This window comes from Frankia sp. AgPm24 (genome assembly GCF_023243055.1).
In the GTDB taxonomy this organism is placed as follows: Bacteria; Actinomycetota; Actinomycetes; order Frankiales; family Frankiaceae; genus Frankia; species Frankia umida.
On sequence record NZ_JALKFW010000005.1, the window covers coordinates 74,396 to 132,066 of the forward strand.

The following is a 57,671-nucleotide window of genomic DNA, read 5'->3' on the forward strand; positions in this document are numbered from 1 at the left end:
GCTACCATCTCGCCCAGCTCGCCCTCGAGTTCGCCCGGGTGACCCCGGCCGGCTCCGACCGCCTGGTCAGCTACTGCCAGGACCAGCTCGCCCGCCACCACGCCCACATCATCGAACACTTCGAGGACCTGCCCGAGATCCGCGACTGGACGTGGGCCAACCAGCCGAGCTGACTCACCCGGCCAGCGCGACCCGGACCCCACGGGCTATCTCGATGTCCTCCCTGGCCTCGACGACGAACACCCGGACCGGGGCGTCCGGCACGCCGATCTCGGCGTCACCGCCCCGGTGGCCGGTGTTCCTCGTGGCGTCCACCCGCACCCCCAGGAAACCCAGCCCGGCGGCGGCCTCGGCACGGATCTCGGCCGAGGCCTCACCGATCCCACCGGTGAACACCAGCGCGTCCAGCCCACCCAGTGCGGCGACCATCGCGGCGACCAGCCCGCGCAGCCGATGCTGGTACACCTCCAGCGCCAGCCGGGCCGACGGCGACCCCGCCCCGGCCATGGCCAGCACCTGGCGCATGTCGGCGCTGCCCGCCAGGCCCAGCAGACCGGACTCGTGCTCGAGCCCGTCGCCCACCTCGTCCACGGAAAGCCCCGCCTGGCGGACCAGCCACAGCAGCGCGCCGGGATCGACGCTGCCCGACCGGGTGCCCATGACCAGGCCCTCCAACGGCGTGAACCCCATCGTCGTGTCCCGGCACACCCCCGCGGCCACCGCCGCCAGCGACCCACCCGATCCCAGATGACACGTCACCACCCAGGGCCGCTCACTCCCACCCGACCCACCCGACCCGGGTGGCCCGAGCAGCTCGGCCGCACGCCGCGACGCATAGGCGTGCGACAGCCCGTGAAACCCGTACCGGCGGATGCCGTACCGCTCACGCCACCGCGCCGGGATCGCGTACGTCGACGCCGCCGCCGGCAGCGAGGCATGAAAGGCGGTGTCGAAACAGGCCACCTGCGCCAGCTCCGGCGCGGCGGCCCGCACCGCCGCCACCCCCGCCAGCGCCGCCGGCATGTGCAGCGGCGCCAGGCTGGTCCGCGCGCGCAGCCGCGCCTCGACACCCGCGTCGATCAGTGTCGGGCGCAGCAGATCCGGCCCACCATGGACGAACCGGTGCCCGACCGCCCGCACCCCACCGAACTCCGCCACCTGCGCGAACACGCCGTCGAGGCGGTCGTCGGCAGCTCGGTCGTCGGCCCACAGCAGCCCGCCGGACGGGTCCAGCAGCCGCAGCTTCAGGCTCGACGACCCGGCGTTGACCACCAGCACACCGGTGCTCTCGCCCGGTGGACGCACGCCGCCACCCGGCCGATCACTCGTTCGCCTCAAGGACCGCGAGTCCGACATCCTGCCTCCCCGGACGGACGCCAGCGTGAGCCGACGCGGACGCCGCCATCCCACTGTCACCGAGGCGGCCGGTCCCACCACCGTAACCATGTCCGCTCAGCTGGCGCCGGGGCGAACAAGGCCGGCCTCGTAGGCGGCGATGACAGCCTGCGTTCGATCGCGGGCCCGGAGTTTGGTGAGGATGCTGCTGACGTGGGTCTTGACCGTCTCGTTGCTGATGAACAGCAGGGCGGCGATCTCGGCATTGGCGTGACCGACCGCGAGCAGGCGCAGGACATCGAGCTCGCGCGCGGTGAGCTGGGCGAGCCGGTCGGGTCGCACGCGGGGCCGGACGCGGGCGAACTCGTCGATGAGACGGCGGGTGACCTCCGGTGTGAGCAGGGCATCACCACGGGCGACGACGCGCACGGCGTCGAACAACGTCACCGCCGGGACGTCCTTGAGCAGAAACCCGCTCGCTCCCGCCGACAACGCGTCATAGACGTACTCGTCGAGGTCGAAGGTCGTCAGAACAACCACGCGGGGCGCGGGCGTGAGCGTGGTGGTCAGGAGCCGGGTCGCGGCGATTCCGTCGAGGACGGGCATCCGAACATCCATCAGGACGACGTCCGGCCGCTGTTCGCCGGCGGCACGAACGGCGTCTCGCCCGTCGCGGGCGGTGCCGACGACCATGATGTCGTCGCGGGTGGCCAGCAGCGCGCGGAAGGCGACCCGGACGATCTCGTCGTCGTCGACGATCAGTACCCGGATCGGTGCCGGCGCGGTCATCGGTCCGGCCGCAGGGGAAGTCGCACGGCGACCGTGAACCCCCCGTCGGGGAGATACCCGTGGCGCAGGGTCCCGCCGACGGCGTCCACCCGTTCGCGCATGCCGAGCAGGCCGAGCCCGGTGCCGATGCCGGTGCCGAGCCCGATGCCGGTGCCGGTGGTGGGCCCGACCGAGCCCCGGCAGCCGTTGTGGATCGTCAGGCACAGCAGGTCCGGCGTGTGATCGACCGTGATGTGCACATCGGCGCCGGGAGCATGGCGGCGGGCGTTCGTGAGGGATTCCTGGATGACCCGGTAGGCGACGAGGTCGGTGTCGGCGGGTATCGGGGTGGCAGCCGCGCTCACCGCGACGGTGACCTCGCCGCCGTGGCCGCGGGTGGCCGCGACGAGCGCGTCGAGGCGGTCGAGACCTGGGCGAGGCTCGAGCGCCGGTTCGGACCGGCCGGTGGCATGACCGTCAGGCGCCGGAACCGGGGAACGGATCACGGTGAGAATGCGTCGCATCTCGGCGAGCGCGGCGCGGGCGGAATCACCGATCTCCGCGAATCGGATGCCGGCGAGTTCGGGCAGGTCGGGTGTCGTGTACCGGGCGGTCTCGGCCTGGATGGCGATATGCGAGATGTGGTGGGCGACGACATCGTGGAGCTCACGCGCGATGGCGGTGCGGTCGGCCAGCAGCAGGTGCTCGTGCACCGTCGAAAGGTGCGCCGTGGCGAGCGCCTGGTGTTGCGTGATGATGGTGCTTCGGTCGCGCAGGAGCCGGCCGAAACCGAGTGCGGCGACGACCACGGCGAACAGCAGATAGGTCGCGGCACCCGGTTCGTCATCGGTGAACGGCGTCACGGCGTTGACGAGAAACAAACCGCCGCACAGGCAGATCTCCGGCACCGTCAGCCGGTAGGCGGCCACCCCGCACACGACCAGCAGACCGGTTCCGGCCGCGACCGGCATCGGCTCGGCCTGCGGAAAGAACCACCCCAGTGCCGCGAACACGACCAGCACCGCCGCCACGCGGGGCAGCTGGACGACGAACGCGACAGGCACGACGATCATGATCGACATCAGGAAACGGTCGTCGAATCCCGCCTGGGCCGCCGCCGCGATCAGCAGAACCCCCGCCGCGGCGACCCACACCCATGGCCTGGCCAGGACACGGATCAGCCAGCCCTCGAACCGGCCGACGCTGGCGGGCAGAACTCGTCCGTTCATCGCCGACCAGTCTGCCCGCTCGGCCGGCGGCGTCGCCTCCCTCCCGCGAGGGAGGTCGACAATCGCTCCCGCGCGGGATTCACCGTCGGCGTGGCCGTCCCTAGCGTCCGATCCATGCGATCCGATCCCACCGCACCCGATCTGGCGTTCACGTCGTTGACCAAACGGTTCGGCGCCGTTGTCGCCCTTGACGATGTCACGTTCACGGCGCCACCCGGCACCGTCACCGCGCTCGTCGGCCCGAACGGCTCCGGCAAGACGACCCTGATGCGGGTCGCGCTCGGACTCGCCACCCCCACCTCGGGCCAGGCGCTGGTCGCCGGCCGACGCTACCGGCATCTTGACGAGCCGCTCACCCGAATCGGTGCGCTGCTCGACGCCTGCGCCCTGAACCCCGGGCTGACCGGCCGCACTCACCTGCGCTGGCTGGCCGCTGCGGGCGGCGTTCCCGCGGCCCGCGCCGATGCGCTGCTCGAGCAGGTCGGGCTGGGCGCAGCCGCCCGGCGTCGGGTCGGCGGCTGGTCGCTCGGGATGAAGCAGCGGCTCGGTCTTGCGGTAGCCCTGCTCGGTGACCCTCCGGTCCTGATGCTCGACGAACCGATGAACGGACTCGACCCCGAGGGCATGACCTGGTTCCGTGGCCTGGTGCGCGGCCTTCGCGCCGAAGGCCGGACCCTCCTGCTGTCCTCACACCTGATGCGAGAACTGGAGGGCATCGCCGACCGGGTCGTGGTCATCAACCACGGCCGGATCGTCGCCGATGCCAGCATCGACTCGCTGCTGGCGGACAGCCTCGACACCAGCGACCGGCCAGGCCTCGAGGACGCCTACCTCCGTCTCGTCACCTCACCCGCGCAGGTCAGGCCATGACCTCGACCACATCCTCGACCGCGATCTCGAAACGGCGCCCTCGCCCCAGCGTTACGCGGGCCGAATGGATCAAGACGGTCGGCAGTCGCGGAACCCTCGCCGCCCTCACCCTGCTCGTGACCCTTCCCGTCGCCTTCGCCGCACTCGTCGTCGCCAACACCCCCTCGACCGACCCACCGGGTGTGCCCGGCGACGACGACATCGTCGCCAACGCCCTCGTCGGAGTTCTCGTCGGCGTCGTCATCGCCGCCGTCGTGGGGGCAGTCATGATCGGCAACGAGCAACGCTCAGGCATGATCTCCACCAGTTACGCCGCGACCCCGCACCGCCACCGCGTGATCCTCGCCAAGGCGTCCATCGCCGCGCTGACCACGTTCGCCGTCGGCGTCGTCTCGTCCTGGGCCTCCTACGTCGTGGCTCGCCCGCTGCAACGGCGCCAGGGCTACGTCGCGCCCAGCTACCCCGAGCCTGACCTGTTCAGCGGCCCACCGCTACGAGCGGTCATCGGCACCGGTCTGCTCATCGCGACGGTCGCCCTGTTCGCCGTTGGCATCGCGACGATCGTGCGGCGCACCTCGATCGCGATTCCGCTGGTGGTCGCCACAGTCATCCTGCCCGGCCTGCTCTCCTCCAGTGACAGCGTCCAACGGTTCGCCCAGCGGTGGACGCCCTTCGCCGGCTTCGCCATCCAGCACACCGTCCACCGGCCCGACTACTACGCCAGCCCCTGGCACGGCCTGGGTGTCACCGCCGCCTACGCCGTGCTCGCGCTCGCGGGCGGCTTCCTGCTCGCCAGCCGCCGCGACGCCTGACTGACGCCACCACCAGCGGGTCAGGCCCACTGACCGCGGGCATGCCCGGCGGCGCGTCCCGCCGCACCACATCGGGTACGTCGGGGACCGGCCGATGTGGTGCGACTGGTAGCGCACTCGGCCTGTAATCGAGCGGTCAGGGGTTCGAGTCCCCTCACCGGCCCTCACCGGCTCACTTGTGACATCCCAGGTCATCGGCGACAGCTGAACCCTCAGTGGGGGTTCAGCTGTCGTTTTTTCTGGGGTCGGCCGGCGGGCTGGTGGTCGCGGGTGGGATGGATGGTGACTTCGCCCGGCAGTTCACCTGGTGGGTGTGGCCGTCCCGGAGCGGGTGAGAATCCGGTGGATCGTGGCCCACGACATCCTTCTCAGCGATGTCGACCCGGTTCGGCCGTGTGGCTCGCGTCTCGGATACTTCGCTGTGGCGGCACCTCACGGCCGTGCAGCCGGCTCCTCATTCGCTTCAACACTCCGGACCGGAGCATGAACCGGAGTCCGACCAGCCCCGACGGACAATGCCGGAACCACAACATGTCGACCCGTCACTCTGGTATCCCGACCACATCGTCCGGACCCCACCGGACCAGCCTCGACAGAGCCTGCACAGCCGGAACCTGCCAAGCGGAAATTTTCACACAGCGTCGCGTCATGTTCGGCGAGCGCGATGTGAAGCGGAAGCGAGGGGCGGGAAAGCCACCGATGCGTAACCGAAGGGCAGCCTGGACAGGATCGACCGCGCCTGCGCGCACCGGGCCTGTCCTGCCTGAACGGAACCTTCGGTCCTTCAGGTCACCTGACCGGCGATCGGTGCGTGCGTGTGTTCAGATTGGGTACCCGCCGCGACATCGACCACCCCTGCCCCTGCCCCTGCCTTCCGAGGCTATCGACCTGGCCGCCGGCACCCGCGGGATGCGACCGGCGCCACGGGAGGCCCGCCTCTCTCCCTTCACCTTGGTGATCTCCTGGTTATCACCTGGTTACGTACCTGCCGGCTGGCTGGTGGCCCCAAGCCGACCGTCTCTCATGCCTCATCGACAGATTCCGTCATATACTGCTGGATCATAGAACCGAGATTCCACCCGGAATCAGATTTCCAGCAAATCTACTGGCGAGTTTTATACCGCGAGTCCATGGAGGAAGACAGAACGGTGGCTAGCCAAATACCGCGGAAGAGGGCCGACGAGGGAAAAGTTCGCCTCAATACACGCGACCTGCGTGCAATTGAGTGGATCTTCGACATGTACGCCGCCTTCGAAACCGACATACCTGAGATCCTGAATCCCGAGCGGATCATTTCGCGAAACGCAGCCCGGTCGATCGTCACCCGCTGGGTGAGCGCGGGGGTCGCCCACGCCGAACCCGTGCTCGCCAAACAGGGTCGACTCGTTCGGCTGACGTCGGACGGAGAGCAGTTTGTCAGTACCAGCGACAGCGCTCCTGCCGCGCCGCCGGGTGCCCCGGCCGCGGCCGTCCATCACGCGATGGTGGCACGAGCACGGCTGCGCCTGGAACGCAACGGCGTCTCCGGCATGGCTGTACGGCGCTGGCTCAGCGAGCGGCAGTGGCGGATAGAAAACGAACCCCTGATCGCCGCCGGTGGACATGTCCCGGACGGGATAATCTATCTTGAGAACGGCCGCTCCTGCGTGCTCCAGGTCGGACACACGAGCGTGGAGGTCGCCCGCATCAGATCGATGCTCGAAAAACTGCTCGAGAGCTACATGATCGTGGTTGTCGCCATCCCCGGTGACGTCATGAAGATCTCGAACACGGCCTGGGAAGAAGCGGGCATCAGCGAGCCCACCGCCGACGGTGATGGCGTACACGTAGTGATCGTCTGAAAGAACCCCGAAGGACCAGGGACATCGAAAAGCAACGGGGGAACGATGTTCGTGGGCCGGTCGGCCATGGAAGACCAGGGGTCCCCACATGGACCCCAAGCCTGATTTTTTTCGCGTCCGCGAAGCTCCGTCACACACCAGGCATTCCTCTACAGGTATCCCGGTTCCTGGGCCTGCACTCTTCACGCGCACCCCTGTCCGCCACGGTTGCAGCTCGGTAGTTACTACGGTGCCCAGAAGACGGGGCGGGAGATGAGGGCCGCCACCTCCTGCGCCTCACCGAGCACGATGCCGGTGGCCGTCACGGCGTGGGCCGCGCTGCCCGGGCCGCCCAGCGTGCCGAGGTCGGTGAGCACACGCCGCTGCCAGCGGAACGCGTGCCCTGCGCCGTTCGGGAGCCCGACCGTTCCGCAGACCACGCCGTCGTCGTTGAGTCCAACCGGATCAACCGAGCCCGCCTCGATGCCGAGGATCTCGGTACGACGGCCGTTCGCCCACAGGAACCCTCGGACGCGCTCTCCATAGCTGCGGACAAGAACCTGGCCACTGCTGTTCACGGCAACCGCCTCACTGTGCTGATCACCGTCAAGCGGGCCCAGGTCGGTTATTTTCCCCTTGTTCCACCAGAACGCATGGGCATAGCCATCCGAGGTCTCGCTGTTTCCGACCACATGGCCGACGTTGTTCACACCGATGGCGTTACTCCATCCTCCACCAAGGGTGCCCACATCGCGCATGCGGCCGTCGGACCACACGAACCCACGGCTGGTACCGGTCGACGTCAGGCTCGTCCCGACCACCTGACCCAGGTCGTTGACCGCCGCCGCGGAGCTGCGCGGGCCACCCAGGGTGCCGAGGTCCCGGCTGACGCTGCCCGACCACAGGCAGGCGTGCTGCTCTCCGTTGTCCGTGGTGCTGCAGCCCACGACCAGGCCCAGGAAGCTCACGGCGGCGGCGATGCTCATGTAACCGCCCAGTTGGTCCTGCCCGCCCAGATACGGCAGAGCGGTGTGCGCCCCGCGACTCCAGCGGAAGGCCTGGTTCACGTATCGCCCGGTGATCTCCCCGACCACGGTACCAGCCTGACTCATGGCGATCGGACGGCTGTTGCCCGGAAGGTGTCGAATCGTACCAGCGCGCCACAGAAATCCGTCGACACCATAGGAACTGGTCTGCCAGAAGCCGGCCAGAAGGCCGCCGGCGTTACCACACACCATGTTTCCGGGAATGTCTTTCGGACCGGCGATGGCCGACGTGGCGAGGTGTGCCGACCGCGGTGGGACAACCGGTGTGGTGGCGGCTTCCGCGGAGCCCTCGCCAGCCATGTCGATCGACTCCGTGGCCGCCACTGCCGCAAGGCACAGAAACTTTCGACGGTCACCCACCATGGCATTTTTCACTCTCCTCATCCTGTTTTGAACCATGATCTGCATCCGCATGCATGACCCATGTCGGAGCCTCCGATGACAGCTCAGCCCCGGGGCTTCCAGCCGTTTCCGGCGGTCAACCCACCATCAGTCACGCGGCGTGCCCTACCCGGACCAACCCGGCGCGCGCCGGGTTGGTCCGGGTAGAAAATTCTGCCAGCGCCGCGGCACATCAGCAGCCCGCGACACGTTTTGGACCACAGAGATACCACGACGATCCTCCCTCCACGAGGAGGGAGGGTCCCCACTCCCCGCGACCAACAGAAAAGTGACTGGACATTGTCCGGTCAACGGCCAGAAAAAATCCTTCCATCCACCGGGAAGCGGCTGGCTGTCGCATGGGCAGCGTCGACCGTGACGTGGTCGGGCCGGAGAGAGACAGGCCAGGAACCAGTCTCCGCCAGCCCACAGGATCCCGATCCCGCAGAGTCCCGACGCAGTTTCCAACCGGGCCCCGCCCCGTCGGCGCGTAGCGGACCTCGGTGGCGAGGAGACGAGCGGACGAGCCAGCCCCGGCGGCCACCTCTCAATCACGGCGTTTCACGGCGACCGACCGGTGGCCGCGGAACGCGACACGGAAAGGCCCTACCACAGTGCGGGTTCGAGTTTTCGCCGGGGCGATCCAGGGCCTTTAACCGGCCGTTAACAATCGGCCATCCGCACCGTCGGGAAGAAAACTCAGCGTCACCCACCCATCGCCATATCTTGGGTGCCAGCGCGTTGAATCTCCGAAAACCAGCCGCCTTTGAAGCGACAACCCGGCGGCGATTTAGCTTTGGGTTCCATCTGTGGTTGTGTGCTCCCCGAAGGAGCACACAACCGCCCGTAGCTCACGGCGGGACACGAGGATGCGCAAAGACGAAGAAACCACCCGGTTCACCCCGCGCCACCGGGCGCGCCACCGGCGACAGAGTCGATGGCGGGCAGGTCGCGTCCGTCACGTGCTGAGCCTGGTCGTACTGGTTGTGATCACATGTGGCCTTGCGGTTCTCGGACCAGTCGTGGCGCCGGCCAGTGCGGCGACGACCACGACCACCATCGAGGACACCGCGGTCGGCACCGGCCTCAACCAGGTCAGCTATTCGGGAGCCTGGTCGGTCTGCAGCGGCTGTGGCCCCGCCACCCCGAACAACAGCTTCCGCTACACCTACGCGAGCGGCGCAACAGCGACGATCCGGTTCTCCGGTACCCAGATCGCCATCGTCGGGATCAAGAACCCGCTGGGGGGATACGCGTCGTTCGGTGTGGACGGCGCCACCCCGACGATCGTGGACACCTATGCCGCCGCGTCGGTCGTCACCCCGCAGTTCGTCTCCCCGGTGCTCCCGACGGGCACCCACACGCTGACGATCACCAATGTGCACCAGCGGAGCGCCGCGTCCACCAACTACTACGTGGGCTTCGACCGGGCCGTGGTCCTGTCGACGGACGTGACACCGCCACCGGTGGTGATCCCGCCGACCACGACGACCATCGAGGACACCGCGGTCGGCACCGGCCTCAACCAGGTCAGCTATTCGGGAGCCTGGTCGGTGTGCACCGGCTGCGGACCCGCCACGCCGAACAGCAGTTTCCGATACTCGTACAACTACGGGTCCATCGTCACCATCCGCTTCTCCGGCTCCCAGATCACCGTCTACGGGATCAGGAATCCGCTCTCGGGATTCGCCGCGTTCAGCATTGATGGCGGGACGCCGTCGACCCTCGACACCTACCGCGATGCCTCGGCCGTCGAGGTGACCTACAGCTCACCGCAGATCACCCCCGGCACACACACCCTGACGATCACGAACGTTCACCAGCGCAGCGGCGCGTCCTCGAACTTCTATGTCGGCTTCGACCGTGCCGTGGTCGGCGGCCCGGTGGTCGTTCCGCCCCCGCCGGCGACGCCGCCGGTCACCGTCGAGGACACGACTCTCGGCACCGGGCTCAACCAGGTCCAGTACACCGGAACCTGGACCCAGTGCGTGGGCTGTGTGACCGTCACCCCCAACAACAGCATCCACACCTCGGCCGTCTCCGGTGCCATCGCCGTCATCCGCTTCTCCGGCGCCCAGGCCAACATCTACGGAATCAAGGGCCCTGACGGCGGATTCGCCACCGTACGGACCGACAGCGGGACCGCCAAACCGATCGACACCTACGCACCGACGCGAATCGTCACACTGCTCTACAGCTCCCCTCAGCTCACCCCGGCCGCGCATGTCTTCACGCTCGAGAACACCGGGCAACGCAACGTGGCCTCGGTCGGGAACGCGGTCAGCTTCGACCGCCTTGAGGTCCCCGCCACCGCCCCGACCCCCGCACCTCCCCTGTACGCGGGACCGCGCTCGGGCAAGGCGTGGATCACGGGTACCTACCCCGATCCGTCCATGACGCCCGCCAACGCCGACGCCTTCTGCAACTGGCGAGGCGCGGACTGCGACTTCGCCCTGCTCTACACCACCCGGAACAGCTGGACCAACGTCACCCAGCCGACCGACCTGCTCCAGAAGTTCGCCACCTGGCCGGGGCGCCTCATCATCGCCACCCCGCCGTTCCCGGAGATCACCGGCGCCAGCAACGCCACCTGCGCCACCGGCGCCTACGACGCCTACTGGCGGAACTTCGGCAACTTCCTGAACGCCTACGGCCGCCAGGACTCCATCATCCGGCTCGGCTGGGAGGCCAACGGAAACTGGTACCAGTGGTCCGCCACCAACCCGACGCAGTTCATCAACTGCTGGCGGCACGTCGTCGACTCCATCCGGGCGACCGCCGAGCCCGACCCCGACATCTCCTGGAGCCTCAACGCGCACTACTCGCAGAACCCGCCCAGCCACAACGCACAGGAGATCTACCCCGGCGATCTCTGGGTCGACGACGTCGGCCTCGACGCGTACGACGCCTATCCGCCGTCCCGCACGAAGGCCGAGTTCGACACCCAGGCCAACGCGGTCGGTGGGCTCACCTACTGGTACGACTTCGCCGTCGCCCGCAACAAGGGTTTCGGCATCGGTGAATGGGGAGTGGCCAGCGGCAACGGCACCAACGGCGGAGGTGACAGCCCCAACTACGTCCAGTGGATGCACGACTGGTTCGTGGAACGTGCCGGAAAGGGTCTGGCCTACGAGTTCTACTTCAACAACTGCGATCCCGGGAACGTCGGCTCCAACATCAACCGCCCCATCGCGCCCGGCTGCATCTACCTGAACCCGAACGCCGGCGCCCGCTACCAGCAGCTCTACCGACGACAGTAGTCCGGTGTTCTTCTGACCGGGTCCTCGCTCCACCCGCAGCTCTGGAATCCGTCACTCCGTGACTGTCCAGGTGTCACAGTGCTGCGGGTGTCGCGCTCGGCCGGTGGCTTGGGTCAGTCACCGGCCGAGCGCGGGGCCCTGTCCTGCTTGTGGTGTGTTACTCCTGCCTGTGGTGCGTTACATCGGAGGATCCGCCCTACGTCTGGTCAGGCTTCGTGGCCAGCGCGGGCGTGGGGGACGGATGTGCCTCGTCACCGGCGACGAAGTAGTGCCCACCCTGGGCGCCGGTCACGGTGATCTCGACCGAGTCCACATCCGCGGGCACCGTGAAGGTGTCCGAGCCGACCGTGTGATGTGTGCGGGTCGTACCGGACCGCGCGCCGGTGTTCCCGCACACCGGCCCGGCCGGTACGGTCCGCGCTGGGGCGATCGCGATTCCCACCGGTCGGTCACCGACCGGGATGGGGCTTGCGGGATTGTTGGTGGCCACGGTCACGTCGGTGCCGACGACCCCGGTGGAACCGGTGTGTTCGGCGGTGCCGTTGGAGCTGGGCGAGGTACCCATCACGTGGTTGCCGTTGCCGGTGGCCTGGTTGATCCCACCACCGGAGATCAGGCCGCTGCTGCAGTCAAGTACACCGCGGTCAGGAAGGCCACGCCCAGCGCGGCACCCAGGACAAGGACCGATCCCGCTGTGCGCACACGCACGGACAGATGTGCTCTCACGTCAACCTTTGCGCCAGGGACGCGATGCGGGCAGACGCGCCCGTTCACACCGGGAAGACAATTTCTGAGGTGGGAACGCAGATTGTGCGACGCTGCACAGGTTCCGCAGATGCGATTCCACGGCAATAAATGATCCGTATCCACGTCGAATCTCCAGCCCTCGTGCCGCTCCGCGTCAAGACGAGCCAAGATCGGAAATATCCTCTCGAGCGCGCAACGTAACGCTCACGAACATGCCTGACGCGCCGTCCGGGAACAGGGAAGCAGCTTCCCTGCCCGCGGCTCCCGGCACCGATGCCCCGTCGGAGCTCGATGATCGACTGGACCTCGCAGGGCCCGGCGGGAGCCCCGCGGACGAACCCGCCGAAGCCTCGGCCCGCTCCACATCAGGTATCGTCAGAGGACTGGCCGGTGTGGCGCAATTGGCAGCGCTCTCGACTTGTAATCGAGGGGTTAGGGGTTCGAGTCCCCTCGCCGGCTCCACATCGATGGCCTCTGAGCCGCGGTTCTGCCGCCTCTGTGCGGTGCTGTCGAGATCATGGGCGAGTCTCCCCCAGCCGGCCGAGACAGCCTGACCTCTCCCGCTGAGCGGCTTCCCGTCACCGCGCGGTTCAGGCGGACGCCGCCCCGTTCACGACGGTCGGACGGCTGTGGGCGCGGGCAGCGAGGTCACGGCAGACCACGGCGAGGTCGAGGCCGGCGGCGGCGAGGGCCAGCGGCCAGGTGCTCGTCTCGGTCATCCCCGGGGCGACGTTGACCTCCAGGAACTGTGGTGTTCCGGCCGCATCGACAATCATGTCGGTGCGGGAGAGGTCCCGCAGGCCAAGGGCCTGATGCGCGAGGAGGGCGGTCCGCGCGGCGGCATCCAGGACCGCGGGGGCAAGCCGGGCGGGGGTGTAGAAGTTCGTGGCCCCGGCGGTGTAGCGGGCGGCGTAGTCGTAGGCACGGCCCGCCCCCGGTTCGATCTCCACCGCCGGGAGCGCGACCGGCCCGTCGCCGGTGTCCACGACACCGACCGCGATCTCCACGCCGGCCACGGCCTGCTCGACGAGTGCGCAGTCGTGGTAACCGAAGCAGGCCATCAGGGCTTCGGCGACCTCGCCGGCACCCTCGACCCGGCTCACGCCGAACGACGATCCACCCGCCCGCGGTTTCACGACCAGCGGCAGGCCGAGGCGGGCGACGATCCGCTCGATGAGCGCCGCGGCGCCAAGGTCGTGGAACGCCTCCCGCGGCAGTGTCACCGACGCCGGGGTCGCGATCCCCCGGTCGGCGACGGCGGCCTTCGCGGTGGCCTTGTCGAACGCCACGCGGCAGGCCGCCGGCACCGCTCCCACGTACGGCAGGTCGTAGAGGTCGAGGACCTCACGGATCGTGCCGTCCTCCCCGGACGTGCCGTGCAGGACCGGGAACACCACCGCCGGCCGCTCGGCCGCCAGCGCCGGCAACGTGTCGGCGTCGACGTCCGCCAGCTCGACATCGACCCCGATCGAGACCAACGCGTCCCGCAGCCGGCCGCCGGAACGCAGCGACACCTCCCGCTCCGGCGACAGTCCGCCCGCGAGGATCAGCACTCGGCCCAGATCAGTCATCGTCGCATCCTCCACACCGGTCACGGCCATGTCAGCAGATCAGGAACGGCCAGCGGATCAGGAACGGCCAGCGGGTCAGGGACGGAAGGTGTCACGCAACGCCAGCTCATCGCGTACCACCCGGGCCAGGCGTTCCACTCCTTCGCGGACGCGGTCCGCCGGGGGGTAGCAGTACGACAACCGCATGCTGGTCCCACCCGACCCGTCGGCGTAGAACCCACGGCCCGGTACGTAGGCGACGCGAGCCGCGATCGCGCGTGCCAGCATCGCCTTCGTGTCCACCCCGTCGGGCAGGGTGAGCCAGACGAAGAACCCGCCGTCCGGCCGGGTCCAGCTCGTCCCCGCCGGCATCTGCTCGGCCAACGTCCCCAGCATCGCGTCGCGGCGCTCCCGGTACAGCTCCCGCAGCCCCTTCAGCTGCTCCGCCCACGGCTGGGTCGCCAGATACCGCTCCACCGCCAACTGGGTGAACATCGACTGCGACAGAATCGCCGACTCGGCCGCCAGCACCAGTCGTGCCGTCACCGCGGGCGGGGCCAACGCCCAGCCCACCCGCAGACCCGGGGCCAACGTCTTCGAGAACGAACCCAGATACACCACGTCCTCCGGGGCGTCGGCGCGCATCGCCCGCGTCGGCGCTCCGGTGAACGACAGCAGCCCGTACGGGTTGTCCTCCACCACCAGCACCCCGGCCCGCCGGCACAGCTCCACCACCTCGCCCCGCCGCGACGGCGTCAGAGTGATCCCAGCCGGGTTCTGGAAGGTCGGCACCGTGTACAGCAGCTTCACCCGCGCGCCGTCCGCCGCCAGCCGCGCCAGGGTCTGCGCCAACGCGGCCGGCGACAGGCCCTCGTCGTCCATCGGTACGTGCACGACCCGCGCCTGGTAGGCGGCGAACGTGTTGATCGCCGTCACGTACGTCGGGCCCTCGGTCAGCACCACATCCCCGGGATCGACGAACACCCGGGTCAGCAGATCCAACGCCTGCTGCGAACCGGCCGTCACCACCACACTGTCGGGATGGGCGTCGGTGATGCCCTCAAGCGCCATCACGTCGCAGATCCGCGCCCGCAGCTCCGGATCGCCCTGCGCCGACCCGTACTGCAACGCCACCGCACCCCGACGGGTCACCACGTCGGCGACCGTCGCCGCGACCGCTTCCATCGGCAACGCGTCCACCGCCGGCATCCCCCCGGCCAGCGACACGATCTCCGGACGCGATGCCACCGCGAACAGCGCCCGTACCTCGCTCGCGATCATTCCCCGCGCGCGCTCGGCATACCGATCCCGCCACCGATCCAGGCTCACGACCCGCGACACTACCCGCGGTACCCACACCACAGCACACCGATATCCACATCCGGTCTCGACGACCACGGTGCCCCCAGAGGCCACCAACCCGAGCAGCAGCCGGCCGCCGGTATCGGCCGTGCGCCGAGCGCCGCACGCGGCCGGTTTCGGCGGATACTCGCCGGCCGGGGCGCCGTCGTCCCCATGGGTGGGAACGGGTGTCGGATACCGGATCCCCTGACCTCAAAGGATCTTTCGGTCCGCCACCCATGAACAAGCACCGCGTCGGTGCGCTAGTCGTCGAACACAAAGCCCTCGCCTGTGCCAGGGCGACGAGTGGGCACAGCTGGACTTCGCTCGTCACCACCGGGACATCAACGTTGCGAGCTCTTCCAGTGCGGCGCGATCGTGGCTGTGAGCAAGGAAAGCGCCAGCCTCGGAATCGTAGGTGAGGCGGTCGGCGAGAGCGGGGGCCCGCGTGCCGACCAGGAGTTCGGCTGCGCCCTCCCAGAAGCAGCCGTTCGGAATCCCACTTCGCGTGGCCGGTGACCGTTTCGCCGTCGCCCGAGACCCGGACCTGCCGCACCGGGCGGCTGATGAAGTGTGCGGATCAGCTGGCTGTCGTGAACCGTGCGGGTCGGCATCCGACCAGCTCGGGTGACTCGACTCCACCGATCAGCTCCTGGACCACCAGTCGGCCTATCAGCGGGGCAAGGGTCACGCCGGAGTGCATGACAGCCAGGTAGAGCCCTTGCACACCTGGAATCGGGCCGATGATCGGTGCTCCGTCCGCGGGCATCGGACGCTGACCAACGGATATCCGGTCCAGGCGGATGTCCGCCGCGTGATGGAAGGTGGCTCGGATCTTCTGCGCGGTTCGGCGGGCGATGCCGGCCAGAGCCTCCGCGGAGACATCGGTACCGCATGCCGCCGGAACAAGCAACTGCCCGCTCCGGTTCTGGCGAACTTCGAGCGAAGGTCCGTCTATCAGGGTTTTCACCAGGCCTCGCGGTGCGTCGAAACGCAGCAGAACCGCCGCAGAGGCGGTAACGGGTACCGGTACGCCGAACGGCTCACACAGGCGGGGAACTCCGGTCCCGGCCGCCACGACCACGGTGTCCGCCGGCATGAACCCAACGGAGGTTTCCACCCCCACCACTCGGGTTCCCCTGGTACGCAGGCCCGTGGCGCAAACACCGAGCCGCACCTGCGCACCGTTGCCGCAGGCCGACTGGAGAAGCGCCGTCGTGACGGCGAGCGGGTCGACGGCGCCATCTCCCGGATGCCAGACCGCCCGGGCCGGTGGCTCACGCAGATTCGGCTCCACCACGGCCACCTCGGCCGCGGTGAGAACCTCCGATCCGTCATCGGTCCGGGTCACATCGGGCTGGGTGTGCGGCTGGTCTCGCCAGGACAGCGAACCCGTCCACTGAACGTGCACTCCGGCGAGTTCGTCCTGCAACTGGTGCCATCGCGGCAGGGCACCCCCGCGTAGCGCCATCATGCCGCCAGGCCACTGTCCCCAGGCGCCGATCCAGGCGAACGAACTTCCGGTCGCGTTGGAAGCGCCCGGTGACCGGCCGGCGTCCAGCACGGTTACCGCGGTCGGGCGCCGGGCAGCGCGGGACGCGATCGCCGCACCGACAATGCCCGCACCGACGACCACCAGACGCACGGCTCACCTCCGAGGACATCTGTGATTCGACCAGCTGCGGTCCGTCCCAGGATGGCCTTTGACCGTCAGCGTGGGATCGTACGGGTGGGGCTGGGAAAGGTGTTTCCGCGCCGGGCCGAAAGAACGGGCTCCTCGTGCCTGGCAGGCGACCTGGAAGGGGTGCCGTGAGCGTTCGTGGCGTGTGGGTGTGGGGCGTCGCGCTGGTGGCGATGGCCGGATGCGGCGCCGCGGGCAAGGGTGGTGGTGTGGCTGCGCCGCCGTCGAATCCGGGTGCCACGACGGTAGGCCCGGTGGCGACGTTCGGGCGCCCCACGGAGGTCGCGGCGTTCGTCTCCACGTTCCGGGTGCTGTACCCGGCACTGGCGCAGGGTCGATCGGACGAGGCCCTCGGCGCGGATGTGATCCAGGTGTGCCAGCACGATCTGCGTGACCCGTCGACAGGCCGACGTTCAGCGCACGGCGAGGCGGTCGCCCTCCAGCGCATACCGGGCAGGTTCGAGCGCGACGGCATCACGGTCGACCTGACCACCGCACGGACGATTCTGGCTGTGGCCCAGGGCACCGCGTGCGGCACGGTCGAGGTCAAAGAAAGCTAGCCGGTCGAGGAAGTCAGCCGGGTCGAGGCGGAACCGGCCGCCCCGGGAGAGGTCGGTCCCGCCCCGGGAGAGGTCGGTCCCGAAGCCGGGTGGGGCGTGCGCTAGCGGGGCAGGCGGACGACGAGTTCGACGCGGCGGTCGAAACGCTGACCCTCCGGGTCGGGGGAACCGTCCGGGTTGGTCTCCTCGGCCAGGGGACGCGAGCTGCCCAGGCCGACGGAGGTGACCGAGGCCGCGCGCACCCCGTGGTCGAGGAGGTACTGCCGGACGACGGCGGCTCGGCGTTCCGAGAGGGCCTGGTTGGCACCGGCCGTGCCCGTCGCGTCGGTGTGGCCACGGATCTGGATGTCTCCGCCGGCGTAACGTGTGTTGATCAGCCTGATGGTCGCGTCCATCGTGTCGGTGCTGCCGATGACGGAGCTGCCGGTCTCGAACAGGGCGTCGCTGTTGAAGACCAGAACGAAGACCTCCCGGCCGGCCTCGTCGGTCGCGGCGAGGTTCTCGGCCGAGATACCGGTGAGATCGACGTCGTCGGGTCCGGGCTGTCGGTACAGCGAATCCGGGACCAGTCTGGTGCCGTCCTCCGGGGTGTGCGCGTAGCCGCTGACGTCCCCGCAGGGCAGGCGCAGGACGAGTCCCGCGCCGTGGTCCCGGGTGCCGCAGGTGGGGTCGGGTGTTCCGTCCCCGGTGACGTCATGCAGACCCGGGGTGGCTCCGGGCGGCAACGTCGAGGAGGACTGATCGCCGGTCGGCGTGCCGGTCGCGGGTCGGGGGGTCGCGGTGCTGGCTGGCCGGGCCTGGGGCGAGGGCGTGCCGCCGGCGGACCCGGACGTGCCCGCGCAGCCACCGACGAGCAGTGTGCCGACGGTCGCGGTGACCAGCAGCGTCACCATTCCTGTTCGCGTCATGCGCTCCCCCACCGTGGACGGCTGGGACGCTACCGCCGGCCGACCCGCGGGCGGTCACAGTGCCAGATAGCCGACAGAGAACCACCAGCTCAGACGGATCGCCCAGACCATCCCGCGCCGCCGTACCCACACCACACCATCCCGCCACACCACACCATCCCGCCATGCCATGCCATGCCATCCCGCCACACCACGCCACGCCACGCCACGCCGCCACGCCACGCCACGCCTGAGTGCCGAGGCGCCTGAGTGCCGAGGCGCCGCGCAGCCAGGTCACCATGAAATGAACGCTGGCTACCCAACAATGGAAAAAGTTCGCGGCATGTCGGTGTCGAACGGCCGCGCTGCGCGAAGAGGTCGGCGCGGACGGCATCGAACAGTGCATCATGGCTGATATGGGGACGGAAGAACCAGCGCAGAGCGCCTGGTCGCGAGTGGACACCAGCGTGCCGCACAGCGCTCGGGTCTGGAACTACTGGCTCGGCGGCAAGGACAACTTCCCCGCTGACCGGGAGCTAGGCGACAAGGTCTACGAGGTGTACCCGGACATCGTGCGGGTCGCCCGGGCGCAGCGGGAGTTCCTGGTCCGGGCGATCACGTACCTGGCCGGCGAGGCGGGCATCCGCCAGTTCCTGGACATCGGCACCGGCCTGCCGACCGCGGACAACACCCACGAGGTCGCGCAGCGGATCGCGCCGGACTCCCGCATCGTCTATGTGGACAACGACCCGCTGGTGCTGGTGCACGCCCGGGCGCTGCTGACCAGCGCACCCGGCGGGGCCACCACCTATGTCGACGCCGACGTCCGCGACCCCGAGAAGATCCTCGCCGGGGCCGCCGAGATCCTGGACTTCAACGAGCCGGTCGCGCTGGTCATGTTCGGCATCGTGGGCAACGTCGCCGACAACGACGAGGCCTCGAGCATCGTGACCCGTCTGCTCGACGCGGTCCGCCCGGGCAGCTATCTCGCCCTCAACGACGGCACCCACGGCGAGGACGTCGACAAGGCCATCGAGATCACCCAGGCCGACGGGCATCCGTACAACCTGCGGACGCCCGAGCAGGTCACGTCCTTCTTCGACGGTCTCGCGGTCGTCGAGCCGGGTGTTGTCTCGACTCCGCTGTGGCGTCCCCCGGCCGGGTCCGCGCCCGAGCCGCTGTTCATCTACGGCGGGGTGGGCCGCAAGCCCTAGCGTTGCAAGGTCAACTTTCGCTGCTGGCCTGCGGGCGAGAGGCTGCCCACGCACAGTCAGAATTCCCGTCACCGTGCTGCCCGCTGTGCCCTGGCCACCCCGCGGCGCACATCGACATGAGCCGGAAATGTACCGTAAACACGATGCTCCGGATCTTTCGTGGTAAGGACGGACGGCGGCTCACCGTGTCGGCGCTGCTGATGGTGGTCCTCGGGTTCTGCTCCGTCGTCGTGGGCGGTCTCGGCCGGCCCGAACCTCACGACGTCGATGCGTCCACGCAGGTCGACAGTCCCTCCCGGACGCCCGATCCGGCCACGTCCAGCCCCGGTCTGGCCGTCGCCCTCGGCAACCGCCTCGATGCCGCGGACGGTCCGAGTGCCACCACCAGGCCGGATGCGGCCGGCGGTCGCGGTGGTACGAGCGGTGGCGGTGGCGGTGGCGGTGCTGTGGGGTCGACGGCGGCGGCGGGAAAAGGCGGAACGTCCGCCGGGTCCGCTGGGAGCGGACGGTCAGCCGCGGGGCTGAGTGTCGCCGCGGCGGCCTGCGTCGCGGCTCGGGCGGGCGGGTTGGGTGTTGAGGGGCAGGCCGGGCAGGTCGTCATGGTCGGGGTGCCCATCACCGAGGCGCGGGCGGCCGTCGACGTCGTCCGGCGCTCCCGCCTTGGTGGGGTGTTCCTGGCCGGACGTTCCACCCAGCCCGCGTCCGAGCTGGGTGCGGATCTGCGCGCCGTGCAGGACGCGGCGCGGCGCGATGTCGGCATCGCCCTGCACATCGCGGTGGATCAGGAGGGTGGCCAGGTCCAGACGCTGTCGGGGGCAGGTTTCGAGCGCATCCCGAACGCCGTCGAACAGGGCCGTTGGGATGCGTCCGACCTGCGGGAACGTACCGCGAGCTGGGCACGCGCCCTGGCCGGCGCCGGGGTGACGCTGGACCTGGCGCCGGTCGCCGACACCGTCGCCGCGGGTACCGCCCGGGCCAACCCGCCGATCGGCGTGTCCCAGCGCAACTTCGGCACCGACCCGGACGGCGTCGCCGCGGCGCTGGGCGTCGTCATCCCCGCGATGCAGGACAGCGGCCTGCTGGCCACGGCCAAGCACTTCCCGGGGCTCGGCCGGGTGCACGCCAACACCGACACGTCCACCGAGGCCGTGGACGACGTGGCGGACCCGTCCGACCCGAACCTGGAGCCGTTTCGCACCGCGATCTCCGCCGATACCGCGGCGATGATGGTGTCACTGGCCCGCTACCCGCGGCTTGACCCGGCCGCGTTGGCGGTGTTCTCCCAGCCGATCATCACCGGTCTGCTGCGTGGGCAGCTGGGGTTCCGTGGCCTGGTGATGTCCGACGACCTGGGGGCGGCGGTCGCCGTCGGGTCGGTGCCGGTGGGGGAACGGGCCGTGCGCTTCATCGCCGCCGGCGGGGACCTGGCACTGTCGGTACGCGGCGCCGATGGTGTGACGATGAGTACGGCGCTGGCCGCGGCGGCCCACCGCGACCCGACCTTCGCCCACCGTCTCGCCGAGGCCGCCACCGCCGTCCTCACCAGCAAGGCCCGAGCAGGCCTGCTCACCTGCGACGGGACGCCCTGACCCCCGCTCCCCCGTGATCCCCGTCCCCCGCCATCAGCCAGCCGACCCAGGAGCCAGCCCGGCCAGGAACCAGCCCGGCCAGAAACCAGCCCAGTCAGGAGCCAGCCCGGTCAGGAGAAGGCGAGTTCCTCGAGGACGGCGGGGTCGGTGACGTCGTGGCCGGCGGCGATCGCCTCGGCGTAGCGGCGGGCGTTCTGCGCGTCGAGGTCGTCGAAACTGCTCCCGCGCTTCCAGTAGGCCGCGGCGTGCAGCTGGGTGCGGTCCACCCCCAGCTCGTCGAGCAGGAGGCGCCGGATCGTCCGGACCTCTCCGGCTTCGGAGGCCACCCAGCCCGCCGCCACACCGGACGGGCGCGGCAACCCACCCACCGCGTCGACCAGGCCACCGGCGGGCACCCAGCGGACGTCGTCTCCCGGGCGCTCGGGCAGCAGCGGCTGGTCCCCCGCCACCGCACCACTGATCACCACGGTGGCGGACTGGTCGGGCGACAACGCGGTCAGGATGGCCGCGACCGCTGGCAGACCGCTGAGGTCGGCGAGAAGCAGCACCGTGTCGGCCACCCGCGCGGCGATCGGCCCCGGGACGAACTCGACCCGCATACCGATCAGCTCGGCGATGCCACCGTCGGCGGCGCCGTCAAGCCAGCGGGCTGTGAGCCCACCACGATGGACGTGTGCGTCGAAGACCAGCCGGTTCTCCGCCGGATCGAACGACCGCACGGTGAACGCCCGCGACACCCCCGGCTCGACCGCACCGGGGAACAGCCGGAACGCGTCGGCCGGAAGCTGCTCGGTGTACCCGGCGAAACCGTCGGCGACCAGCGTCACCCGCTGGAAGGACGGCGAGACCACGGCGACGGACTCCACCTGCACCGGGCAGCGCAGGAACCGCCCCGGCCGCTCGACCGACAGCGCTCGCACAGCCGCCTTCAGGTTCGTCATGCCGCGGCCACCCGTTCCGGACGGCGGCGATGATGGCCCCCACGAAGCCGACCGCGCCTGACGACCTGATCGTTCACGACGACTCCCCCGGTAGGTAAGGTTTACCTACAGTACGAGGGTGTTCCGCGCGGGTCAACGAACCCGCTGGCCGGTGCGCCCGCCGGTCTCACCCTCGGCTTCCTGCGCGCGAACCTGTTCTCGCGTACCGCGATGCACGTTCCGCCCTCGGCTCGCCCCGGCCTGGACAGCGACCTCGCTGACAAACTCGAGCGTCTCGAACATGTCGTGCCGCGCGCGCAGGCCGCCCCCGAGGCCCGGCTGTACGTGTTCGGGCAGCGGCGTGGTCCGGAATCCATCGCCGAAAAGATCTTCGCATTCACCCCCGACAAAGGACGACCCCTACTTCTGATCCGACCGCCGGCCCGTCACCACGATTCGTGGCCCGCCCAGGGCGGGCCGGCGAAAAGCAACGAAGCGCGCTGCCAGATGAGCAGATACTGGCACCCCCCCCCGAGAATTTTTCGTTTCGGCGCGAGTGCTGGGCGCCATGACGGCGGTAACGCAGGGTGGGCAGATCCAGCAGGACGCCCGTGGCGAGCGCGGAGCCGGCGAGCAGGGTCGCGGTGTCCTCCACACCACGCAGCGCAGCCCATCCACCGAGGGTGAACAGCAGGGTGCGCCGCCACATGACACCGGCGGGATGGATGGGTGGCAGGGTCCGCTCGGGCAGCGCTGCCTTCCAGGCGACGGCGAGGGCGCCGCGGACCAGCGGGCCGGCGGGTATCGCCAGCGGCGTGACGTGCAGGCTGCCGTCGGGGTGCAGGTCGCGGGCGTGCCCGGCGGCGAAGCCGGCGTCGGGATGGGCTGCCAGCGCACCGGACAGGGCGCCGAGGGCTTCGGGTTCGAGCTCATCGTCGGCGTCCAGGTTCTGGATCAGCGGCGCGGTGCACGCACCGAGGGCGATGTTGCGGGCGACGGCGGGACCCTCACGGGTGCCATGCGCGGCGATCTCGACCCGCCCGTCGTCGGTGGCACCGCAGGCGGCCAGCGTGGCCCGGATCGCCTCGGCCGGCCCGTCGATCTGGATACGCCACGTCCAGTGCGGATGGTGCTGGCGGCGCAGCGACTCCCACGCCGAGGGCAGGTAGTCCGCGTACTCAGCGTGCACCGCGGTGACCACATCCACCCACATGTTCGCAGTATGTACCGGGACGCACCTGATCAGTGTGGTAGATATGCCGAAAAGATCCGGTGAGAGAGGTCGCGTGGACGTTGCATCCATCAACAGCCGGCTGAGTCGCGCGGCTTCCGCCGCCGATTCCCGCGAGCTGGACGGGGTCTGCGAGACCGTCGCCGCCGAACTCGTCGACGCGGGTGTCGAACCGCCGTTCCGGATTCCGTCGGCGGACTTCACCGTGGATCCCTGGCTGATCTGCGCCGACCGTTACTGGCGGCGCCGGCTGCTGGCCGAGCCGACGATCGAGACCGCCGCCCGCTGCGCCCGCTGGCTGTATGACCACACCGACCCGGACGATCCGGCCGGTCCGCAGCCCCGCGCCATCCGCCCGGCCGTCATCGAGAAATGGACGCTGGGCTACGCCTTCATCACCCGGGACAGCGTCGAGTCCCGCCAGGACCTCAGCCTCGCCACCGGACGGATCGTCGAGCAGTACCAGGGGTCGGTCGACATCGCCGCCTTCGCCACGCTTTACCACGCCGGTAAGCTGCGGGCGAACTTCGCCTTCGACGAGCTGCGCCTGTTCCTCGACTCCTCCCTGCTCGCCGTCGCCGCCGGCCAGCACCGCGACGACCCTCTGTTCACCGCGCTGCGCGCCTTCGCCGCCCTGGGCAGTTCCACCATCACCATCGGCCACGGCCTTGATCTGCTGGATGCGGCCTGGACGGCGCCCGGGCGCACCCGCGCCGTCGTTGATGTCTGCCTGAACGCGCTGTGGGCGGCCAAGCGCTTTCCCGAACGGGGCGAGTGGCTGCGCCGGCAGGCCACCGAGGCCGTGGCGGCCTACCCCGACGACCACCTGTTCCATTTCCGGCTCGCCCGCGGCCACCGGTTGTGCGGCGACTACGCCGCGGCGCTCAGCACGATCGAGACCGCGCTACGGCTGTTGCCGGCGATCGGCTCGAGAATCAGCCACAACACGCTCCAGGAGCAGTACCTGCGCGAGCAGGAGTCGATCGAGGAGGGGCTGCTGCGCGCCGCCGAGACCAGCGAGCAGCGGGCCCGTTGGCAGCGCCAGGCCGCCGCCGACCGCGACCTGCGCCGAACCCTGTCGCGTTCGTCCATCCAGGCCGTCGAACTCGTGACCGTGTTCACCGCGGCCATCGCCTTCACCGTCGGGTCGTTCCCGATCACGCTTTCCGGCGATCTCTCCCTGGGCGCCCGGGCGCTGCTCATGGGCATCCTCGGCATCGGACTGCTGCTGTTCGCCGTCACCATCGTCGCCGGCACCTGGTACCTCACCGGCCAGCATCACAACGGTGACGACAGCCCGGGCCGCCGCCGCGAGCCGCGCCCCGGCCCGGACGACGACCCCGACGACAGCTGAACCCACCGCGCTCGCCGTCGCACTCGTCGTCGCGGACACACCCATGCGCTGTCGCACCGGCCGGTACCGCAACCGGAACAGCACTACGGATCCCCTTCCTGGATGCCTCATCGCAGGCCCGACCAGGCGCCCACCCGGCCGTCCGGGTGATTCCCTGACCACGCCGGAGTGGCTTCAGCCGAGCAGGCCGCTGAACATGTCCGGCGGCGGCTGCGCATACGGATTACGCCGCGGACGGCGCTGCGGATCGATGAAGGAGGGCGGAATGAAGGAGGGGCGGCGATCCCCACTCACGACGATCTGCCACTTCTCACGATGCACCCGCCGATGATGCCGGGAACACAACAGAACCAGATTATCGATTTTCGTCTCGCCCCCATCGACCCAATGCTTGACATGATGCGCATCACACCATGAAGATGGGCGATCACAGTACGGGAAAGCGCAGCAGACATCCCGGGAGACCAGCGCCCTGCGGATATGCGGCGGGACGATTCTTTCCGACCGGCCGACATCCAACGGGACGCTGTCGGGGCCAAGGATGATCCGGCCTACCTGCGCGTCACAGGAGATCCGAAGAATGGCTTCCCGCGAAAGCGGAAGGCCCCATTCGGTCATGGCCGGCTCGTTTCCGTCACCAAGAAACGTGTCCCATCCGATGACGACCGTGAGATGCGGCCGAGTCCCGCCGGCGGCCGGGCCGACATCCGCCGACAGCGCGCGGCGCACGAACTCGACCAACGCGTCCGCCCGCCGACGGGCGGGGCTGCGCAGGTCACGCACCCCGTTCTTGCCCGGCGCCGGAGCGGACAGCCCGTCCAGCGCGGTGCGCAGCAGGGCCGCACCCTCGGCGTCGAGCTCTCCGCGGATCAGCGTCGTGCCCTCCGGGGTGTCGACGAACGTCAGCCCCCGTGCATCCAGCGGATCATGCCACCGACCCCCACCAGCGAACGTGCCATCCACGTCACCGCCGGCGCCGCTTTCACAGCTGCCACCCTCGTCTTCGCCTTCGCTCTCCTCGCCGGCACAGCCCCGAGACCCGGAGTGCTCCCCCGTGCGGCTGTCCTCATGCGGATCATCGCCGCCCGGCGAAGTATCCACCTGGGTCAGCTGCTCACGCAGCCGGATCGCGGCCCTCTTCAACTGGCGCCAGTCGAGCTGGCTGGCATCCTCCAGCAGATGCGCCTCAGCCTTCGCCCGCACCGCCTCGGGCAGGTGCTCCGGCAGGACATCCAGCCCTTCCATGATCACTAAGGCATGATCTGCGCTGATCCGCGCGGCGGCCAACGCCTCACCCGTCGCCCGGTACGGGCCGGCGAACAGCTTCTCCGCCAGGGCCACCTGGCGGGCGGCTTCTGACTTGGGCAGCACCAGCCGCCCGGCCAGCCACCGCGCCAGATCAATCGCGCCGTCGTTCGACGCGAGCCCCCGATCCTGCGCCTCGAGCAGCATGATGCTGCGCACCGCGGCCAATCGCGCGTCCAGATCACGCAACGCGCAGATCGCCTCGGTCACGTCGTCGGATGACCAACGCCACGCCTGCGACCCCAGCAGGCCTTCGACCGTTGCGGCCAGCGCGCCCAGCAGGCTTTCCGCTTCCGACCGGCCATCACCCGACGCCTCACCCGCGCAGCTCCCGGACGAGTCGCAACCAGCTCCGCCCGTGAACTCGGAAACATCCTCCTCGGATTCGGTCGGGAACTCCTGCGAAACACGACCTGGAACAGCGCGATCAAAGGAATCGGAACCCGCGGGGACATCCTGCGCGGCAGGGATGTCAGGGGCGTCCGGGAAGCCACCATTCCCACCATCAGAACGAATATCTGCGGAGCCTCCGGGCGGCTCAGGGCCGGCGGCTCCATTCGGATGAATGAGCATGCTCTGACGATAGCTCGACCGAAGTCATATGTCGAACACATGTTCTAAATCTGTGGAAAATGGCCCTGTGGAAAACGCTGCCACCCGAACGGACTACGCGGTTCCATGGCCCATCGGATCGTGCGCGGACCAGACCCCACCACCCTGGTCGGTGGGCACGGTCGAAGTCAGGATCAACCGCCCGGCTTCGGGTGCGGCCCAGCCCGGCACCCGACCAGCATCCGAGCCCCCATCCGACACCGCCATCAGCTCCGCCGCCAGCCACCATCAGCCCCGCCGGCGACGGCGGCCCAATCGCCAGGGCAGTGCCAGCCGACAGTGCGGTGCCAGCCGACAGTGCGGTGCCAGCCGACATGCGGCGCCAGCCGGCAGAAACGGTGCCAGCCGGCAAAACGGTGGCGTCAGTCGGCGGTCGTGGTGTCGGCGAGGGCGGCGCGAAGCAGGAGGGCGACGGACTGGGCGAAGGTGTCCGCCGCGGGGTCGGCGAGGGTGGGGCCGACGGAGGCCAGCAGCGGAAGGTCGTCCACGGGGAGGGCGGCTCGGTGGCGGCGGCGAGCGGCCACCGCGGCGGGCAGGGCGTGCTGGTCGAGCAGTTCGCCGACCAGCAGATGCCAGCAGCCTCGATAGGCGATCGCGGCTGCGATCGGGGCGAGACCGGCGGCGACCAGATCGGCGAGGTTCGCCTCGTCGAAGGCCAGTGACTCAGCCGCCACATACTGCCCGGCGACCAGGACGTACGGCACCCACGGCCTCGCGGCGAGCAGGTCGTGCGCGCCGACCAGGCGGGCGGTGAGGCGTTCCAGCGGCGTGTGACCGGGCGCGTTCACCGGCAGGTGCGAGGCGACCCGGCCGAGCATGGCGGCCAGCAGGGCTTCCCGGTCGGCGATGTGCCGGTAGAGCGAGGTGGTCGCCGTGTCCAGTTCGGCGGCGACGGCCCGCATGGTGAGGCCGTCCAGCCCGACCCGGGCGACGACCTGCAGCGCCGCGTCGACGACCCGGGTCCGGCTGAGCCCGGGTCGCGGTCGCCGATGCCCGTAGCGGCCCAGCGGCGTGGCCGCCGCCACGACACCGGTGACCGCTCGCGGCGTGCCGTCGGGACTCAATGTGCCGTCGGGACTCAATGTGCCGTCGGGACTCAATGTGCCGTCGGGACTGAGCGTGCCGTCGGGACTCAGCGTGCTGCCGTCCGCACCGGGGGTCCCCACCTGGTCATCTTCGCACACCACAAGGTGCCATCCAGAAGCAAACTTAGGACTTCCTTACGCGAGCAATGTACGCGTAAGGTACGCCTAAGTTGTCCGGACACCGGGACAGCGATCTGGGACGAAGCGGGGAGCAGGCCTTGATGAACGTTGATGTCCGATGAGCGGGGCGCTGACCAGGCGGGGATTCGGGCGCGCCGGCATGGTGGCGCTCGGGGCGCTGGGTGTGCCGTCGCTGCTCGCCGCCTGCGGGGATGACTCCAGCGGCTCGGCGGGTCCCGTGGCGGCGGCCAGTTCCACGCCTCGGCGTGGGGGTACGCTGCGAGCGGCCTACGCCAGCAGCCCGGCCGACACACTGGACATCATCCACGGCCATGACGTGCTGGGATCGGTGCGCGGGCTCGCGGTCTACGAGCGGCTCGGCGACGCCCATCCGGATGGTTCGGTCACGCCGCGGCTGTACGAGAGCCTGACGCCGAACGCCGATGGTTCGCGGTGGACGCTCAAGCTCAAGCCGAACATCACGTTCTCGGACGGCAAGCCCCTGACGACGTCCGACGTGCTGGCGAGCTTCGCGGCGTTCACGGGTACCGAGAGCGGCGCGTCGATCGCGATGTTCGACGCGAAGGCGAGCAGGGCCACCGACGCGCGCACGGCGACGATCGCGCTGACCTCCCCCGTCTACGACCTGCCAGCCCGGGTCAGCGGCGTCGTCCTGGTGATCATGCCAGGCGGGAAGCCGGCGACGAAGCTCGGCGACGTGGTCGGCAGCGGCCCGTACAGGATCGAGTCCTTCACGCCGGGGCAGCGCACCGTCCTGACCCGGCGCACCGACTACTGGGACGGCGACGCCCGCGGCCACCTCGACCGCATCGAGCTCGTCGCCGCGGCGGACGCGAAGGCCCGGCTGTCGGCGCTGCGCTCCGGCCAGGTCGAGTGGGCCGACGACGTCGCCTACCTGGACGCGTCCACGCTGCGCGCGGACAAGGCCATCAGCATCCACCGCAGTGGCGCCCAGCAGGGCCTCGCGTGGTTCCTGAACATGTTCGCCCCGCCGTTCGACGACGAAAAGGTCCGCCAGGCGCTCAAGTACGCCGTGGACCGGCAGAAGATCGTTGACACCGCCCTGTACGGCTTCGGCAGCATCGGCAACGACCTGTGGGGCCGGGGCCTGCCGAACTACAACTCCGCGCTGGCGCAGCGCACCCACGATCCGGACATGGCCCGCGCGCTGCTACGCGAGGCCGGCAGGCCGCAGGTCAAGGCCGAGCTGCTGACCTCGCCGATCGGCCCCGGTCTGGTGGAGGCGACACAGCTGCTCGCCGAGCAGGCCCGCGCCGTCGGTTTCGACATCACGGTGCGAACCATCTCGCCGGACGTCTACTTCTCCCAGCCCGAGCAGTGGGCCAAGGCGTCCGGGGTGGCCTTCGCGCAGGTCGGGGCGTTCACCGACATGGCCCCCCTGATCTACCTCTCGGATGGCCCGTACAACTTCGGCTGGAAGAGGCCCGCCTGGGACACCGCCTACAACAAGGCCGTCGGTGACCAGGACGCGGCCGCCCGCAGGACCGCCTTTGACGACCTGCAGAAGCAGCTCTACGACACCGGCCCGGACCTGGTCTGGGGTTTCGCGCCGCGTCTGGTCGCGACCGCGCCGTCCGTCGGCGGCGTCGACGCGAACCCCAACTACGGGGTCGCCGACCTGAGCTTCGTCCACCGCACCGGGTGAGCCCGGCGTCCCCTGACCCGGACGTCTCCCCCGTCCCGGTCTCCGCTGTCGACAGCACGACTGGCACCCCCAGCACGGACGGCACCCCCAGCGCGGACGACTCGGGCAGGGGCGTCATGGACGCTGGCGGTGTGGGCCGAGGCCGGGGATGGGCTGAGCGGGTGGCCGAGCCAGGGCGGCGGCTGGCCGAGGCGGTCGCTGTCGTGCTTGGCGTGTCCGTGCTGGTGTTCGTGGCGACCTCGGCGTTGCCCGGTGACATCGTGCGGGCCCGGCTCGGGCCATACGCCACCGCGGAGCAGCTGCGCGCCGAGCGTGTCCGGCTCGGTCTCGACCAGCCGGTCTGGGAACGGTACGGCCACTGGCTCGGCGGTCTGCTACGTGGCGATCTCGGCCGGTCGCAGACCAACGATCTGCCGGTGACCACGTTGCTGTCCCGTCCGTTCGTCAACAGTCTGACGCTGGCGGCGGTGGCGCTCCTCGTCGTCACGGTGCTCGGCACGGTGGCCGGGGTACTCGCGGGTCTGCGTCCGGGTGGGCTCGCCGATCGGGTGCTGCTCGTCGGTTCGCTGACGGTCTCGGCGATCCCGGCGTTCGTCACCGCGGCGCTGCTCGTCGCGCTGTTCGCCGTGCGGCTGCACTGGCTGCCCGCGCTCGCGCTGGTCGACCCGCGCCACCCGGTGATCCTCCAACCACGGCTGCTGGCGCTGCCCGCGACGGCTCTGATCCTGAGCACCTTCGCCTACGTGACCCGCCTGATCCGCGCCAGTGTGCTGGACGCGGCCGCCACCCCGTGGGCGCTCGCCGCCGCACTGCGCGGGGTTCCCCGGTGGCGGGTGGCGACCCGGCACATCCTGCCGGCCGCCCTGCCGGTGGTCTGCCAGGCGGCGGCGCTGACCTCGATCGCCCTGGTGACGAGCGTCGTGGTCGTCGAGATCGTGTTCAGCTATCCGGGTATCGGTGGGGCGCTGCAGACCGCGGTCTCCCAGCGGGACGTCCCCGTCATCCAGGCCGTGACCGTCGTCGTGGCGGTCTTCGTCGTCACGGTGAACGCGTTGGCGGACGCCGCCATGTACCTGCTCGCCCCGAAGTCCCGGCGGTCCCGGTGAGAGCCCGGCGGTCCCGGTGAGAGTCAGGTGGTCCCGGTGAAGGCCCGCGCCCCCCGATCGGACCTGCTGCTCGGCCTGCTGATCATCGCCCCGCCGGTGCTCGCGACGCTCGTCGGCGGGCTCGTCCGCCCGTACTCGGCGACCGCGAGCGTCGGGCCGCCGCTGGCCGGTCCGAGCGCGGCGCATCTGCTTGGCACCGACACCCTCGGCCGGGACGTCCTTTCCCGCCTGTTGCTCGGCGGGCGCGGTCTGCTGCTGGTCACCCTGCTCGCGGTGCTGGCCGCGCAGGTGTTCGCGGTCCTGTTCGGGGTGCTCGCGGGCTGGCTCGGCCGGTACGGCGCGCGCGCCCTGCTCGGTCTGTTGGACGTGGTCCTCGCCGTCCCCGCGGTGGTGGTGCTCGCCACGGCGGCGAGTGCGGTGGGTGCCGGCGGGGCCGCGGTGTTCGTCGCGATCGTCGTCGTCCTCGTCCCGACGACCGCGCGGGTGGTGTACGTGTCGACCCGCACCCTGGTCGCCGAACCGTTCGTCGAGGCCGCGGTGCTGTGTGGCACCCCGACCCGCCGCATCCTGACCCGCGAGCTCCTGCCCAACCTGTGGACCATCATCGTGGCCGGGACGGGCAGCCGCGTGGTGGAGTCCGTCTTCGTCATCAGCGCGGCGGGTTTCCTCGGCTTCGGTCCGCAACCGCCCTCCCCCGACTGGGGCCAGATGATCAGCGAGAACAGCGCCGGGGTGGCACTCGCCCCCTGGTCCGTACTGGCCCCCGCCCTCGCCATCACGATGCTCGCCATCGGCGTCACCCTGCTCAGCGACGCCTGCGTGGCCCGTCTGGACCAGACCACCCGCGCGGACCGCCCCGCCCGCTCTGCCCACGCGGACACAGACCGCGCGGACCGCGCGTGATTCCGAAGATCGCCGTACGGGAGCTGGGCATCCACACCCCGGGCGGGCACCCCATCCTGGACGGAATATCGCTGGAGCTGGCCGCCGATGCGACGCTCGCCGTCATCGGCCCGTCCGGTGCCGGCAAGTCGACCCTGGCCATGGCCCTGCTCGGTCATCTCGGTCCCGGCCTGCAGCACACCGGTGGCACGGTGGCGATCGACGACGTGGACGTCTTCGCCCGCCACTCCCCCCGCGCCCGGGACCTGCACAGACGCCGCGTCCGCTACCTCCCGCAGGACCCAGCCGCCGCCCTTACCCCAACCCGGCGCGTCTCCTGGCTCCTCACCGAGATGCTCACCATCGTCGCCACCCCGCACCACCACGCTCCCGGCGTTCCCGGCAGCCCCGGTGTTCCCGGCAGCCCCGGTGTTCCCGGCAGCCCCGGCAGCCCCGGCAGCCCCGGCAGCCACGGCAGCCCCGGCAGCATTCTGGATGACCGGTCGGACGCCGGACCAACCCGACGGCGCGGCCGCGGGCACCCGGCGCGGGCGCGGACGAACGGGAAACCCCAGGTCGGCGGGTCGGCGCCGACCAGACGAGAGACGCGGGCGGCGCGGGCCATCGCCGTCCGGGCGGCGTTGCGGGCGGTCGGGCTACCGGACGATCCCGGTTTCCTCGCGCGTTATCCCCACCAGCTCTCCGGCGGCCAGCGCGGACGACTTCTGCTCGCGCTGACGCTGGTCGGCGAGCCGGACGTGCTCGTGCTGGACGAGCCGACCGCGAACGTCCCCCCCGAACAGGCCACGGCCCTGCTCACCCTGATCGGCGATCTGCGCGCGCGACGCCCGTTCACCCTCGTCCTGATCAGCCACGACCTGGACGCGGTGCGGAGCCTGCCAGGCCCGGTCGACCTCGCCGTCCTCGACGCCGGCCGCCTCGTGGAGCACGGTATGCCCCGTGACCTGCTCGAACGCCCCCAGGCAGCGGCCACCACCGCGCTGGTCACCGCCGCCCGCCGGCTATGCCCCACCATCCCGGACGCACCCCCGTCCCCCGAACTGACCATGACCGCCCAGCCCGATCCGGCGGCAGCGGTCCGCCCGGATCCGGGTGCTCTCCCCGCACCGGCGACATCCGGGAAGGCAGCCCCATCCGGGAAGGCAGCCCCATCCGGGAAGGCCGACCTGTCCAGGAAGGCCGACCTGTCCAGGAAGGCCGAGCCGGCCAGGAACGCGGAGCCGGCCGGGGAGGTGGTGTTGCGTGTCGCGGGACTGCGGGTGTCGGCGGGAGGCGGGCGGCAACGGGTCGAGGTGCTGCGGGGGGTTGATCTGACGGTCCGGCGCGGCGAATGTGTCGGGGTGATCGGCGCGTCGGGGGCCGGGAAGACGAGCCTGGCCCGGGCGGTGCTGGGTCTGCACCCCTGGGACGCGGGCAGCGTCGAGCTGGACGGGGTACCGCTGGGGCCCGCGGCGGTGCGACGTCCACCGCGGCAGCGTCGAGGCATCGGCTATGTGTTCCAGGACCCGTACACCTCGTTGAACCCGCGCCGTCCCGTCGGCGCCGGCGTGGCGGACGCCTACCGGCTGGCCGCCGACGACACCCGCCCGCGCTGGGACGGCAGGGCCACGGTGGCCGGGCTGTTGGCCGAGCTCGGGCTTGATCCGTCGCTCGCGTCCCGGCGACCGGGGCTGCTCTCGGGCGGCCAACGGCAGCGGTTCGCGCTTGCCCGCGCCCTGGCGACCTACCCGGATGTGCTGATCTGCGACGAGGTGACCTCCGCCCTGGACGCGGTGTCGACCGACGCGCTCTGCCAGCTCATCCGCCGTCTCGTCCGCACGCACCGGCTGGCCGTCGTGTTCATCAGTCATGACCGGGGCGCCGTCGGTGCCGTGGCCGACCACATCCTCGAGCTGCGTGACGGCCACCTCACCGCCCGCTCCTAGCCGGCGATGTTCGTGCCGCCGTGCGTTCTCACGCCGCGATCGGCGAGGCGCGGGCTAGGTGTTGGCGCCGGTGGGGACCGAACCGCCGTCGCCGCGGGTGGGGGTGGGGAGGCCGGCAGGCGCCACGCCGTCCGATGCGGGGGTGTCGCCGTCCAGGGTGGATGTGGGACCGGGGCCGGTGGGGGCGGGGCGGACCAGGGTCAGGACGGCGGCGCCGGCGAGGAGGCCGGCGATGCCGCAGACCAGGAAGATGCGGTCGAGGCCGGCGGTGAAGGCGGTGCGCAGGGCGTGGTCGGCGGCGTCGCGGGCGGCGGCGGGGACGCGGGTGAGCAGTTCGGGGGCACCGCCACCGGACAGGGCGCTGGCGGCGGCGGCGGGGTCGTCGAACTGGCCGCTGCCGCGCAGGCTGTCGCGGGCCTGGCTGGCCAGGGCCGTCCCGAAGACGGGGACGCCGACGGCGAAACCAAGCTGGCGGAAGGTGTTCATCGCGCCGTTGGCCATGCCGGCGCGTTCCGGCGGGGCGGTGGTGAGGGCGGCGGAGGCGAGCACCGGGGAGGCCAGGCCGACGCCGATGCCGGTCACGACCAGGCCGGCGAGCAGGGCGGTCCAGCCGGAGGAGGGGGCTACCAGCATGTCCAGCAGGGTGCCGATGCCGACCAGCAGAAGTCCGGCGCCGATCGAGTAGCGCGCGGGGACGCCGTGCAGCAGCCGTCCGCCGGCCCCGGCGACGACGAACGACACCCCGGCGAGCGGGGTGAGTACCAGGCCGGCCTTCACCGGGCCGAGACCGAGCACGGTCTGCGCCCACACCGAGACGAACACGAGGTTGGCGAACGCCGCACCGGTCAGCACGAGACCGCCGAGCATCAACGCGGAGAACGACGGGCCGCGAAACAGCCGCGGATCGAGCATCGGGTCGGTCCGCAGCCGTTCGACGATCACGAACACGACCACCGCCACCGCGGCGCCGATCAGGCAGCCGAGGGTCACCCGATCCGACCAGCCCCTGTCGCCGGCCTCGATCAGGCCGTAGACGAGCAGGGACACGGCGGCGGTGAACAGGACGGTGCCGGGCACGTCGATGCGGGCACCCGCGCGCTCGCGGGACTCGGCGACGTACCGCACCGCGATGATGATCGCTATCACGGCGATCGGCAGGTTCACCAGGAAGATCGCGCGCCAGCTGACGTGCTGGGTGAGCAGTCCACCGAGGATGGGGCCCAGCGCCGCGGCCGCACCGTTGACCGCGCCCCACACGCCGAACGCGATGCCGATGTCCCGGCCACGGTAGGTGGCGCCGAGCAGCGCCGCGTTGGTGGCGAACATCGCCGCGCCACCGAGCCCCTGCACCCCGCGGGCGGCGATGAGGAACTCGGTGCTCTGCGCGAGCCCGCAGGCCAGCGACGCGCCGGCGAACACGACCAGGCCGGCCAGGAACACCGCGCGCCGGCCCACCAGGTCGGACGCCGAGCCGATCGCCATCAGCAGCGCGACCAGCACCAGCACGTAGATGTCGACGGTCCACTGCAGGTCGGTGAACGACGAGTCGAGCGCGCGGGCCATCTCCGGGAGGGCGACGCTCACGATCGTGATGTCGACCAGCAGCATGAACGTGCTGAGCGACACCGTTATCAGGGGTAGCCACTTACGCATCGGAACCGCTCCCTACAACGCCAGGATGGACGGACCTACGGGGTGGATGTCTGCGGAAGGCGGGCGAGGGTGGCCGTGGGGTCGGGGGTCGCCCCCACCGGGGCGATGCGCCAGCCCGCGGCGGCCCGGCGGCGTTTCCAGAAGGCGGCGTAGCGGCCGCCGGCCCCGATGAGCTGGGCGTGGGTGCCGGCCTCGGCGATGACACCCTGATCGAGGACGAGGATCTGGTCGGCCTGGGTGACAGTGCCCAGCCGGTGGGCGATGACGAGCACGGTGCGGCCGGCCCGCAGGGCGCTCAGGGCCTCGGCGACGGCCTGTTCGTTCTCCGGATCGAGGGCCGAGGTGGCCTCGTCCAGAAGCACGATCGGGGCGTTCTTGAGGATGGCGCGGGCGATCGAGACCCGCTGGCGTTCACCGCCGGACAGGGTGCTGCCGCCCTCACCGACCCGGGTGTTCCAGCCGTCGGGCAGCCGGTCGGCGATCTCCTCGACCCGGGCCAGCCGGGCCGCGGCCCGCACATCGGTGTCGGTGGCATCCGGACGGCCGACCCGGATGTTGTCCTCGATCGTGCCCTCGAACAGGTAGACGTGCTGGAACACGACGGAGACCAGCGACATCAGCTCGTCGGTGGCGATCTGGCGGACGTCCACCCCACCGATGCGCACCGCGCCGGAGTCGACGTCGAAGAACCGGGCGATGAGCCGGGTGACCGTCGTCTTGCCCGCGCCGGACGGGCCCACGAGCGCCGTCGTCGTTCCCGCGGGCAGCCGCGCGGACACCCCGGACAGCACCCGCCGTCCCGCCTCGACGTCGGCCGGTGACCCTTCGACCGGGGCCGGCGAGTGGACCAGGGCCGGCGGGTAGCTGAACACCACGCTGTCGAACTCGATGGTGGTGCTGGTCGGATGGCGTGGGGCGGCCGGTTCGGGCAGTTGCGGGACGGCGAGCAGATGCTCGATGCGGGCCACCGCCCGGTCGGCCTTCTGCAGTTCGGTGCCGAGCACGGCGGCCTCGGTCAGCGGTTCGACGAACCGGGCCGCGAGGACCAGCAGGGCAAGCAGGGTCGGCGCGTCCAGGGAGCCGCCGAGGGCCAGGTCGGTGCCGACGACGATGAGCACGGTGAACGCGGCCTGGACCGCGACCGCGAACCCGATCAGACCGGGGACGGCCCGACTCAGCTGGCGATGCCCGGCCTCACGCTGGCGGACGAGGGCGTCGTCGAGCGCGCGGGCGGCGGAGCCGGCCGGCCCGCGGCCGAACACCCGCAGGACCCGCTGCGCCCGGGCGAACTCGAGGATCCGGGCACCCGCCGACACCTGCGCCTCGTCGCTGGCCACGTCGGCGGCGCGGGAGAGCCGGCTGGCCCAGCGGTACACCACCGCCAGCACCGGGATGGTCAGGGTCGCGGCGAGTGCGAGCCGCCAGTCGAAGGCGTACATCAGCGCGACGACGACGGCCGGGGTGACGAAGCCGGTGAGCAGCGGACGCAGCAGGTGGGCGAACACCCCCATGACGTCCATGACATCGCGGGTGGCGAGCTGGTTGACGGCGGCCGTCCGGTCGGCGGAGAACCAGCCCAGGGGCAGGGCGGCGACCTTCGTCCCGATCCGGTGGTGCACCGTGCGGGACAGGCCGGCGCCGGCGTTCGCGCTGGCCAGCAGGCCGATCTGGTGGGCGACGCCGTAGCCGAGGGTGACCCCGGCCAGGGCGATCACCCAGGGCCAGACGCTGTCCGGGTCGTCGCCGAGCAGGGCCCGCAGAATGGGCACGAGCAGCACGAACGCGGCGCCCTGCAGCGCGGCCGCCGCGACCAGCCAGCCCAGCAGCCGGCGCAGTTCACCGCGGTGTTCGGGGCCGAGCAGAGCGAACAGTCGGCGGATCATCGTCCCTGCTCCGTTCCGGTCGGGAGGCCGGGCTGGTCATGGCCGGATCGCTCATGACCGGGCTGCTCGGGGATGGGCTGCTCGGGGATGGGCTGGCTGTCGGCGGCCTGTTCGTGGGCGGCCCACATGTGGGCGTAGCGGCCGCCCGCGGCGACCAGGTCGCCGTGGGTGCCGCGTTCGGCGATCCGGCCGTCGGCCAGCACGACGATCTGGTCGGCACCGACGATCGTCGCGAGCCGGTGGGCGATGACGAGCACCGTGCGGTCGCGGGTCAGTTCGGACAGCGCGTCCTGGATGTCGGCCTCGGCCTCGGGGTCGGTGAACACCGTCGCCTCGTCCAGGACGATCACCGGGGTGTCGGCGAGCAGGGCACGGGCGATCGCGACCCGCTGCGCCTCACCGCCGGACAGCTGGGCGTCCTCACCGACGACGCTGTCGTAGCCGCGGGGCAGCGCGCGAATCCGCTCGTCGACGCGGGCCGCCCGGGCGACGGCCCGGACCGTGGCGAGGTCCGCGTCCGGTCGGGCCAGCCGGATGTTGTCTCCGATCGAGGCGCGCAGCAGGTGGGTGTCCTGGAAGACGAACGCGACCCGCCGGTAGAGCTCCTCGGGGTGGAGCTCACGCACGTCCACCCCGTCCAGGCGCAGGGCACCGTCGGTGACGTCGTCGAAGCGTGGCACCAGGGACGCGAGTGTCGACTTGCCGGAGCCGGACGCCCCGACCAGCGCCGTGATCGTCCCCGGGGCCAGCGTGAGGTCGATGCCACGCAGCACCTCGGTCCGTCCGTCGTAGGAGAACCGCACGCCGTCCAGCACGACCTCGGCACCGACAGCATCGGCGGGAGGGGTGGGAGGGGTGGGAGGGGTGGCCGTGGCGGCGAGGGGCAGCGGGGGCACGGCCAGCACGCCTCGCACGTTCACGGCGGCCTGGTGCGCGATACGCATGTTGTAGATGCCGTAGCTGAGCGCGAGGATCGGCGCGGACAGGCCGGTGCCCAGCAGCGCGAACGGCAGCAGGTCGACACCCGACAGATCGGCTCGTGTCACCAGCAGACCACCACCGGTCAACACGACGAGCAGCGCGACCACCGGCGAGAGCAGGATCTCCGAGATCGCCCGCAGGCCGATCGTCGAGGTCACCCAGCCCCGGAAGAACGTGGCGTAGTCGTCCGCCGCCGCGAGAAAGCGGTCGTGCGCACCCCGGGCCCGCCCGAAGATCTTCACGACGGAGATGCCGTCGACGAACTCGACCGTGCTGGCGCTGATCGCCCCCATCGCCTGGTCGAACTCGCCGAGCTGGGCGCCGACCGCGCCGAGGTTTCGGGCGTAGAAGTAGAGCCCGACGACCAGCGGCGCCAGCGTGATCAGCGCCATCCGCCAGTCGACCCAGAACAGGTAGCCCAGGGTCACCAGCGGGCCGACCGCCGCCGCGGTGATCTCCAGGCGGGAGTGCGCGACCAGGTGGTGCATGGTCGCCACGTCCTCCTGGACGGCCTTCTTGACGCCCCCGGAGTTGCCCTCGGAGAACCAGCCGAGCGGCACCCGGCCCAGGTGGGCGAGGACCCGCCGGCGGATGTCGAGCTGTAGCTGGTTGTCTGCGAAATGGCTGACCCCGCCGGCCGCGGCGAGCAGGACCAGGCGCACCAGCACCGCCCCGGCGGCCACCCAGGTGACCGCCCAGGCCCGATCGTGATCGACCGGGCCGTCGGCGAGCAGGGTGCGCCCGAGCTCCGCGACCGCCACGAACGGGACCACGCCGACGGCGGTGGCGACGGCCTGCACGGCGGTGGCCAGCCACAGCCGGCCTCGGATGGGTCGCAGCAGCACCCCGAGCGCCGCTCGATCTTCGCTCATCTGTCGACCTTCGCTTGACGTCTGGATTCGCCGGACAGCGTCCCGCCCATCTTAGACACTGTCTAACAGCTTAGGTCAACCTTAATAGGTGCCGGGCGCCCCTGGGATCGACAGTTAGGGTGACGACATGGATCGGCCCAGTTCCTCGCGCTCGCGTCCGGCCGCCGGGCTGCCGCCGATGACGGCCGACAAGATCGTGGATGTGGCCCTCGAACTGACCCGCGCCTCAGGCCTGGACGGCTGGTCGATTCGCCAGCTCTCCGCCGCCCTGGAGGTCTGGCCTGGTGTGATCTACCACCACGTGGGTGACCGCGAGGCGGTTCTCGACGCGATCACCAACCGGGTGATCGCGCTCATCCCGGTGCCCGACCCCGGCCTCGAGTGGCGGGAGTGGTTCCGTCACCTGCTGCATGACGGACGTGGCGTGCTGCGCCAGTTCCGGGGGCTGGCCCGGCGGGTGGTGCTGATGGGGCCGACCGTGCCGGCGGCCCTGCCGACGATCGACCGGGGCATCCAGGTGCTGCAGCGGGCCGGGTTCGGCGCCGATGCCACCCTGGTCTACCGCTTCCTGCTCAACACCGCGTTCATGATGGTCGCGGTGGAGGACGACCGCGACGATCGGCCCGAGTCCCGCGGTCGGATGGCCGAGGTGCTCGGTGACTTCCAGGACGACGGGCCGCCCGGGCTCGCCGCGGCCAGCGTCGACACCCTCGCCCGGGCCCGCGACCCACGGCCGGCCGCGGTCCTGGATCTGGAGTTCTACGAGTTCACGGTGGAGCGGGCGCTGGACGGCGCCGCCAGCTGGCTGACCACCCTGAGCCACCACCCCTGAACCCGGCCCGGCACCGTCCGGCCCGGCCCGGCCCTCGACCAGACGGCCAGCGGCGCGGCGGTCAGCGCAGGGGCAGGTCGGAGGTGCGGCCGAACGCGGACGCGTCCTGGAGGCGCAGGGCCAGGTCGGTGCGCCGCAGGACGCCGAGCTTGCCGTAGACGCGCTGCAGGTGGTTCTCCACCGTCCGCACCGACACGACCAGCCGGGAGGCGATCTCCCGGTTGGACAGGCCGACCGCCGCGAACCCGGCGACCTCCCGCTCACGTGGGGTGAGCTCCCCGCCGGGCACCGCGAGGCCGTCGGCGGGGGTGGCCGGGGCGCCCGCCTCGGCCTCGGCGCACACCCAGGGCGGTAGCGGACCCTGACAGCGGGCGGCGAGGTCGGCCGCGCGGCGGCGGACCAGCCGGCCGCGGCGGTGCTCGCCTCGTTCCTCGTGCGCGACCGCCGCCTGCAGGGCGGCCTCGGCGGCCAGCGGCAGCAGGCCCGCCTGGGCGAACCGTCGGGAAACCTCCAGCAGGGCGTCGCCGTTGCCGTCGGCCAGTGCCTGGACGTGTGCGGAGCGCACGTGGGCGACGTCCTGCGCGCCGATCCGGGCGACCAGGGCGGCGCAGCGGGCGGCCGCTGCCCGGGCGACGCCGACCCGCGCGGCCACGTGCAGGACCTCCACCGCGCGGGTGACCCGGCCGGCGGCGAGCAGGGTGTCGGCCCACTGCAACGCGAGGGCCACCGCCTTCGACCGGTCCCCGGCGTGGGCGAACACGACGATCTCCTCGATCGCCACCCAGCCGCGGACGACGGCGAGGCCGCCATCGGGTCCGCACAGGGCGCGGGCCGCCGCGATCCCCAGGATCGCCTCGGCGTGCGCGCCGGTCTCCGCGAGTGCCCCGGCGAGCTGGGCCCGCAGCCACGCCCGCACGTAGGGCCCGCCGACGGCGTCCGGTGGGCCCGCGCCCGACCCGCAGGCCCGTCGCAGCAGCTCCAGCGCCTCCCCCGCCTGGCCGCACAGCCGCAGGTGGCGGGCCTCGACCAGGACGGCGAGGGGATTCCAGACGGTTCGACCACCGGTCTGGGTGAGCCGGGTGTGCACCTCGCGTAGCGCCGCCGCCGACTGGGTGGAACGGCCCAGGGCCAGGCAGGCGTGCGCGGTGGCCAGCTGATGGGGCAACCAGTGCCGATCGGCCCACCTGTCCAGGGCGCCAGCGTGGACGTCGAGCAGGTGCAGCGCCCCGGCCGCGTCCCCGAGTTCGGTGCGGGCCAGCGCCATGAGCGGTAGCGCCTCGCGGACCAGCGGCGAGTCGGCCCGTTCCCCGGCGATCGCGGAACGCATCAGGGTCAGGGCTGGCGGCACCCGGTCGGCGAACAGCCAGACGATCGCCCGGGTGGCCGGCAGCGTCGCCGCCTCGTCGGGGTGCGCCGCGGCCTGCGCGTCGGCCAGCAGCGCCTCGGCCTGCTCGATCTGACCGAGTCCACCGGCCAGGTTCAGCGCCCGGGAGCGGACCACGTCCGCCGGCAGCTGGGCCTGGGCCCGGTCGTGGTGGCGACGGAAGACCTCCTCGGCTTCGGCGTGCCGGCCCTGCCCGGTCAGGGCCCGCGCGAGCAGCGGTTCGATCCGCGCGCGGGCCAGTGCCGGTTCGCGGACCGCGACGGCGAGCCGACACAACCGTTCGACGAACTCCACGTCGCAGGTGTCCGCGGCGCGCTGAGCGGCCTCGATCAGGTCGGCCGGGGCGGGCAGCTGGCCCGCGTCCAGGCGTAGTCGGACGGCCCGCGGCAGGTCGGTGTGCCGGCGCAGGCCGGTGCGTTCGATCGCCGCGGCCAGGCGTACCCGCAGCCGCCGGGCCGTCAGCTCCGGCAGGGAGTCGACGAGCACCTCGCTGTACAGCGGGTAGTTCAGCCGCAGGGCGACGCGGCGCCCGGTGCCGTCGGCCACCACGATCCGCCGTCGGTTGAGGGATTCGGCCGCGGCGGACAGCTCCGCGACGACGGGCAGGTCGGCCTCCAACGGCTCGGCGAGCGCCACCATCGTGACGAGTTCGACCTCGTCCGGCTCGAGTTCGGCCAGCCGCAGCCGGACGAGGTCGGCCAGCCGGCTGCCGCTGGTCACCTGCCCGGACCAGCGCCACACGCCCTCGTCGCAGCCGAAGGTGCCCTCGGTGAGCGCGTGGCCGACCAGCTCGCACAGGTACAGCGCGTTGCCGCGGGTGAGCCGGTGCAGCCGGGTGAGGGTCGCCGCGTCGACCGAGCCGCCCAGCCGGGCCCGGACCATCGTGTGCACCTCGTTCTCGCCGAACTCGGCCAGGTCGAAGCGTTCCGCGAGGCGTTCGAGCCACAGCCGACTCACCCCGCGGTGCTGGTACTCCCCGGAGCAGACGGCGGCGATCAGTCGCACCCTTCCGGTGGCCACGAGATGGTGCACCATCGCCGCCGAGCCGGATTCCAGCAGATGCGCGTCGTCGATCCCGAGGACCACCGGCCGCTCCCGGGCGTCGACGTGCGCGGCCAGCGTCACCAGCAGGGAGCCGGGTCGGTCCGGGTCGGTGCCGTGCGGCGCGTCGACCAGCCAGACGGGTTCGCCGGTCTGCTCGAGTTCGGCGAGCGCGGCCCGCAGCAGCCGGGTCTTGCCCACCCCCGGCTCACCGACCAGCACCACGCTCGCGCCTCGGCGCACCGCGCCGACCACGGCGGCGAGTTCACCGTCGCGGGCGGCCAGCGGCCAGATCTGGTTGCTGATGGCCGGGCCGCCGCCGGTGGGTGACGCCGGCCACGGCCGGCGCCGATCCACGGCCACCGCACCCGCAGGTTCGCCCGTACCGCCCCGGCCGCCCACACCGAGCCTGCCGGACGGATCGACCTGGCCCGGCGATGTGGTCACGGAGCGGCAGCGGGAGTCGCTACGCACCGGAGCACCGGGCCGAACAGGGAGCTGGGGCGACAGACCGTCGTGGATCCCGTGTTCTCCGCATACGTCCCATCCTGTTGAACGTCCGCGTGTCTGGGAATGTCCCGTACCCATGTCCGGAACGGGACCCGAACTATGTCGCCACCCACCGGAGAAAGGCCTCTGCTCGCTCCTTCTCCTTCTCCCGCGAGGCTTTCACCGGGCTTCTTCGACCGGCGGGCAACACCTTCACTCGGAGCACCTGACATTTTTCCGCCCGGCGCACGGTTCCCCCTCGGACGCCAGCTGGATAAACCGGATCGAGCAGTTGGAAAAGCCGTCGGAGGGCCGGACCGAGGTGCCCCGAAACGGCGATCCGGGCACAACCCCTAGACACTGTCCAACAGCTTAGGTCAACCTAAGTGGCCCACACGCTGAGCGTCAAGCACACGACACCCTTACCCCATCGGACTCCCGTCACAGTGCGATCAGCCCTACTCTTGCTAATACGGCTTAAATCGCCCAACTGTGACGGCCGGACGCCCCGCCGGCAGGCCGCCGACCGGAACGCGGTACTCGCGGTGCGTCACCGGCGACGGGTCAGGGAGCGGCGGATCGGGTGGTGACGGGACAGCTCACGCGCCAGCCGCCGCTCCAGGCGCGTCAACGGCATCTCGGGACACAGCCGTTCGGGGTGGCCCGCGGCCGGTCCCCCCGACCCCACGCCCTCGCGACCCGACAGTTCGCCCGGAACATCCGGTCCTTCCACCACCGGATCGTCCGACGGGACGGCCATACCGGACATGCCGCTCCCGAACGCCACCATGCACGTCCACAGTTCCGCGACGAGCCGGCGAGCCAGCCGCCGGACCAGGGCGGCACCGGCGGGCGGCCAGAACCGGGGGCGGTACCAGCCCGACCCGGCCGCGCTCACCGGCGGCGACGCACCGCGCAGCAGGTCATCGGCTGGCGGCGCCATCGCGGGCTCTCCGGCTCTGCCGCAGGACGTCGGTGACCATCGCATCCATCAGTGACTGACCGTCACGGGTCATCACGGACGCGGCGTGGAACTGCATCGAGGCGAATCCGTCCCCGCGCAGCGCGTGCACTTCCGAGGTCGCGGTGTCGCGTGCCACCTCGACCGGGCCACGCGCACCCGGCACACCCGGCAGCCGGGACTGCGAATGCAGCGCCACGTAGGTGTTGTAGAAGTACACGGGCTCGAGCCGGTCGAACAGTTCGATGGTGCGCCGCACACCCTGGTTGGGAACCGCCATCCGCACCACCGGGAAACCCAGCAGATCGCACAGGACCTGATGGCTCAGACAGACCGAAAGGAACGGAATCTCGAGATTGAGCAGGCTGCTGGTGATGGCCCGCAGACTGGCGATCTTCGGATTCCGGTGGTCGCGCGGATCACCCGGGCCTGGCCCGAGCACGACCAGGTCCATACCGTGGACGCGGTAGGGCTCGTCGAACCGGCGTACGGTGACCTCGAACCCGAGGGAGCGCAGCTGGGCTGCGCCCATCGCGGTGAAGGTGTCCTCGGCGTCCACGACCAGCAGCCGGCCACGTCCGCGCGGGCGGGTCCGGGCCGGCGCCAGCCAGAACGGGGCCAGTGGCTGGTTGCGGTGCGCCAGCGCCCGACGCACCGCCGGATCATCCCCGAGTCGGACCCGGCGGTCCACCCGACCAGGCAGCGCGTGGACCGCCGTCCCGGGGATCACCGCCTGGGCCGCCGGCGTCGCGGGGACCGAAGCGGGTGCGGCGGGTGCGGCGGCCGCGTGGACGAGGGCCGGGCGCGGGGCGGGCGCCCGGCGCAACGCGCCCAGCAGGCCGGCGGCCTTGGCCCGGGTCTCCTGCGCCTCCGCGACGGGACTGGAGTCACGTACCAGGGTTGCGCCGACGGCGACCCGCATCCCGCCGGTGTGGTCGACGTCGCCGGTGCGGATCAGGATCGCCGAGTCGAGCCGCTGGCCACCGAGGGCGTCCCAGCCGATCAGCGCGGCCACCCCGGCGTAGTAGCCGCGTGGCGACGGCTCGAACCTGGCGATGACCTCGCAGGCGCTCTGCAGCGGGCTGCCGGTCACGGTCGGGGCGAACAGCGTCTCGTGCAGGATCTCGCGCACGTCGCGGGTGCTGTGGCCGACGATGCGGTATTCGGTGTGGGCGAGGTGGGCCATCTCCTTGAGGTGCGGGCCGACGACGCGGACGTCGTCGCACACCCGGCTCATCATCTTCAGTTCCTCGTCGAGGACCATGTAGAGCTCGTTGGTCTCCTTGTCGTCGGCGAGAAAGGCGAGCACCTCGGGGACGCTCGGGCCGGTGGCCGGGTAGCGGTAGGTGCCGCTGATCGGGGTCATCACGGCGGTAGCGGTGTCGAGGCTGACGTGACGTTCGGGGCTCGCCCCGATGAACGTCCGCTCGCCGGTGTGGATGAGAAACGTCCAGTAGGCGCCGAGTTCGCCGGCGAGCAGGCGGCCGAACAGGGCCAGCGCGGCCCGCACCGACCAGTTGTGGATGTCGACGGTGAACGTACGCTTGAGCACGAAGTTGGCCCCGGCACCGGAGCCGATCTCCTCGGCGAGCACCCGGCGCACGAGACCCGCGTACTCGTCGTCGGACAGGTCGAACCGGCCGTCACCGACCTCGATCGGCCAGTCCGCCACCAGGCGCAGCAGGTCGTCGACGGCGATCCGGTCCTCGGCGGTGATGCCCATCGCGAGCAGTGGTTCGCCGTCGTCGTGGTGGGCGTAGCCGCGTTCGCCGATCAGCCGGTAGGGCAGCAGCGCCAGCGTGTGATGGCCCCCGGGTGGCCCGTGCGCCGGGACTGGCAGCGCCGCCGTCCCGGCGACCTCGGTGAACGCACCGCGCAGCAGTTCCAGCTGCCCCACCGGCCCGCTGTCCGGGCGGTGCAGCAACGCGAACGCCGAGGACCCGGCGTCCGGCGAGGTCAGGAAGTCGATCGGGGTGGTCACCCGCGCTCACCACCCACGTCGAGCGGGAGCGGGCACGACCTCGCCGAGCCGGATGTCGTCGGTCACCGGTTGTGCGTCCAACGACCGCAGCAACATCGAGGTCGGGACGACCGCCGCGCAGCGGGTCGCCGCGTAGTCGAGGGCCATCCGGTGGAACTCGGGGGAGAAGTCGGCCACCGCGTCGGCGGCGACGAACACCCGGATGTCGTTCGCGAACGCCTCGGCCGCGGTGAGCAGCACGCCGACGTGCGCGTACACCCCACAGATGACCATCTGGTCGCGGCCGGCGTTACGCATCAGTTCGAGCAGCGGCGACCGGTGGAAGGCGCTGGCCCGCCATTTGGTGAGCACGGTGTCTCCCGGGCTCGGCGCGAGCTCGGCGGGGATGCCCCGGTCGGCGGGGTCCGCGCTCATCCCGGGGCCCCAGAAGTCGACCAACAGCCCGCGGTCACGGCGGCTCATCCCGCCGGGCTGCGCCGTGTAGATCACTGGCACGCGCAGGTGAGCACACCGCTCGCGCAGCGCCCGGGTGTGGGCCATCAGATCGGTGCGGGGCTGCTCTCCCGCGGCGAACGGGGCCAGGAAGTAGTGCTGCATGTCGTGCACGAGCAGGACGGCGCGGGCCGGGTCCAGCTGCCAGGACACGACCGGCTCGGGCAGTTCGCCCGGGGCCGGCATCGGATAGGACTCGATCGGGGTGATCGCCATCTGGACGCCACCGATCCCTTCTGGTCAGGCCGGTCAGACCGGTCAGGCGCCGAGCGTGGCTCCGCCGTCGACGGTCAGCTCGTGCAGGGTGATCTGGCTCGCCCGGTCGGAGAGCAGGAACAGCACCGCGTCCGCGATCTGGTCGGGTTCGGCGATCCGGCCGGTTGGGATGCCGACCCGGAAGGCCGCCGGGGTCCCCTCGACGGACGCCTGCTCGGCGCCGTCACCGGCCAGGGCGGTGAGCATCGGGGTGCGGGTCGAACCGGGGGCGACGACGTTCGCGCGGATGCCGTGCCGGGCCAGCTCCAGCCCGAGCACCTTGGTGATCATCGTGGCGGCGGCCTTGGAGGCGGCGTAGGCGGCCATCCCGGTGCGGGGGATGTGGGCCGCGTTGGAGGCGATGGTGACGATCGAGCCGGTGCCGCGGGTCGTCATCCGGCGCCCGACCGCCCGACACACGTGAAACACTCCGCCGGCGTTGACCGCGAGCGTGCGCTCCCAGTCCTCGTCTGCGAGCTCGACGACCGGCCCGGTGCGCAGCGTGCCGGCGGCGTTGACCAGGCCGGTGATCGCGCCGAGTTCCGCCTCCACCTTCGCGACGGCGGCGTCGACGTCAGCGCTGACGGTCACGTCGACCGGTAGGGCCAGCACCGGCCGGCCGGCATCACTGAGCTCGGCCGCGAGGCTCCACAACCGCTCGCTGGCCTGGTCGACGAGCGCGACCGGGGTGCCCTGGGCGGCCAGCGCCCGGACCACCGACGTGCCGATGCCGCCCGCCGCGCCCGTCACGAATGCCACTCCGCTGCCAGCCGCGGGCGGCGACGCCACGGCGCTCATCGACCGGCCGCCGCGAGGACGCGGTCGACGACCGGGGCCGGGACCTTGATGACCCGTTTGGTGAACGAGGCCAGGGCCTCGAGGTAACGCGCCTCGAGTTCGGCCTCGTCCAGGTCGACGCCACGGCCGCCGCGCAGCAGCGTCCGGCCGCCCACGATGACCGTGTCGACGTCGGCGGAGCCGGCCAGCCACAGGAAGCTCTCCAGCGGCCGCGGATTGAGCAGATAGCGCCAGTCGTCGGCGCGGGCGAGCACCAGGTCGGCGGCGTTGCCCGGTTCGAGGCTGCCGACGCCCTCCCAGCGCAGGCCGGCCGCCGCGATCCGGGTGGCCATGGCCAGCGCGTCGGTGGGACGCACCTCGGTCTGGTCGGCGCTCATCTCGTTGTACATCTGCCAGGCGGCGCGCATCGCCTCCGCCATCCCGGCGATGGGCAGGCCCGCGCCATCGGTGGACAGCGACACCGGCACACCCGCCCGGCGCAGCGCCGGCACGACGGCGGTCTCGGTCAGTGACGACTCCCCGGACGGGCCGTACTTGGCCGGTGAGTGGCTGATGTGCACACCGGCGGCCTGAAGCAGCCCGCGCTCCTCGTCGTCGACGAACGCGCAGTGCGCGGCGGTGAGCCGGTCGTTGAGCAGGCCGAGGTCGGCGAGCCGGCGTACCCCGGTGGTGCCGTAGCAGGTCCGCAGCACCTCGGTCTCGTGGCGCAGCGCACCCACGTGGGTGGCGAAGCCGAGGCCGTTCGCGCTGGTCAGCTCGGCCATTCCGCGGCCCAGCTCGTCGGTCATGTTCGTCACGTAGGCGACGTTGGGCCGCACCCGGACCAGACCGCTGCCATCCGCGTCCACCAGTTTGATCAGGGCTTCGACCTCGCTGAGCACGGCGTCGGCGTCCCGGGTGCGGGTGAAGGTGGCCGCGCCCGGCGGGCAGATCGCATCGGAGGCCCAGGTGCTGGCGCTGAACCGGATGCCGAGGCGGCGGGCCGCGGCGACCATGGACGCGGGGCGGTTGAGCGAACCCATGTCCCCGAGGGTGGTGACGCCGCCGCGGGCCTGTGTCCACATCGAGTAGGTGGCGATCGCCTCGCCCTCGTCGGGCGTCATCGCATTGATCATCGGGTCGAAGGAATCGAACATCCGGGAGATCTCGGGGATGTCGCCGCCGGCGCCCATGAACACCGGCCTGTCCTCGCGGTCCGACGGCGGACGCAGCGCGCCGCGCATCGGGAAGCGCATCGAGAACATCTCGTGCCAGTGGGCGTTGACCAGCCCGGGCAGGACGATCATGCCGCGGGCATCGACGGTCTCGAGGTCCGCCCGGGTGGCCGGTGCCAGGGTGGCCAGGTGGGCGTCCACCTCGGCGACGGTGCCGACCGCGACGATCGTGGCGTCGACGGCGAGCACCGCGCCACCGGGCAGGGTCCGATCGGTGGCGTCGGCCGGGTAGACGGTGCCACCGGTGACCAGCAGGGCGCTCATCGGGTCACCGGTCCGGACAGTTCGGCCAGATGGGCGGACCAGCCGGTGAGGGTCGGGGCGGCGACCAGCCGATCGAAGTCGACGGGCAGGCCCGCGCGACGCCAGGTACCGACCAGGCGCATGATCTCCAGCGAGCTCAGGCCGAGCACGACGAGGTTGCCGTCCGGTTCGAGGGTGGTCGGGTCGAGGTCGAGCAGGCCCGCGACGAGCTCGCGCAGCTCGCTCTCGCCGGGAACGGCTCCGGACGGGGTCGGGATGGCACTCATACGGCGTGCGCCTTCCGTTCGGACGCGGCCTGCTCGGCCAACGCCAGCTTGTCGATCTTGCCGAGGGGAGTGAGCGGGAACTCGTCGACGAACCGGACGGCGTCGGGCAGCTTGTAGTCGGCGACGCCCCGGGCGTGCATGGCCTGTTTGAGCTCGGACAGCGACGGCGGCGGACCGTCGACGACCAGGTGGGCGCAGATCCGTTCACCGAGGAACTCGTCCGGCACCCCGGTGACCGCGGCGGCCCGGACACCGGGATGGGCGAGCAGGTGGTCCTCCACCTCGCCGGCGGAGATCTTGTCGCCACCCCGAATGATCATTTCCTTGATGCGGCCCTCGATGACCAGGTCGCCGGCCTCGGTCAGGCGGGCGAGGTCACCGGTGCGGAAGAAGCCGTCCGGGGTGAAGACCCGCTGGTTGTAGTCGGGCACGCGGTAGTAGCCGCGCAGGGTGTAGGGGCCGCGGGTGAGCAGCTCGCCGATCTCGTCGGCGGGCAGCGGTGCGCCGTCCGGGCCGGCGATGCGCAGCTCGTCCTCGGCGGAGACCGGGCGGCCCTGGGTGGTCAGGATCGTCTCGACCGGGTCGTCCGGACGGGTGAAGGTGAGCAGCCCCTCGGCCATCCCGAAGACCTGCTGCAGGACGCTGCCACCGAGCCCCGGGCCGATCCGGGAGGTGAACTCCCGGGTCATCCGAGCCCCGCCCACCTGGACCAGACGCAGACTGGTCAGATCCGCCCCGCTCCAGTCTGCGGCGTCCAACCACAGGGCGACGACCGACGGGACCAGCGCCGTCACCGTCACCCCGTGCCGTTCGACGAGCGGCAGGCACTCCAGCGGATTCGGGCTGTCGGCGAGCACCACCGTCCCGCCGCAGAGCAGCGTGCCGACCACACCCGGGCAGCCGAAGGCGAAGTTGAACTCGATCGGTAGCGCCGCGAGGTACACGTCGGCGGGGGTCAGCCCGCACACCCGCGCCGCCTGTGTGGACTGGTACACGTAGTCGTCGTGGGTCCGCGGGATCATCTTCGGCAGCGCCGTCGTCCCCCCGGAGAGCAGGAAGAACGCGACGTCGGACGGCCCGGGTCCAGCGCCCGTCCCGGTCACCGCCGTGGGTGTGTCGGCGGCAGGCACGGGGCGCAGCGAGGCCGCGCCCGCGCGCTCGACCAGCGCCAGCGACACGAAGCCCTCGGGAGCGTCGGCGGTGCCAGCGGCACCACAGGTGTCGGGGGTGAGGACGAACATCGTGCGCAGGGTGTCGGTGTCGGTGTGGATCTGGCGGGCCAGCGCCAGGTGGTCGAAACCCCGGTGGGTCGCCGGCAGCACGTAACGGGTGGCCCCGGACAGCCGCACGAGGTGGGTCAGTTCGGTGGCCCGGTGCGCGACCAGCGAGAACACCGGGACCGCGCCGATGCGGAACAGACCGAACACGACCGCGACGAAGTCCGGGCAGTTCGGCAGCTGCACGACCACCCGGTCACCGCGGCTCACGCCGTGGGCGGCGAAGCCGGTGGCGAACCGGTCCGCCCAGGCGTCAAGCTCGGCGTAGCTGACCCGGCGCTCACCGTGGACCAGCAGGGTGGCCTCGCCGTGGCGGACGGCGGCATCACTGAGGACCTCGCCAAGGGTCCGCCCGGCCCAGATGCCCCGCGTACGGTAGTCCCGGGCCAGCTCCGGCGGCCAGGGGGTGCATCCGGGCAGCATCAGGACGCCCACTCGGCCGGCGTCGCCGTGATGCGCACGACCACCGCGCCCGCTTCCATTCCGGTGCTGGCGCCGATCAGCAGCACGTTGTCCCCGGGGCCGACCGCACCGGTGCGCCACAGGTGTTCCAGACCGAGGAAAAGATCGGCCGCACCGGTGTGACCGATGGTGCGCACGTAATCCCAGGTGTCCTTCTCCGCGGTGAGACCAAGCGGAATCAGGAACATTCCCTCCAGCGCCGGACGGCCGAATCCGACATGACAGACGCGCGCCACCTGGTCAAAGGTGAGCCCCGCCTCCTTCAGGGTGCGTTCGGCGATTTCGGCCACCCGGTCACCGAAGTTTTTGATCGGCGGCGCCTGGCCGGTGGCCCACTGCTCACGCACCCGCTCGGCGCGTTCGGCGAAGTTGAGTCCGCGACCACGGGTGATCCCGGGTGGGAAGAGATCCTCGCCGGCCCGGTGCAGGATCTCCATCGACGGGTCGGACAGCGATCCGACCGCCAGTAGTTCGGCGAACCCACGCTGACGCGAGACCACCACCGCGGCGCCCGCGTCGGCCAGCAGGAACAGGCCCGAGCCGCGCCAGCGGTCCACCAGCGGGGTGGAGAAGTTGTCGCCGGTGGTGATCAGTGCCGCGTCGTGGGTGGGGTTGGCGGTCAGCCGGTTCGCGGCCGCCTCCAGGCTCGCCACCATACCGAGGCAACCCTGCCTGATCTCCACCGCCGGCACCGGCCGGTCCAGGGTGTTGCGCAGGATGTAGTGCACCGCCGACCAGCCGTCGGGGCCCTGGTGGTGGGTGTAGCTGTGGTAGAGCACGCCGATGTCGTCGATGCCGTGGCGGGAGTCGGCCAGCGCCGCCGCGGCCGCGTCGATCGCCAGCTGTGGGGCGGGGATGTCGGCGCTCACCGCGACCGACGCCATCCCCGACGCCCGCGCGGCGCCGGCGTCGTAGCGACCGTCGGCGACGGCCTGCTCGACCGGTACCAGGGGCGGCAGGTGGCTGCCGATCCCGGCGAGGTACAGGTTCGTGGTCCTCATCGTGGCTGTCTCCTCCGCGCGGCCCGAAAGGGTGATGCGACCCGGCGCTCGCCGCCGGGCATGAGGTTGAGAAGACCAGGCCGGGCTACTTCCACACATGAGTAGTCGCTACTCAAAGGCGCCGCCGGACGTACCCGTCGACCCCCGCAGAAACGACCTTTTCCACCTGGCGCGGCGCCTTTTCGGCCGTCCCGGGAAAAGCGATTTGAGTGCCGGCTACTCACGATCCGGCCGCGGCGACGCTGCTGTGCTGGCAGCTGTGCCAAATCCCCCTTCGACGGGAGCCACCATGCCGTGGACGCGCCCTGAACCAGCCGACTGGTCCAGCCCGGACGAGCTGGCCGCCGTGCAACGCGCCGAACTGCCCCGAGTGCTGGCCACCGCCCTGCGCTCGCCTTTCTACGCGGCCCGCTACGCCGACGGTGCGCCGCCGCGGACCGCCGCGGACTTCGCCGACGTCGCACTGACCACCAAGCAGGATCTGCGCGACGCCTACCCGTACGGGATGCTCGCCGTGCCCCGCGAGCGGCTCGCCACCTACCACGAGTCCAGTGGCACCTCCGGCGAGCCGACCGCCTCCTACTACACCGAGCGGGACTGGACCGACCTCGCCGAACGGTTCGCCCGCAAGTGGATCGGCATCAGCCCGTCGGACACCCTGCTGGTCCGCACCCCGTACGCGCTGGTGATCACCGGCCATCTCGCGCACGCCGCGGCCCGCAGCTGCGGCGCCACGGTGGTACCGGGCGACCTGCGTTCCCTGGCCACCCCGCTGTCGCGCATCGTGCGGGTGCTGCACGACCTCGAGGTCACCCTCACCTGGTGCAACCCGACCGAGGCGATGATGCTCGCCGCCGCCGCCCGCGCCGCGGGGCTGCGTCCCGACCGGGACTTCCCGGCGCTGCGGGCGATGTTCGTCGCCGCCGAACCCCTCACCGAGGTGCGGCGCCGCCGGATCAGTGAGATCTGGGGCGGTGTCCCGGTCATCGAGGAGTACGGCTCGACCGAGACCGGCACCATCGCCGGCCAGTGCCCGTCCGGCGCGATGCACCTGTGGGCCGACCGGGCCATCTTCGAGGTGTTCGACCCCGCTACCGGGGACCTCACCCGCACCGGACGCGGCCAGCTGGTCGTGACCCCGCTGTGGCGCGAGGCGATGCCGCTGCTGCGCTACAACCTGGCCGACGAGGTCGAGGTCGCCGACACACCATGCCCGTGCGGCTGGGCGCTGCCCACGGTGCGGGTGTTCGGCCGGGCCGCCTTCGCCTACCCGGTGGGCCCGGCCACCGTCACCCAGAGCCGACTCGAGGAACTCGTCTTCGCTCTGCCCGCTCCCTGCGAGGTGGTGTTCTGGCGGGCACGCGCCGACCGAGACGTGCTGCGGGTCGAGATCGAGGTCGCCGACGAGCACCGCGAGCGGGCGGTCAAGGAGCTGCGGTCCTCGATCGACCGGGAGCTCGGCGTGCCGCACCAGGTGGACGTGGTGGCACCGGGTGGCATCGTGCCGACGGCGACGCTGCGCGGCCAGCGGGACATCCTCAAGGCCCGGTACCTGTTCGGGCCGGGTGAGGACTGGTCCGGCGCGGTCATGTACCAGTGAGCGTCACGTCGCCGGTCGGGCTGCTCGTCGTCGGCGGCGGCATCGGCGGGCTCGCCGCGGCCCTGGCCGCCGCCCGCGCGGGCTACGCCGTCCACCTGCTCGAACGGGCCGAGGAGTTCGCCGAACTCGGCGCGGGCCTGCAACTCGCCGCGAACGCCACCCGGGTGCTCGCCCACCTCGGTGTGCTCGGGGACGTAGAGGCGCTGTCGGTGGCGCCGCGCCGCCTGGTGATGCGCGCCGCCCACACCGGCCAGGAGCTGTCCGCGTTGGACGTCGGTGCGCCCTACCGCCGCCGCTACGGCTACCCGTACCTGGTCGTGCATCGCAACGACCTGCTCACCGTCCTGCTGGCGCACTGTCGCGCCCATCCGGCGGTGACCATCGAGACGGGCCGGACCGTCCATGACGTCCGGACGGTCACCGACCCGCGGACCGGACGCGCCCACGCCGAGGTGGAGTGCGCCGACGGCGGGATCCACCGGGCGTGGGCGGTCATCGGCGCCGACGGGGTGCGCTCCCGGCTGCGCGCCAAGGTCATCGCCGCCGGTACCGCCGCCCGGACCGGCATCGCCGGCATCAGCGCCACGGGTGTCAGCCCGACCGACGCGGGCTACGGCGGTGGCGGGGTGGCGGCCAACGGGTACGCGACCTATCGGCGGCTGTCGGCGCCGACCCGCGGCGCCCCGCCGGACGTCCAGCTGTGGATCGGGCCGCACCTGCACCTGGTGCAGTACCCGGTGCGTCGCCACGAGCTGTTCAACCAGGCCGCGGTGTTCCACAGCCCCACCTTCGGCCACCGGCCGGACTGGGGCGGCCCGGACGAGCTCGACGCCGCCTTCGCCCGCACCTGCGCTCCGGTGCGCACCGCCGTCGCCGAACTCGACCGCGACCGGTACTGGCCGGTGCAGGACCACGAGCCGCTGCACCGCTGGGTGCACGGCCGGCTGGCCCTGCTCGGCGACGCCGCCCATCCCATGCAGCAGTACCTCGCCCAGGGCGCCTGCCAGGCCCTCGAGGACGCGCTCGCGCTGGCGTCCGCGCTGGGCCTGGCCCGCGGCCCGCAGACCGGCGGGGCTGACGACGGCGACGCCATCGGAGCGGCGCTGCTCGCCTACCAGGATGTTCGGCTGCCCCGTGCCACCGACTGCCAACGCCGGGCCCGTAGCTGGGGCGAACTCTGGCACACCGCAGACCCGCTGACGGTGGCGCTGCGCGACCGCGTGCTGCGCGCGCGGCGCGCCGACGACTACACCGACACCGACTGGCTCTACGCGCCCCCGCCCCCACCCCGCTCCCCGACGACCACCCAGCCCGGGGCCGCCGCGTCCGGGAGCACCACACCACCGGCGGTTCGTCCCGCCGCCGTCTCCGCTGGCCCCGCTGGCCCCGCTGGCCCCGCCGTTTCCGTTGGCTCCGCTGGCTCCGCTGGCTCCGCTGTCGCACCGCCCAGGACGGGCGGCGCCCGACCCTCTCCGGTGACCCATGAGTGAGATCAACCCGCCCGCCCACACCCGTCCGTCCACCGTCCGGCCCCGACCCGACCGTCCCGAAGGCGATGGTCGGGTCGACGACCGACCGGCCGAGGAGCAGGTAGCGATCATCGGGGTCGGCTGCCGGTTCGCCGGTGGCATCGACGGTCCCCGATCGTTCTGGGAGTTCCTGCTGGCCGGGCGGGGTGCGGCCGGTCCGGTCCCCGCGGGACGCTGGGCCGCCTACCAGCATCGGTCCCGGGAGGAGGCAGCGGTGTTGTCCCGGGTCATCTCCCAGGGCGCGTTCCTGGCGGACATCGCCGGGTTCGACGCCGCGTTCTTCGGTATCTCACCGGCCGAGGCCCGTCAGCTCGACCCCCAGCAGCGGCTCGCACTGGAGATCGCCTGGGAGGCGTTGGAGGACGCCGGCATCCCGGTGACCGACCTCGCCGGCACCGATACCGGGGTGTTTCTCGGCGTCGGCACCGACGACTACGGCCGCCGCCTGCTCGAGGACACCCCTGCCGTGCAGGCCTGGACCGGGATCGGGGCGTCCCTGTGCGGCGTCCCGAACCGGATCTCCTACACCCTGGACCTGCGCGGGCCGAGCATCGCCGTCGACACCGCCTGCTCGTCCTCGCTGGTCGCGCTGCACCAGGCGCGTCTCGCCCTGCTGCGCGGCGAGGTTCCGGTGGCGCTCGCCGGTGGGATCATGCTGATGTCCGGGCCCGGGCTGACCACGGTGCTCGACCGAGCCGGCGCGATCAGCCCGGACGGCCGCACCAAGGCCTTCGACGCCACCGCCGACGGCTACGGACGCGGCGAGGGCTGCGGCATCGTCGTGCTGCGCCGGCTGTCGGACGCGCTGGCCGCCGGCGACCGTGTCCTCGCGGTGCTGCGCGGCGGCGCCGTCCACCAGGACGGTCGCACCGATGGGATCATGGCGCCCAGCAGCGCCGCCCAGGCCCATCTGATGCGCCGTGCCTACGCGGACGCGGGCATCTCCCCCGCCGACGTCGACTACGTCGAGGCGCACGGCACCGGCACCCGCCTCGGTGACCCGATCGAGGCGGCCGCGCTGGCCGCCGTCGTCGGACGTCCAGCCGCACGGCCCTGCCTGATCGGCTCGGTGAAGACCAACATCGGCCACACCGAGGCCGCCGCCGGCATCGCCGGTGTGATCAAGACGGCGCTGGCGCTGCGCCACGGCGTCATCCCGCCCACCCGGACCAGCACCGGCCCCCGCCCCGACATCGACTGGGCGGGCCAGGGCCTGCGCGTGGTCACCGAACCCACCCCCTGGCCGACCCCGGACGGCGACCGCCCGCGCCGCGCCGGTGTGGCCAGCTACGGCTACGGCGGCACGATCGCCCACGTCGTCCTCGAACAGGCACCGGTGCGCCCCGACCAGGCCACCGCCGCCCGCCCCACCGCGGTGGGGCCGCTGTTGTTCCCCCTGTCCTCGGCGAACCAGGCAGGTCTGGGTGCCCAGGCGGCGACCCTCGCGACCGCGCTGGCCCGGGAGAACTGGGATCTCACCGCGCTCGCGCAGACCCTGGCGACCCGTCGCGCGCAGCTCGGCGTGCGGGCGGTGGTCGTCGCCGAGGACACCGGCGCACTCGCCGCCGGACTCGCCGCCCTCGCCGAACGGCGTGCGCATCCCGGTGTCGTCACCGGCACCGCCGCCGACGCGACCCTGGCCACCGGCGCGCGCGGCCAGCGCCCGCGGCCCGCCCCGGTGTGGGTGTTCTCCGGGCACGGCGCCCAGTGGTCGGGCATGGGTCGTGACCTGCTCGCAGACGAACCCGCGTTCGCCGCCACGATCGATCGGATCAGCCCCGTCTTCGTCGCCGAACTCGGGGTGGAGCCGCGGGCGGTACTCGAATCCGGCGACCTCGGCCAGGTGGATGTCATCCAGGCGATGCTGTTCGCGATGCACGTCGGGCTGTCCGCGGTGTGGCGGGCGCGCGGGGTGGAGCCGGCCGCGGTGATCGGCCACTCGGTCGGTGAGATCGCCGCCGCGGTCGCCGCGGGCGTACTCACCGAGACCGAGGGCGCCTGGCTGGTGTGCCGGCGCTCCACCCTGCTGCGCCGGGTCGCCGGCCGCGGCGCGATGGTGATGGTGGACCGCCCCTTCGACGAGGTCGCCGCCTGGCTGGACGGCCTCGGTTCGCTAGCCACGGGCGCCGTCGCCGCGATCGCCGCGGCGCCCGCGTCCACCGTCGTCTCCGGGGACATCCCCGCCGTCGGGTACGCCGCCGACCAGGCCACCCAGGCCGGCTGGACGGTGCGCCGGGTCGACTCCGACGTCGCCTTCCACAGCCCGCAGATGGACCCGCTGTGCGCCGACCTCGCCGCCGCGGCGGCCGACCTGGACCCGCGGGCCCCCCGCGTCCCGCTGTACCTGACCGCGCTGGACGACCCACGCTCGACCGTCCGCCAGGACGGCGCCTACTGGGCCGCGAACCTGCGCAACCCCGTCCGGTTCCGGGACGCCGTCGCGGCCGCCGCCGCGGACGGCCACCGGATCTTCCTCGAGGTGTCCGCGCATCCCGTGGTCAGCCACTCGATCACCGAAACGCTGGCCGAGGCCGGTGGGCTTGTCGTCGCGAGCCAACGCCGCGACCGCCCGGGCCGGCGCACCCTGCTGACCGCCCTGGCCACCCTGCACTGCCACGGTGCCGCCGCCCCCCTGCCCACCTGGCCGACCCCGGCTCCGGCGATCGAGCTACCGACCAACGCCTGGCAGCACATCCGACACTGGGTGGACGGGCCGCGCGACCACGAGTTCCCCGCCGACACCCTGCTCGGCCCGTGCGTCGCCGTCCCCGGCACACGCACCCGGCTCTGGCGGACCACGCTGGACTTCCGCACCCGGCCCTACCCGCGCACCCATCCGGTGCTCGGCACGGAGATCGTGCCGGCGGCGGTCCTGCTGGGCACGTTCCTGGCCGCCGCGGGCACCGAGGCGCTGCACCGGGTCGCCCTGCGCGAACCCGTCGTCGTCCCGCCGGAGGGCTCACCGGTGGACCTCCAGGTCATCCAGGACGAGACCGGTCTGCGCCTGCTGACCCGCACCCGCACCGACAGCGCCGCCTGGCTCACGAACACCACCGCCCAGCCGTCCACCGGCAACGCCACCGACAGGGCCACCACCC

General features: G+C 71.6%; 43 protein-coding genes, 2 tRNA genes and 1 pseudogene (2 of these 46 running past the window's edge). 20 read left to right on the top strand and 26 right to left on the bottom strand.

The genetic code is table 11. From position 1 onward, the window contains the following. Window positions 1-173 carry the 3' end of a phosphoketolase gene (locus MXD61_RS03610; RefSeq protein WP_248811434.1) on the top strand. 2,233 nt of this gene lie to the left of the window's left edge, so only the last 173 of its 2,406 coding nucleotides appear in the window; the start codon falls outside the window, past its left edge; the stop codon is at window positions 171-173. Window position 174: 1 nt separating this feature from the next. Here the strand turns inward: MXD61_RS03610 and MXD61_RS03615 are convergent, their stop codons facing one another. From MXD61_RS03615 to MXD61_RS03625, 3 genes are all read right to left on the bottom strand, one after another. Next, complete coding sequence (locus MXD61_RS03615; protein ID WP_248811435.1) at window positions 175-1,305, bottom strand: acetate/propionate family kinase; 1,131 nt, start codon at window positions 1,303-1,305, stop codon at window positions 175-177. 147 nt (window positions 1,306-1,452) lie between these two features. Continuing rightward, window positions 1,453-2,124, bottom strand: a complete 672-nt coding sequence (locus MXD61_RS03620) for a response regulator (RefSeq protein ID WP_248811436.1) — start codon at window positions 2,122-2,124, stop codon at window positions 1,453-1,455. Continuing rightward, window positions 2,121-3,332 carry a sensor histidine kinase gene (locus MXD61_RS03625; protein ID WP_248811437.1) on the bottom strand — a complete coding sequence of 404 codons (1,212 nt, stop codon included), beginning with the start codon at window positions 3,330-3,332 and terminating at the stop codon, window positions 2,121-2,123. The genes MXD61_RS03620 and MXD61_RS03625 overlap by 4 nt, the downstream gene beginning before the upstream one ends. Window positions 3,333-3,446: 114 nt before the next feature. On the opposite strand from MXD61_RS03625, the gene MXD61_RS03630 reads away from it, so the two are divergent. From MXD61_RS03630 to MXD61_RS03645, 4 genes are all read left to right on the top strand, one after another. Continuing rightward, window positions 3,447-4,202 (top strand): ABC transporter ATP-binding protein, encoded by a 756-nt coding sequence (locus MXD61_RS03630; protein ID WP_248811438.1) that lies wholly within the window; start codon window positions 3,447-3,449, stop codon window positions 4,200-4,202. Continuing rightward, on the top strand, window positions 4,199-5,014 hold the full coding sequence (locus MXD61_RS03635) for a hypothetical protein (RefSeq protein ID WP_248811439.1): 816 nt from the start codon (window positions 4,199-4,201) through the stop codon (window positions 5,012-5,014). Before MXD61_RS03630 ends, MXD61_RS03635 begins: the two co-directional genes overlap by 4 nt. Before the next feature lie 90 nt (window positions 5,015-5,104). After that, window positions 5,105-5,177 (top strand) — tRNA-Thr (locus MXD61_RS03640). Window positions 5,178-6,252: 1,075 nt separating this feature from the next. Beyond that, window positions 6,253-6,855: a hypothetical protein gene (locus MXD61_RS03645; protein ID WP_248811440.1), complete on the top strand. Its 603-nt coding sequence runs from the start codon at window positions 6,253-6,255 to the stop codon at window positions 6,853-6,855. Between the two features lie 224 nt (window positions 6,856-7,079). Here the strand turns inward: MXD61_RS03645 and MXD61_RS03650 are convergent, their stop codons facing one another. Further along, complete coding sequence (locus tag MXD61_RS03650) at window positions 7,080-8,294, bottom strand: HAF repeat-containing protein (RefSeq protein ID WP_248811441.1); 1,215 nt, start codon at window positions 8,292-8,294, stop codon at window positions 7,080-7,082. 989 nt (window positions 8,295-9,283) lie between these two features. Here MXD61_RS03650 and MXD61_RS03655 point away from each other — a divergent pair. Next, on the top strand, window positions 9,284-11,521 hold the full coding sequence (locus tag MXD61_RS03655) for a glycosyl hydrolase (protein WP_248811442.1): 2,238 nt from the start codon (window positions 9,284-9,286) through the stop codon (window positions 11,519-11,521). A 196-nt stretch (window positions 11,522-11,717) separates the two neighbouring features. Here the strand turns inward: MXD61_RS03655 and MXD61_RS03660 are convergent, their stop codons facing one another. Continuing rightward, entirely contained in the window at window positions 11,718-12,086 is a 369-nt protein-coding gene (locus MXD61_RS03660) for a hypothetical protein (protein ID WP_248811443.1), read from the bottom strand. A 568-nt stretch (window positions 12,087-12,654) separates the two neighbouring features. On the opposite strand from MXD61_RS03660, the gene MXD61_RS03665 reads away from it, so the two are divergent. After that, window positions 12,655-12,730: transfer RNA gene (locus MXD61_RS03665), tRNA-Thr, on the top strand. A 128-nt stretch (window positions 12,731-12,858) separates the two neighbouring features. Here MXD61_RS03665 and MXD61_RS03670 read toward each other — a convergent pair. The 4 genes from MXD61_RS03670 to MXD61_RS03680 all read right to left on the bottom strand — a co-directional run bounded on the left by MXD61_RS03670 (window position 12,859) and on the right by MXD61_RS03680 (window position 16,804). Further along, complete coding sequence (locus tag MXD61_RS03670) at window positions 12,859-13,839, bottom strand: D-alanine--D-alanine ligase (protein WP_248811444.1); 981 nt, start codon at window positions 13,837-13,839, stop codon at window positions 12,859-12,861. 75 nt (window positions 13,840-13,914) lie between these two features. Then, window positions 13,915-15,099: a PLP-dependent aminotransferase family protein gene (locus tag MXD61_RS03675; protein WP_248811528.1), complete on the bottom strand. Its 1,185-nt coding sequence runs from the start codon at window positions 15,097-15,099 to the stop codon at window positions 13,915-13,917. Between the two features lie 390 nt (window positions 15,100-15,489). Next, a complete protein-coding gene (locus MXD61_RS28635) occupies window positions 15,490-15,801 on the bottom strand; it encodes an Imm51 family immunity protein (RefSeq protein ID WP_374628386.1) in 312 nt (103 codons plus the stop codon). Then, complete coding sequence (locus MXD61_RS03680) at window positions 15,740-16,804, bottom strand: FAD-binding oxidoreductase (protein WP_248811445.1); 1,065 nt, start codon at window positions 16,802-16,804, stop codon at window positions 15,740-15,742. Before MXD61_RS03680 ends, MXD61_RS28635 begins: the two co-directional genes overlap by 62 nt. Before the next feature lie 164 nt (window positions 16,805-16,968). Between MXD61_RS03680 and MXD61_RS03685 the strand changes: the two genes are divergently transcribed. Continuing rightward, a complete protein-coding gene (locus MXD61_RS03685) occupies window positions 16,969-17,400 on the top strand; it encodes a hypothetical protein (RefSeq protein ID WP_248811446.1) in 432 nt (143 codons plus the stop codon). 101 nt (window positions 17,401-17,501) lie between these two features. Here MXD61_RS03685 and MXD61_RS03690 read toward each other — a convergent pair whose 3' ends face one another. Next, window positions 17,502-18,308 carry an OmpA family protein gene (locus tag MXD61_RS03690; protein WP_248811447.1) on the bottom strand — a complete coding sequence of 269 codons (807 nt, stop codon included), beginning with the start codon at window positions 18,306-18,308 and terminating at the stop codon, window positions 17,502-17,504. A 386-nt stretch (window positions 18,309-18,694) separates the two neighbouring features. Between MXD61_RS03690 and MXD61_RS03695 the strand changes: the two genes are divergently transcribed. Both MXD61_RS03695 and MXD61_RS03700 read left to right on the top strand, forming a co-directional pair. Beyond that, window positions 18,695-19,501, top strand: a complete 807-nt coding sequence (locus MXD61_RS03695; protein ID WP_248811448.1) for an SAM-dependent methyltransferase — start codon at window positions 18,695-18,697, stop codon at window positions 19,499-19,501. 143 nt (window positions 19,502-19,644) lie between these two features. Next, window positions 19,645-21,090 (top strand): glycoside hydrolase family 3 N-terminal domain-containing protein, encoded by a 1,446-nt coding sequence (locus tag MXD61_RS03700; RefSeq protein WP_248811449.1) that lies wholly within the window; start codon window positions 19,645-19,647, stop codon window positions 21,088-21,090. A gap of 110 nt (window positions 21,091-21,200) precedes the next feature. Here the strand turns inward: MXD61_RS03700 and MXD61_RS03705 are convergent, their stop codons facing one another. Then, window positions 21,201-22,031: a siderophore-interacting protein gene (locus MXD61_RS03705; RefSeq protein ID WP_248811450.1), complete on the bottom strand. Its 831-nt coding sequence runs from the start codon at window positions 22,029-22,031 to the stop codon at window positions 21,201-21,203. A gap of 144 nt (window positions 22,032-22,175) precedes the next feature. Here MXD61_RS03705 and MXD61_RS28640 point away from each other — a divergent pair. After that, a pseudogene (locus MXD61_RS28640) lies at window positions 22,176-22,370 on the top strand (DUF2278 family protein); the annotation flags it as partial. Window positions 22,371-22,407: 37 nt separating this feature from the next. On the opposite strand, the gene MXD61_RS03710 reads toward MXD61_RS28640, so the two are convergent. Then, window positions 22,408-23,217, bottom strand: a complete 810-nt coding sequence (locus tag MXD61_RS03710; protein WP_248811451.1) for a glycosyltransferase — start codon at window positions 23,215-23,217, stop codon at window positions 22,408-22,410. 79 nt (window positions 23,218-23,296) lie between these two features. Between MXD61_RS03710 and MXD61_RS03715 the strand changes: the two genes are divergently transcribed. Next, on the top strand, window positions 23,297-24,595 hold the full coding sequence (locus MXD61_RS03715; protein WP_248811452.1) for a hypothetical protein: 1,299 nt from the start codon (window positions 23,297-23,299) through the stop codon (window positions 24,593-24,595). A 174-nt stretch (window positions 24,596-24,769) separates the two neighbouring features. On the opposite strand, the gene MXD61_RS03720 is transcribed toward MXD61_RS03715, so the two are convergent. Together MXD61_RS03720 and MXD61_RS03725 are read right to left on the bottom strand one after the other, a co-directional pair. Continuing rightward, the gene (locus MXD61_RS03720; RefSeq protein ID WP_248811453.1) at window positions 24,770-26,473 is read right to left on the bottom strand and encodes an HNH endonuclease signature motif containing protein; all 1,704 of its coding nucleotides are present in this window, start codon (window positions 26,471-26,473) and stop codon (window positions 24,770-24,772) included. A gap of 401 nt (window positions 26,474-26,874) precedes the next feature. Then, entirely contained in the window at window positions 26,875-27,678 is an 804-nt protein-coding gene (locus MXD61_RS03725; RefSeq protein ID WP_248811454.1) for a TetR/AcrR family transcriptional regulator, read from the bottom strand. Window positions 27,679-27,835: 157 nt separating this feature from the next. On the opposite strand from MXD61_RS03725, the gene MXD61_RS03730 reads away from it, so the two are divergent. The 4 genes from MXD61_RS03730 to MXD61_RS03745 all read left to right on the top strand — a co-directional run bounded on the left by MXD61_RS03730 (window position 27,836) and on the right by MXD61_RS03745 (window position 33,338). Next, complete coding sequence (locus MXD61_RS03730) at window positions 27,836-29,404, top strand: ABC transporter substrate-binding protein (RefSeq protein WP_248811455.1); 1,569 nt, start codon at window positions 27,836-27,838, stop codon at window positions 29,402-29,404. A gap of 161 nt (window positions 29,405-29,565) precedes the next feature. Continuing rightward, a complete protein-coding gene (locus tag MXD61_RS03735; protein WP_248811456.1) occupies window positions 29,566-30,510 on the top strand; it encodes an ABC transporter permease in 945 nt (314 codons plus the stop codon). 27 nt (window positions 30,511-30,537) lie between these two features. Beyond that, window positions 30,538-31,413: an ABC transporter permease gene (locus MXD61_RS03740; RefSeq protein WP_248811457.1), complete on the top strand. Its 876-nt coding sequence runs from the start codon at window positions 30,538-30,540 to the stop codon at window positions 31,411-31,413. Further along, a complete protein-coding gene (locus tag MXD61_RS03745; RefSeq protein ID WP_248811458.1) occupies window positions 31,410-33,338 on the top strand; it encodes an ABC transporter ATP-binding protein in 1,929 nt (642 codons plus the stop codon). The genes MXD61_RS03740 and MXD61_RS03745 overlap by 4 nt, the downstream gene beginning before the upstream one ends. A gap of 54 nt (window positions 33,339-33,392) precedes the next feature. Here the strand turns inward: MXD61_RS03745 and MXD61_RS03750 are convergent, their stop codons facing one another. From MXD61_RS03750 to MXD61_RS03760, 3 genes are read right to left on the bottom strand one after another with little or no spacing between them, the layout of a single operon-like run. Then, window positions 33,393-34,991: an MFS transporter gene (locus tag MXD61_RS03750; protein ID WP_248811459.1), complete on the bottom strand. Its 1,599-nt coding sequence runs from the start codon at window positions 34,989-34,991 to the stop codon at window positions 33,393-33,395. A gap of 35 nt (window positions 34,992-35,026) precedes the next feature. Next, window positions 35,027-36,874, bottom strand: coding sequence for an ABC transporter ATP-binding protein (locus MXD61_RS03755; RefSeq protein ID WP_248811460.1), 1,848 nt, complete (start codon window positions 36,872-36,874; stop codon window positions 35,027-35,029). Continuing rightward, window positions 36,871-38,727, bottom strand: coding sequence for an ABC transporter ATP-binding protein (locus tag MXD61_RS03760; RefSeq protein ID WP_248811461.1), 1,857 nt, complete (start codon window positions 38,725-38,727; stop codon window positions 36,871-36,873). Before MXD61_RS03760 ends, MXD61_RS03755 begins: the two co-directional genes overlap by 4 nt. A 127-nt stretch (window positions 38,728-38,854) precedes the next feature. Here MXD61_RS03760 and MXD61_RS03765 point away from each other — a divergent pair, with 127 nt between their 5' ends. Then, the gene (locus tag MXD61_RS03765; protein WP_248811462.1) at window positions 38,855-39,559 is read left to right on the top strand and encodes a TetR/AcrR family transcriptional regulator; all 705 of its coding nucleotides are present in this window, start codon (window positions 38,855-38,857) and stop codon (window positions 39,557-39,559) included. Window positions 39,560-39,620: 61 nt separating this feature from the next. Here the strand turns inward: MXD61_RS03765 and MXD61_RS28305 are convergent, their stop codons facing one another. From MXD61_RS28305 to MXD61_RS03810, 9 genes are all read right to left on the bottom strand, one after another. After that, on the bottom strand, window positions 39,621-42,431 hold the full coding sequence (locus MXD61_RS28305) for a LuxR family transcriptional regulator (protein ID WP_248811463.1): 2,811 nt from the start codon (window positions 42,429-42,431) through the stop codon (window positions 39,621-39,623). A gap of 592 nt (window positions 42,432-43,023) precedes the next feature. Then, window positions 43,024-43,416 (bottom strand): DUF6059 family protein, encoded by a 393-nt coding sequence (locus tag MXD61_RS03775; RefSeq protein WP_248811464.1) that lies wholly within the window; start codon window positions 43,414-43,416, stop codon window positions 43,024-43,026. After that, entirely contained in the window at window positions 43,397-45,415 is a 2,019-nt protein-coding gene (locus MXD61_RS03780; protein ID WP_248811465.1) for an anthranilate synthase family protein, read from the bottom strand. The genes MXD61_RS03775 and MXD61_RS03780 overlap by 20 nt, the downstream gene beginning before the upstream one ends. 6 nt (window positions 45,416-45,421) lie before the next feature. Further along, window positions 45,422-46,123, bottom strand: coding sequence for an isochorismatase family protein (locus MXD61_RS03785; RefSeq protein ID WP_248811466.1), 702 nt, complete (start codon window positions 46,121-46,123; stop codon window positions 45,422-45,424). A gap of 42 nt (window positions 46,124-46,165) precedes the next feature. Beyond that, window positions 46,166-46,960, bottom strand: a complete 795-nt coding sequence (locus tag MXD61_RS03790) for a 2,3-dihydro-2,3-dihydroxybenzoate dehydrogenase (protein ID WP_248811467.1) — start codon at window positions 46,958-46,960, stop codon at window positions 46,166-46,168. Next, the gene (locus MXD61_RS03795) at window positions 46,957-48,438 is read right to left on the bottom strand and encodes an amidohydrolase family protein (protein ID WP_248811468.1); all 1,482 of its coding nucleotides are present in this window, start codon (window positions 48,436-48,438) and stop codon (window positions 46,957-46,959) included. Before MXD61_RS03795 ends, MXD61_RS03790 begins: the two co-directional genes overlap by 4 nt. Further along, entirely contained in the window at window positions 48,435-48,704 is a 270-nt protein-coding gene (locus MXD61_RS03800; RefSeq protein ID WP_248811469.1) for a phosphopantetheine-binding protein, read from the bottom strand. The genes MXD61_RS03795 and MXD61_RS03800 overlap by 4 nt, the downstream gene beginning before the upstream one ends. Next, window positions 48,701-50,404 (bottom strand): (2,3-dihydroxybenzoyl)adenylate synthase, encoded by a 1,704-nt coding sequence (locus MXD61_RS03805; RefSeq protein WP_248811470.1) that lies wholly within the window; start codon window positions 50,402-50,404, stop codon window positions 48,701-48,703. The genes MXD61_RS03800 and MXD61_RS03805 overlap by 4 nt, the downstream gene beginning before the upstream one ends. After that, window positions 50,404-51,444: a ketoacyl-ACP synthase III family protein gene (locus MXD61_RS03810; RefSeq protein WP_248811471.1), complete on the bottom strand. Its 1,041-nt coding sequence runs from the start codon at window positions 51,442-51,444 to the stop codon at window positions 50,404-50,406. The genes MXD61_RS03805 and MXD61_RS03810 overlap by 1 nt, the downstream gene beginning before the upstream one ends. 289 nt (window positions 51,445-51,733) lie before the next feature. Between MXD61_RS03810 and MXD61_RS03815 the strand changes: the two genes are divergently transcribed. The 3 genes in view from MXD61_RS03815 to MXD61_RS03825 are tightly spaced (each overlapping or abutting the next) and all read left to right on the top strand, a layout consistent with a single transcriptional unit that may run on beyond the window. Then, complete coding sequence (locus MXD61_RS03815; RefSeq protein WP_248811472.1) at window positions 51,734-53,044, top strand: phenylacetate--CoA ligase family protein; 1,311 nt, start codon at window positions 51,734-51,736, stop codon at window positions 53,042-53,044. Then, window positions 53,041-54,534: an FAD-dependent monooxygenase gene (locus MXD61_RS03820; protein ID WP_248811473.1), complete on the top strand. Its 1,494-nt coding sequence runs from the start codon at window positions 53,041-53,043 to the stop codon at window positions 54,532-54,534. Before MXD61_RS03815 ends, MXD61_RS03820 begins: the two co-directional genes overlap by 4 nt. After that, window positions 54,527-57,671: the 5' portion of a type I polyketide synthase gene (locus tag MXD61_RS03825; RefSeq protein ID WP_248811474.1), read on the top strand. Its footprint extends 2,477 nt past the window's final position; 3,145 of the gene's 5,622 nt are visible here — the first part of the coding sequence; its start codon is at window positions 54,527-54,529; its stop codon lies off the right edge, out of view. The genes MXD61_RS03820 and MXD61_RS03825 overlap by 8 nt, the downstream gene beginning before the upstream one ends.

Coding starts and splice junctions, on each gene's coding strand:
- MXD61_RS03620 (WP_248811436.1), bottom strand. CDS start 2,124: ATGACCGCGCCGGCACCGATCCGGGTACTGATCGTCGACGACGACGAG.
- MXD61_RS03625 (WP_248811437.1), bottom strand. CDS start 3,332: ATGAACGGACGAGTTCTGCCCGCCAGCGTCGGCCGGTTCGAGGGCTGG.
- MXD61_RS03630 (WP_248811438.1), top strand. CDS start 3,447: ATGCGATCCGATCCCACCGCACCCGATCTGGCGTTCACGTCGTTGACC.
- MXD61_RS03635 (WP_248811439.1), top strand. CDS start 4,199: ATGACCTCGACCACATCCTCGACCGCGATCTCGAAACGGCGCCCTCGC.
- MXD61_RS03645 (WP_248811440.1), top strand. CDS start 6,253: ATGTACGCCGCCTTCGAAACCGACATACCTGAGATCCTGAATCCCGAG.
- MXD61_RS03650 (WP_248811441.1), bottom strand. CDS start 8,294: ATGCGGATGCAGATCATGGTTCAAAACAGGATGAGGAGAGTGAAAAAT.
- MXD61_RS03660 (WP_248811443.1), bottom strand. CDS start 12,086: ATGGGTACCTCGCCCAGCTCCAACGGCACCGCCGAACACACCGGTTCC.
- MXD61_RS03670 (WP_248811444.1), bottom strand. CDS start 13,839: ATGACTGATCTGGGCCGAGTGCTGATCCTCGCGGGCGGACTGTCGCCG.
- MXD61_RS03675 (WP_248811528.1), bottom strand. CDS start 15,099: ATGATCGCGAGCGAGGTACGGGCGCTGTTCGCGGTGGCATCGCGTCCG.
- MXD61_RS03690 (WP_248811447.1), bottom strand. CDS start 18,308: ATGACGCGAACAGGAATGGTGACGCTGCTGGTCACCGCGACCGTCGGC.
- MXD61_RS03695 (WP_248811448.1), top strand. CDS start 18,695: ATGGCTGATATGGGGACGGAAGAACCAGCGCAGAGCGCCTGGTCGCGA.
- MXD61_RS03700 (WP_248811449.1), top strand. CDS start 19,645: ATGCTCCGGATCTTTCGTGGTAAGGACGGACGGCGGCTCACCGTGTCG.
- MXD61_RS03705 (WP_248811450.1), bottom strand. CDS start 22,031: ATGACGAACCTGAAGGCGGCTGTGCGAGCGCTGTCGGTCGAGCGGCCG.
- MXD61_RS03720 (WP_248811453.1), bottom strand. CDS start 26,473: ATGCTCATTCATCCGAATGGAGCCGCCGGCCCTGAGCCGCCCGGAGGC.
- MXD61_RS03730 (WP_248811455.1), top strand. CDS start 27,836: ATGAGCGGGGCGCTGACCAGGCGGGGATTCGGGCGCGCCGGCATGGTG.
- MXD61_RS03750 (WP_248811459.1), bottom strand. CDS start 34,991: ATGCGTAAGTGGCTACCCCTGATAACGGTGTCGCTCAGCACGTTCATG.
- MXD61_RS03755 (WP_248811460.1), bottom strand. CDS start 36,874: ATGATCCGCCGACTGTTCGCTCTGCTCGGCCCCGAACACCGCGGTGAA.
- MXD61_RS03760 (WP_248811461.1), bottom strand. CDS start 38,727: ATGAGCGAAGATCGAGCGGCGCTCGGGGTGCTGCTGCGACCCATCCGA.
- MXD61_RS03765 (WP_248811462.1), top strand. CDS start 38,855: ATGGATCGGCCCAGTTCCTCGCGCTCGCGTCCGGCCGCCGGGCTGCCG.
- MXD61_RS03775 (WP_248811464.1), bottom strand. CDS start 43,416: ATGGCGCCGCCAGCCGATGACCTGCTGCGCGGTGCGTCGCCGCCGGTG.
- MXD61_RS03785 (WP_248811466.1), bottom strand. CDS start 46,123: ATGGCGATCACCCCGATCGAGTCCTATCCGATGCCGGCCCCGGGCGAA.
- MXD61_RS03790 (WP_248811467.1), bottom strand. CDS start 46,960: ATGAGCGCCGTGGCGTCGCCGCCCGCGGCTGGCAGCGGAGTGGCATTC.
- MXD61_RS03795 (WP_248811468.1), bottom strand. CDS start 48,438: ATGAGCGCCCTGCTGGTCACCGGTGGCACCGTCTACCCGGCCGACGCC.
- MXD61_RS03800 (WP_248811469.1), bottom strand. CDS start 48,704: ATGAGTGCCATCCCGACCCCGTCCGGAGCCGTTCCCGGCGAGAGCGAG.
- MXD61_RS03805 (WP_248811470.1), bottom strand. CDS start 50,404: ATGCTGCCCGGATGCACCCCCTGGCCGCCGGAGCTGGCCCGGGACTAC.
- MXD61_RS03810 (WP_248811471.1), bottom strand. CDS start 51,444: ATGAGGACCACGAACCTGTACCTCGCCGGGATCGGCAGCCACCTGCCG.
- MXD61_RS03815 (WP_248811472.1), top strand. CDS start 51,734: ATGCCGTGGACGCGCCCTGAACCAGCCGACTGGTCCAGCCCGGACGAG.